Origin of the sequence: Haliscomenobacter sp. (genome assembly GCF_965225875.1) — a bacterium.
Lineage (GTDB): Bacteria > Bacteroidota > Bacteroidia > Chitinophagales > Saprospiraceae > Haliscomenobacter.
Genome location: NZ_CBDDBS010000002.1, coordinates 173,014 through 230,684, shown reverse-complemented (window position 1 = coordinate 230,684; position 57,671 = coordinate 173,014). Strand labels below are relative to the sequence as shown.

Annotated in this window: 47 protein-coding genes and 1 pseudogene (2 of these 48 only partly in view); 20 read left to right on the top strand and 28 right to left on the bottom strand. The window is 48.6% G+C overall.

What is annotated here, in order from left to right:
- Positions 1-384 carry the 3' portion of a PorP/SprF family type IX secretion system membrane protein gene (locus ACO08K_RS04020; RefSeq protein WP_421795112.1) on the top strand. 666 nt of this gene lie to the left of the window's left edge, so only the last 384 of its 1,050 coding nucleotides appear in the window; its start codon lies off the left edge, out of view; its stop codon occupies positions 382-384.
- Positions 385-436: 52 nt separating this feature from the next.
- Here ACO08K_RS04020 and ACO08K_RS04015 read toward each other — a convergent pair whose 3' ends face one another.
- Together ACO08K_RS04015 and ACO08K_RS04010 are read right to left on the bottom strand one after the other, a co-directional pair.
- Positions 437-1,729, bottom strand: coding sequence for an ATP-dependent DNA helicase (locus tag ACO08K_RS04015; protein WP_421795111.1), 1,293 nt, complete (start codon positions 1,727-1,729; stop codon positions 437-439).
- Positions 1,729-2,646 (bottom strand): DUF72 domain-containing protein, encoded by a 918-nt coding sequence (locus tag ACO08K_RS04010; RefSeq protein ID WP_421795110.1) that lies wholly within the window; start codon positions 2,644-2,646, stop codon positions 1,729-1,731. Before ACO08K_RS04010 ends, ACO08K_RS04015 begins: the two co-directional genes overlap by 1 nt.
- A 97-nt stretch (positions 2,647-2,743) precedes the next feature.
- Between ACO08K_RS04010 and ACO08K_RS04005 the strand changes: the two genes are divergently transcribed.
- The 8 genes from ACO08K_RS04005 (at position 2,744) to tpiA (ending at position 11,852) form a co-directional block, all read left to right on the top strand.
- Complete coding sequence (locus tag ACO08K_RS04005) at positions 2,744-3,850, top strand: aminotransferase class I/II-fold pyridoxal phosphate-dependent enzyme (RefSeq protein ID WP_421795109.1); 1,107 nt, start codon at positions 2,744-2,746, stop codon at positions 3,848-3,850.
- Between the two features lie 253 nt (positions 3,851-4,103).
- Positions 4,104-4,724 (top strand): dethiobiotin synthase, encoded by a 621-nt coding sequence (gene bioD / locus ACO08K_RS04000; protein WP_421795108.1) that lies wholly within the window; start codon positions 4,104-4,106, stop codon positions 4,722-4,724.
- A 150-nt stretch (positions 4,725-4,874) separates the two neighbouring features.
- On the top strand, positions 4,875-6,128 hold the full coding sequence (locus tag ACO08K_RS03995) for an IS256 family transposase (RefSeq protein ID WP_421795107.1): 1,254 nt from the start codon (positions 4,875-4,877) through the stop codon (positions 6,126-6,128).
- Between the two features lie 111 nt (positions 6,129-6,239).
- Positions 6,240-7,190, top strand: coding sequence for a hypothetical protein (locus tag ACO08K_RS03990; RefSeq protein WP_421795106.1), 951 nt, complete (start codon positions 6,240-6,242; stop codon positions 7,188-7,190).
- 118 nt (positions 7,191-7,308) lie between these two features.
- Positions 7,309-8,619, top strand: a complete 1,311-nt coding sequence (gene bioA / locus ACO08K_RS03985; protein WP_421795105.1) for an adenosylmethionine--8-amino-7-oxononanoate transaminase — start codon at positions 7,309-7,311, stop codon at positions 8,617-8,619.
- A 46-nt stretch (positions 8,620-8,665) separates the two neighbouring features.
- Positions 8,666-9,823 (top strand): beta-ketoacyl synthase N-terminal-like domain-containing protein, encoded by a 1,158-nt coding sequence (locus tag ACO08K_RS03980; protein WP_421795104.1) that lies wholly within the window; start codon positions 8,666-8,668, stop codon positions 9,821-9,823.
- 31 nt (positions 9,824-9,854) lie between these two features.
- Positions 9,855-10,955: a biotin synthase BioB gene (gene bioB, locus ACO08K_RS03975; RefSeq protein WP_421795103.1), complete on the top strand. Its 1,101-nt coding sequence runs from the start codon at positions 9,855-9,857 to the stop codon at positions 10,953-10,955.
- Positions 10,956-11,090: 135 nt separating this feature from the next.
- Positions 11,091-11,852 carry a triose-phosphate isomerase gene (gene tpiA / locus ACO08K_RS03970; protein WP_421795102.1) on the top strand — a complete coding sequence of 254 codons (762 nt, stop codon included), beginning with the start codon at positions 11,091-11,093 and terminating at the stop codon, positions 11,850-11,852.
- A 122-nt stretch (positions 11,853-11,974) separates the two neighbouring features.
- On the opposite strand, the gene ACO08K_RS03965 is transcribed toward tpiA, so the two are convergent.
- From ACO08K_RS03965 to ACO08K_RS03940, 6 genes are all read right to left on the bottom strand, one after another.
- Complete coding sequence (locus tag ACO08K_RS03965; RefSeq protein WP_421795101.1) at positions 11,975-12,859, bottom strand: hypothetical protein; 885 nt, start codon at positions 12,857-12,859, stop codon at positions 11,975-11,977.
- Between the two features lie 98 nt (positions 12,860-12,957).
- Positions 12,958-14,631, bottom strand: a complete 1,674-nt coding sequence (locus ACO08K_RS03960; protein ID WP_421795100.1) for a GH39 family glycosyl hydrolase — start codon at positions 14,629-14,631, stop codon at positions 12,958-12,960.
- Positions 14,632-14,641: 10 nt separating this feature from the next.
- A complete protein-coding gene (locus ACO08K_RS03955; RefSeq protein WP_421795099.1) occupies positions 14,642-15,649 on the bottom strand; it encodes a phosphotransferase enzyme family protein in 1,008 nt (335 codons plus the stop codon).
- Between the two features lie 222 nt (positions 15,650-15,871).
- The gene (locus ACO08K_RS03950) at positions 15,872-17,368 is read right to left on the bottom strand and encodes a serine hydrolase (RefSeq protein WP_421795098.1); all 1,497 of its coding nucleotides are present in this window, start codon (positions 17,366-17,368) and stop codon (positions 15,872-15,874) included.
- 218 nt (positions 17,369-17,586) lie between these two features.
- Positions 17,587-18,708 carry a glycoside hydrolase family 18 protein gene (locus ACO08K_RS03945; RefSeq protein WP_421795097.1) on the bottom strand — a complete coding sequence of 374 codons (1,122 nt, stop codon included), beginning with the start codon at positions 18,706-18,708 and terminating at the stop codon, positions 17,587-17,589.
- A gap of 56 nt (positions 18,709-18,764) precedes the next feature.
- The gene (locus ACO08K_RS03940) at positions 18,765-20,525 is read right to left on the bottom strand and encodes a gliding motility-associated C-terminal domain-containing protein (protein WP_421795096.1); all 1,761 of its coding nucleotides are present in this window, start codon (positions 20,523-20,525) and stop codon (positions 18,765-18,767) included.
- A gap of 83 nt (positions 20,526-20,608) precedes the next feature.
- Here ACO08K_RS03940 and ACO08K_RS03935 point away from each other — a divergent pair, with 83 nt between their 5' ends.
- Complete coding sequence (locus ACO08K_RS03935) at positions 20,609-21,568, top strand: YheT family hydrolase (protein ID WP_421795095.1); 960 nt, start codon at positions 20,609-20,611, stop codon at positions 21,566-21,568.
- A gap of 255 nt (positions 21,569-21,823) precedes the next feature.
- Here ACO08K_RS03935 and ACO08K_RS03930 read toward each other — a convergent pair whose 3' ends face one another.
- From ACO08K_RS03930 to ACO08K_RS03875, 12 genes and pseudogenes are all read right to left on the bottom strand, one after another.
- Complete coding sequence (locus ACO08K_RS03930; RefSeq protein WP_421795094.1) at positions 21,824-23,512, bottom strand: carboxylesterase family protein; 1,689 nt, start codon at positions 23,510-23,512, stop codon at positions 21,824-21,826.
- A gap of 205 nt (positions 23,513-23,717) precedes the next feature.
- Complete coding sequence (locus tag ACO08K_RS03925) at positions 23,718-25,361, bottom strand: hypothetical protein (RefSeq protein ID WP_421795093.1); 1,644 nt, start codon at positions 25,359-25,361, stop codon at positions 23,718-23,720.
- A gap of 44 nt (positions 25,362-25,405) precedes the next feature.
- Positions 25,406-26,065 (bottom strand): carboxypeptidase-like regulatory domain-containing protein, encoded by a 660-nt coding sequence (locus tag ACO08K_RS03920; RefSeq protein ID WP_421795092.1) that lies wholly within the window; start codon positions 26,063-26,065, stop codon positions 25,406-25,408.
- Between the two features lie 68 nt (positions 26,066-26,133).
- Positions 26,134-27,585, bottom strand: coding sequence for a vWA domain-containing protein (locus ACO08K_RS03915; protein WP_421795091.1), 1,452 nt, complete (start codon positions 27,583-27,585; stop codon positions 26,134-26,136).
- A 61-nt stretch (positions 27,586-27,646) separates the two neighbouring features.
- A complete protein-coding gene (locus ACO08K_RS03910; RefSeq protein WP_421795090.1) occupies positions 27,647-28,477 on the bottom strand; it encodes a sulfurtransferase in 831 nt (276 codons plus the stop codon).
- Between the two features lie 199 nt (positions 28,478-28,676).
- A complete protein-coding gene (locus ACO08K_RS03905) occupies positions 28,677-29,231 on the bottom strand; it encodes an STM3941 family protein (RefSeq protein WP_421795089.1) in 555 nt (184 codons plus the stop codon).
- Positions 29,232-29,273: 42 nt separating this feature from the next.
- Positions 29,274-29,849, bottom strand: coding sequence for a hypothetical protein (locus ACO08K_RS03900; protein ID WP_421795088.1), 576 nt, complete (start codon positions 29,847-29,849; stop codon positions 29,274-29,276).
- 79 nt (positions 29,850-29,928) lie between these two features.
- Positions 29,929-30,267: a XisI protein gene (locus ACO08K_RS03895; protein ID WP_421795087.1), complete on the bottom strand. Its 339-nt coding sequence runs from the start codon at positions 30,265-30,267 to the stop codon at positions 29,929-29,931.
- A pseudogene (locus ACO08K_RS03890) lies at positions 30,255-30,670 on the bottom strand (element excision factor XisH family protein). The gene ACO08K_RS03895 and the pseudogene ACO08K_RS03890 overlap by 13 nt, the downstream one beginning before the upstream one ends.
- Before the next feature lie 153 nt (positions 30,671-30,823).
- Complete coding sequence (locus tag ACO08K_RS03885) at positions 30,824-31,915, bottom strand: sterol desaturase family protein (RefSeq protein ID WP_421795086.1); 1,092 nt, start codon at positions 31,913-31,915, stop codon at positions 30,824-30,826.
- Positions 31,916-32,033: 118 nt separating this feature from the next.
- Positions 32,034-32,603, bottom strand: coding sequence for a Crp/Fnr family transcriptional regulator (locus ACO08K_RS03880; protein ID WP_421795085.1), 570 nt, complete (start codon positions 32,601-32,603; stop codon positions 32,034-32,036).
- A 250-nt stretch (positions 32,604-32,853) separates the two neighbouring features.
- The gene (locus ACO08K_RS03875) at positions 32,854-33,771 is read right to left on the bottom strand and encodes a LysR family transcriptional regulator (RefSeq protein WP_421795084.1); all 918 of its coding nucleotides are present in this window, start codon (positions 33,769-33,771) and stop codon (positions 32,854-32,856) included.
- 215 nt (positions 33,772-33,986) lie between these two features.
- On the opposite strand from ACO08K_RS03875, the gene hppD reads away from it, so the two are divergent.
- The 3 genes from hppD to ACO08K_RS03860 all read left to right on the top strand — a co-directional run bounded on the left by hppD (position 33,987) and on the right by ACO08K_RS03860 (position 39,900).
- Positions 33,987-35,120, top strand: a complete 1,134-nt coding sequence (hppD, locus tag ACO08K_RS03870) for a 4-hydroxyphenylpyruvate dioxygenase (RefSeq protein ID WP_421795083.1) — start codon at positions 33,987-33,989, stop codon at positions 35,118-35,120.
- A gap of 271 nt (positions 35,121-35,391) precedes the next feature.
- On the top strand, positions 35,392-37,857 hold the full coding sequence (locus tag ACO08K_RS03865; RefSeq protein WP_421795082.1) for a helix-turn-helix domain-containing protein: 2,466 nt from the start codon (positions 35,392-35,394) through the stop codon (positions 37,855-37,857).
- 105 nt (positions 37,858-37,962) lie between these two features.
- The gene (locus ACO08K_RS03860; RefSeq protein ID WP_421795081.1) at positions 37,963-39,900 is read left to right on the top strand and encodes a M1 family aminopeptidase; all 1,938 of its coding nucleotides are present in this window, start codon (positions 37,963-37,965) and stop codon (positions 39,898-39,900) included.
- A gap of 78 nt (positions 39,901-39,978) precedes the next feature.
- On the opposite strand, the gene ACO08K_RS03855 is transcribed toward ACO08K_RS03860, so the two are convergent.
- Positions 39,979-40,356 (bottom strand): hypothetical protein, encoded by a 378-nt coding sequence (locus ACO08K_RS03855; RefSeq protein WP_421795080.1) that lies wholly within the window; start codon positions 40,354-40,356, stop codon positions 39,979-39,981.
- Between the two features lie 441 nt (positions 40,357-40,797).
- Between ACO08K_RS03855 and ACO08K_RS03850 the strand changes: the two genes are divergently transcribed.
- Complete coding sequence (locus tag ACO08K_RS03850) at positions 40,798-42,930, top strand: Tex family protein (protein WP_421795079.1); 2,133 nt, start codon at positions 40,798-40,800, stop codon at positions 42,928-42,930.
- A 78-nt stretch (positions 42,931-43,008) separates the two neighbouring features.
- Positions 43,009-43,362, top strand: a complete 354-nt coding sequence (locus ACO08K_RS03845) for a DUF4180 domain-containing protein (RefSeq protein WP_421795078.1) — start codon at positions 43,009-43,011, stop codon at positions 43,360-43,362.
- Positions 43,363-43,764: 402 nt separating this feature from the next.
- Here the strand turns inward: ACO08K_RS03845 and ACO08K_RS03840 are convergent, their stop codons facing one another.
- Positions 43,765-45,153: a GH1 family beta-glucosidase gene (locus ACO08K_RS03840; protein WP_421795077.1), complete on the bottom strand. Its 1,389-nt coding sequence runs from the start codon at positions 45,151-45,153 to the stop codon at positions 43,765-43,767.
- 120 nt (positions 45,154-45,273) lie between these two features.
- Between ACO08K_RS03840 and ACO08K_RS03835 the strand changes: the two genes are divergently transcribed.
- Entirely contained in the window at positions 45,274-47,199 is a 1,926-nt protein-coding gene (locus ACO08K_RS03835) for a sodium:solute symporter family protein (RefSeq protein WP_421795076.1), read from the top strand.
- A gap of 175 nt (positions 47,200-47,374) precedes the next feature.
- On the opposite strand, the gene ACO08K_RS03830 is transcribed toward ACO08K_RS03835, so the two are convergent.
- Complete coding sequence (locus ACO08K_RS03830) at positions 47,375-48,199, bottom strand: ZIP family metal transporter (protein WP_421795075.1); 825 nt, start codon at positions 48,197-48,199, stop codon at positions 47,375-47,377.
- A 138-nt stretch (positions 48,200-48,337) separates the two neighbouring features.
- Positions 48,338-49,192, bottom strand: a complete 855-nt coding sequence (locus ACO08K_RS03825) for a mechanosensitive ion channel family protein (RefSeq protein ID WP_421795074.1) — start codon at positions 49,190-49,192, stop codon at positions 48,338-48,340.
- Between the two features lie 221 nt (positions 49,193-49,413).
- Between ACO08K_RS03825 and ACO08K_RS03820 the strand changes: the two genes are divergently transcribed.
- From ACO08K_RS03820 to ACO08K_RS03810, 3 genes are all read left to right on the top strand, one after another.
- Positions 49,414-49,821, top strand: coding sequence for an EVE domain-containing protein (locus tag ACO08K_RS03820; protein ID WP_413776718.1), 408 nt, complete (start codon positions 49,414-49,416; stop codon positions 49,819-49,821).
- Between the two features lie 353 nt (positions 49,822-50,174).
- Positions 50,175-50,756: an O-methyltransferase gene (locus tag ACO08K_RS03815; protein ID WP_421795073.1), complete on the top strand. Its 582-nt coding sequence runs from the start codon at positions 50,175-50,177 to the stop codon at positions 50,754-50,756.
- Between the two features lie 30 nt (positions 50,757-50,786).
- Positions 50,787-51,155 (top strand): nuclear transport factor 2 family protein, encoded by a 369-nt coding sequence (locus ACO08K_RS03810; RefSeq protein WP_421795072.1) that lies wholly within the window; start codon positions 50,787-50,789, stop codon positions 51,153-51,155.
- Between the two features lie 385 nt (positions 51,156-51,540).
- On the opposite strand, the gene rfaD is transcribed toward ACO08K_RS03810, so the two are convergent.
- The 3 genes from rfaD to gcvP all read right to left on the bottom strand — a co-directional run bounded on the left by rfaD (position 51,541) and on the right by gcvP (position 56,705).
- Positions 51,541-52,515: an ADP-glyceromanno-heptose 6-epimerase gene (gene rfaD / locus ACO08K_RS03805; RefSeq protein ID WP_421795071.1), complete on the bottom strand. Its 975-nt coding sequence runs from the start codon at positions 52,513-52,515 to the stop codon at positions 51,541-51,543.
- Positions 52,516-52,574: 59 nt separating this feature from the next.
- Positions 52,575-53,771, bottom strand: a complete 1,197-nt coding sequence (locus ACO08K_RS03800) for a carboxypeptidase-like regulatory domain-containing protein (RefSeq protein ID WP_421795070.1) — start codon at positions 53,769-53,771, stop codon at positions 52,575-52,577.
- Positions 53,772-53,837: 66 nt separating this feature from the next.
- On the bottom strand, positions 53,838-56,705 hold the full coding sequence (gene gcvP, locus ACO08K_RS03795; RefSeq protein WP_421795069.1) for an aminomethyl-transferring glycine dehydrogenase: 2,868 nt from the start codon (positions 56,703-56,705) through the stop codon (positions 53,838-53,840).
- Between the two features lie 206 nt (positions 56,706-56,911).
- Between gcvP and ACO08K_RS03790 the strand changes: the two genes are divergently transcribed.
- Entirely contained in the window at positions 56,912-57,508 is a 597-nt protein-coding gene (locus ACO08K_RS03790) for a hypothetical protein (protein WP_421795068.1), read from the top strand.
- On the opposite strand, the gene ACO08K_RS03785 is transcribed toward ACO08K_RS03790, so the two are convergent.
- Positions 57,509-57,671, bottom strand: partial view of a GTP-binding protein gene (locus tag ACO08K_RS03785; RefSeq protein ID WP_421795067.1) — the final stretch only. 893 nt of this gene lie beyond the right edge of the window; 163 of the gene's 1,056 nt are visible here — the last part of the coding sequence; its start codon lies off the right edge, out of view; the stop codon is at positions 57,509-57,511.

Here is a 57,671-nt window from a genome sequence, read left to right as displayed (position 1 = left end):
CGCAAGTATTCGGCATACATCAACCTGCAATACCCCATCAACAACCGGGTGCAGTTTTCCCCCCGCATTTTGGGTTACATTCAAGGGCCACACCTGACGGTTAATGCGGGTGGGAACTTCCGTTTTTTGTTGGATGACATAGAAGGAACGGCTTTACATGTGGGTGGTTGGGTGCGCCCGGTGCGCAATTTTACCAATAGATTTGTACCGGATGCCGTGATCCTGATGACTGGTATTGAATACAATAATTTCCTGATCGGAGTCAGTTATGATGCGCGTTTGGGCAATCTGGCTAGTTCGGGTCGTCGTTTGGGGGCATTGGAAATCTCCCTGGCCTTTTTGGGGAATTATGACAATGAGACGGTGCTGTGCCCGAAATTTTAGGAGTGGGTTAGGATTTTGCGGGTATTTTTGTCCCACTGCATAGTGCCCATCATCACCTTCCCTGCATAATTTGATAAAATTCCACAATCCGTAGATCCGTTAACATGTCCTGTGGCCGGATGCGCTGCCGCAATACAATGCCTTCTAAGGTGCGGCAACGGCTGAGTGCTACATACGTTTGCCCATGTTCAAATGCACCAGTCCCCAGGTCAATGATGACTCGATCAAAGGTTTTGCCCTGTGCTTTGTGGATGGTTACCGCCCAGGCCAGGCGCAAGGGGAACTGAGTGAAAGTTCCAATCACTTCGGACAGGATTTCATCGGGATTAGCCGGATCACTTTTGTAGCGAATGATTTCCCAGGTCACGGGCGTCACTTCAATTTCCTTCCACTCCAGGCCATTTTCTTCAATCAAAATCTTTAGCGATTCCTGTTCCAGGGCTACAACTTTACCGATGGTGCCATTCACATAGCGGCGCTCTGGGTCATTTTTCAACAGCATGACCTGGGCACCCAATTTCAAACAGAGTGCAGCATCAGCGGGGTATTGGGTTGGGTTGAATTCTCCAGTGACCGAAGCCAGATACTTGCGCTCCGGCTCATCAATTTTGCTGAGTTCACTTTGGTTGATGCGATCAGCGGTGGCGTTGCGGGCACAAAGGGTGATGTAGAGTTCTTCGGACTCAAAATTGGGCTCATACCGCTCATTCAATTCATCCAGGTCATCCTGGTCGGCGTGATTGAGGCGAATGGCGTCGAGCAGGCGCAAAAAATGCCGGTTGTCCTGGCGGTATACTTTGCGCAATTCCAACATTTCTAGTTCAAATCCTTGTCGAAACAGCTGGGCGGAAAAGAAAAATGGGGACTCATAGGTGCTGCTGAAAACCTCCAGTTCAAAGTCGGTAGAAACCACCGGGGGCAACTGGAACATGTCGCCAAAAAAGACGACTTGCACCCCACCAAAAGGTAAAGGACTATCCCGATTGAGGCGCAGGAAAAAGTCAATATTGTCCAACATATCGGCCCGGACCATCGAAATTTCATCGATGACCAGGACATCCATATTCCGGTAAAGCCGTCGGTCTTTCCGTTTGCTGATTTCGCGGGGGGAAATAAAACGCGGAGGGAAGCCAAAAAAGGAATGAATGGTTTGCCCCCGTACATTGAGGGCAGCGACTCCGGTGGGGGCCAGGACTACCACTTTTTTACGGGTGGTATTGAGGTACAATTGCAGCAGAGTAGATTTACCCGTGCCTGCCCGGCCGGTGATGAACAGGTTTTTGCCCTCTTTTTCGATCAGATCGAGCGCAATTTTGAAGTCGCTATTCAGTTCCAGTGCTTTCATCAAAACAGGCTCATTTGACCGGCTGCATCGGTGGTGATTTTTTCCGGTCCTCGGGCCACAATTTCAGTAAAGGGCAACAGGGATTGATGCAAATAAGCGGCCAATTCGGGGGCCAACAAGTTATCGGGTTCATGGGTGAAAAAATACACCTCCTGCAAACCCGCCTCATGCCAGCCGCGCAAACGAGGAATCCAGTCCTGAATGCGGCTGTAATCGCTCGGATGCAGGGCATTCCCCACAAAACGGATCATTGCCACCGCTGAAGTTAGGTGCATATGCAACACATCACGCCGTCCGGCTACATCGGTGAGCACGGTGCCGATACCCGCCTTGGTCAGCATGCCTAATGCTTTCTCCCGCTCACCGGCAGGGCCTTCAAACCAGGATTCGTGGCGCATTTCCACATTCAGCGGGAGTTCTTTGGGCCAACGTTCTACAAAGCGCTCCAGAATTCCCGCTTGTTGTAGGCCAAAATGGGGTGGTAGTTGTAAAAAGCAGGCCCCCAGTTTTTCCTCCAACTGAGCCGTGACTTCACAAAAATTGAGGAAAAGCGGATTGCTGATGCCCAAATCCCGGCTGTGGCTCAGGATCTGGGGGATTTTTGGGCAAAAACGAAAGTCAGCTGGTGTATCTTTTTTCCAGTTCTGGATTTGTTCCGGGCTGGGGATGCGGTAATGGGTGGTATTCAGCTCAATGGTATTGAATTGTTTGCCGTAGGCGCGCAAAAAGCCTTCCGGTTTGGTACCCGCCGGGTAATAGGAGCCCACCCATTCTTTCATCGACCAACCCGTGCAGCCAATGTAGAAGTGGAATTTTTCAGACTTGTTGTACTTTCGCAGCGTTTCAGCAGTGCCAGAGGCATCCTCTGGCAAACTAAAATCGACTTTGCTGATGTCGGGGAGTTTCCCAAATTCCATAGCTGGGTAAACTTTTTACAAATGAATCAGTAAAGTTAACGCTTTGTTCAGTAGAAAGGGATTTGAGATGAAAAACGATTTCCAAATTGCTAAAAAAATGAAGACCGAGCTGTTCAACCGCGAACAGGCTAATTCATTGCGTCGTTTAACTGTGGCTCTGGATCTGGTCGATTTTTACAGCAATGATTACTTGGGCATGGCACAAAATCCGGCGGTAAAAACAGCCATCCAAAACGCTTTGGAAGAGGATGGTCCTTTGGGGGCCACTGGGTCACGCCTGATCAGCGGCAATCGGCAAGAAATGGAAGCCTTTGAGCACTTTTTGGCGACTTTTCATCACAGCGAAAAAGCACTTTTGTTCAATTCGGGTTATGCCGCCAATCAAGGCTTGTTGTCTTGTATGGCCGAGCGGCATGATACCATACTTTACGACCAGCTGATTCACGCCTCTTTGCGGGAAGGACTGAAACTGAGTTTAGCCGTTCATTATTCTTTTCGCCACAATGACTTGGAGCATTTGGAGCAAAAGTTACAAATAGCCAAAGGCCAGATTTTTGTCGTCGTAGAAAGTGTGTATTCGATGGATGGAGATGAAGCTCCTCTGATCGAAATGCTGGAGTTGTGTGAAAAATATGGGGCTGCCCTGATCGTGGATGAAGCGCACGCGACCGGGGTCTTAGGGCCGGAAGGGCGCGGATTGGTGGCTGAATTGGGCTTGGAAGCGCGGGTTTGGGCACGGATTTACACCTTTGGCAAGGCTTTAGGTGGCCACGGTGCCGCGATTTGTGGCCCGAGCTACTTAATCGACTACCTGATCAATTTTTCCAAACCCTTCATCTACACTACAGCCTTGCCCTGGCATGGTTTGGCGGGTGTTCAAGCGGCCTACCGGGAAATGCAAAAAGGAACCGAACTGAGGGCCTTGAAGCAAAATATCCGCTTTTTTACCGAACAAATGCCCGCTTCATTGCGTCCACTGTTTATTCCGAGCCGCAGTGCGATCCAGAGTTTGGTGTATCCAGGCAATTCGGCGGTGAGGGAACTGGCGAAAACGCTGCAAGACCACGGATTTGCGGTGTGGCCGATTCTGCATCCGACGGTGCCCAAAGGGCAGGAACGGCTGCGGATTTGTTTGCACAGTTTTAATACGGAAGAGCACATCCGGAAGTTGCTGGAGTTGTTGGAGAGAGGGATTAAGATTTGAAAAACATAGAGTTGGTTTGGGGATGGCTAAAGCGACATTTTGGAGCACAAAGGACACAAAGGAGGGCACAAAGAACACAAAGGTGAGATGTTGACAGGGGGCTGAATCTAGATTACGATTGAAGTCTTTAACAAGTTACAAGCGACGTCAAAGTCGCTCTCTCTGTGCCCTTTGTGCCCTCCTTTGTGTCCTTTGTGCTCCAAAATGCCGCTTTGGTTCTCCTCTGACCGATTCATCAAAAGATACGACCATCGTGAATCAATACTTTGTAACCGGCATCGGCACCGAAATCGGCAAAACCATCGTATCCGCCATCCTCACCGAGGCGCTCCACGCCGACTATTGGAAACCCATTCAATCGGGAGACCTGGACAATTCCGATTCCCTGAAAATCCAGCGCTGGGTCAGCAACCCACATACCCGCATTCATCCTGAACGTTTTCGTTTGAACATGCCCCTTTCACCCCATGCGTCCGCGGCCATTGATGGGGTGGAGATCAAAGTCCGGGATTTCCAACTGCCCGACACCTCCCGTCCGTTGATTGTAGAAGGTGCTGGTGGTTTGATGGTGCCCTTGAATCATCAGGAATCCATGCTGGACTTGATCCAACACCTGAACTTGCCCGTGATCCTGGTCAGTCGGCATTATTTAGGGAGCATTAATCATACTTTGTTAAGCTTGGAGGTGTTGCGTTCGCGGGGGATTCCGCTGGCTGGATTGTTGTACAATGGAGCAGAGAATGTGGCTTCGGAACAAGCGATTGAGGAGTTGAGCGGGGTGAAGGTATTGGGGAGAGTGGGGGAGATGGGGGAGGTTTCGGCTGAGGCGATTGCAAGGGAGGCGGAGGTGCTGCGAAGTATTTTTGAGGTTTAAAATAATTGGATATCATCTGGAAAGTAGAAATCGAGAAAAATGAAAAGAGCCACATTGGTATTCATTTTAATGCTAATTTATAAGGGGGTAATTTTGAGAGTGTTCAAAAAAGTGTGTCAAAGTTAAAGAGTAGGAATTAACTTTGAAAACATGAAAAAGGAACGGAAACAAAGACCAAGAATGGAGGACTTAATCCCGAATTCAGAAATTCGGAAAGAAGTTCTAAAAGCCTTGTACAGCGGAGAAGGATTGACAGGTCGAGACGGGATCTTCAGCCAACTACTGCAAGATATGGTGAATGCCGCTTTGGAAGGGGAAATGGATGCTCAAATATCAGAGAGCAGAGAGGAAGGTTCAAATAATCGTCGTAATGGCCACACGCAGAAGACCTTACGGAGCAAGTTTGGGCCAATAGAAGTGTCACCACCACGTGATCGGGCGGGAGAATTTGAACCGAAAGTGGTTGGCAAATGGGAGCGAGAGCTACATACAGGGTTTGATGAAATGATTTTGAGTTTGTACGGCCGGGGTCAATCGGTAGAAGATATCCGTCATCATTTGGCGGAATTGTATGGGGTTGAGTTAAGTACAGGCACGATCAGCGCGGTGACTAGCCGAGTATGGAACCGGATTGTGGAGTGGCAAAGTCGTCCCTTAAGCCCCTGTTATGCGATCATTTATTTGGATGGGATTCACTACAAAGTGAGACAGGAAGGTCGGTATGATACAAAGGTTGTGCAGACAGTATATGGAGTTGATAGCCAAGGGAGTCGTGATGTATTAGGATTATATGTAGAAGCCCATGAAGGAGCCCGAAACTGGGGCTTGGTACTGGAAGATCTCAAACGACGTGGAGTTGAAGATGTACTATTTTTCTGTGTTGATGGCCTTAAAGGCTTCAAAGAAGTGATTGAGGAAGTGTTCCCTCAAAGTATCGTGCAGCGTTGTGTGGTGCATATGATTCGGTCCTCGACTCGATTTGTTAAAGACAAGGATATCAAGGCTGTATGTGCTGATTTACGAAAGATTTATACTGCTGCTACAGAAGGGCAAGCTTTGAATGCCTTGGCTGCATTCAAAGAAAAATGGGATAAACCTTACAAAGAAATTGCCCAAAAATGGGAGGAATCCTGGAGTGAACTGATGGCTTTCATGGCGTTTAAATCCGATATTCGGCGCATGATCTATACCACTAACCCAGTGGAGGCGCTCCATCGGGTGATGCGCAAGGTCACCAAAGCCAAAGGTGCCTGGACGGATGAAAATGCCTTGACCAAGCAACTTTTTCTAGCTCTGACCACCAATGAAAAAAGCTGGAAACGGCAGGCTTATCACTGGAAAAGTGTGCAAAAGGAGTTGAGTGAGTACTTTGGGGAGCGCTTCTCCAAATGGATAGATGCTTGACAAGAAAGCCGCCTAGGGGCGGCTCCTCAGCGTCAAAAAGTAAATTGCCTCCTTTGATCGGCAATTCACTTTTTGACGCTGAGGTCAATAAAAATCTTTTGACACACTTTTTTGAACAATCCCGTAATTTTAGGCCAAACAGCCAATATTGATACAATTGGATTCTATCATAACGGAACGATTGAATACAATTGGCAGTCCCTTAAAAGAGACAAGACATTTGATGAGAAGACTTTTTTTCTTCAAGAGAAATATGCAAATGGCAACATTCACAAGGAATATTTCAGGAATAATGATTCAACATTTTTATATACTGAGTATTATGAAAACCCCGATACAACAGTGGAATACAAAAGCGCTTCCTGGGGAAAAAAGCGAGAGGGATATGTAATGGTTTCAAACCAAACAACAGGAGATACAATAGTTGTAATTAGCCCCGCAACGTATGCAGAAAGTAGATATATGGACACTTTACTACTTCCTATTAAGCAATGGACTTTCTATTACTCAAATGGGAACAAGAAAGCTGAAGGCGAATTTTTAGATGGGAAACGGCATGGCTTGTGGAAATTTTATGACGAATTCCAAAACCTAAATCAAAAGATAAAATATAATATAGGGGGAATCGAAACAATTGAACTGATCAATCGGATTGAGGAAAAATCATTTGAAATTACAGAAAAGGAAATTAATGGAATGTGGATCATTCACGATCCAGCAGCAAATGGCGGATATACCCCTAACCCCAAATTCAATGACTATAGATTTATGCATAAAATTGAAAAAATTAATGGAATTGGGGATATTTATAACTTTGTTGAAAGTGGAGAATTGGAGTATACCAAGACGAAAATAGTTAAGACTGAATATAAAGATACAGAAAAAGGGCTTTTAATAAATAGGTTATTTGACAAGGTGGAAGAATCAAAAGGAAGTTGGGTCTTAATAAATTATCACCAACTAGAAATGACGCTGGTAGGAAAAAAAGAATTATTTGAAGTGGAATACATTTCAGAAAACGAGTTGAGATTAAGGAAAATAAAAACTTCACTCGACAAATGAATGGAGTTAAGTTTGGTAAAGAATAATTTGCTCAGCCTTCCTGAAAAAATGAACTTTGTGCCCACATTTTTGCTGTCTTTAAAAGAACCCGCATGGGTCTAACCCAAACTGTTGTACCATGTCAACCCAACCCAACTGGATCACCCGCGACCGTGCCCACATCTGGCACCCCTACACCCAAATGAAAACCGCCGACGCCCCCATCGCCATTGTGGCGGGTAAAGGCGCCGAACTGTACGATGAAACGGGCAAGGTCTATATCGATGCCGTAGCCTCCTGGTGGACCAATATCCACGGCCACGCCCATCCTTACATGGCCGAAAAACTGGCCGAGCAAGCCCACAAACTCGAACACGTCATCTTTGCGGGCTTCACCCACCCAAGCGCGATTGAGCTGGCCGAACGATTGTTGCCCCTGCTGCCGGAAGGACAAAGCAAGGTTTTTTTCTCCGACAATGGGTCCACTGCCGTAGAAGTCGGCATCAAAATGGCGATTCAATACTTTTACAATCAAGGCATCACCCGCAAAAAAGTCATCGCTTTTGATTTGGCCTACCATGGAGATACCTTTGGGACCATGTCGGTGGGAGGCGATTTGTCTTTTTATGATGCCTTTCAGGATTTTTTGTACATGGTCGAACGTATTCCTACGCCCGTCCCCGGTCAGGAGGCGGCCTGTCTGCAAGCCCTGGAAGCCCATTTGCAAAAAGGCGACGTAGCCGCTTTTATATTCGAGCCCCTGGTTTTGGGGGCAGGTGGGATGTTGATGTACTCCCCGGAGGTGTTGGATCAATTGATGGCCTTGTGCAAAAAATACGGTGCGCTGTGCGTGGCGGACGAAGTGATGACCGGATTTGGCCGGACGGGCAAACTGTTTGCCACCCTGCACTGTACCGAAAAACCAGACATCATCGCCCTCTCCAAAGGCCTGACGGGCGGCATGTTGCCCATGGCACTGACCACCTGTACCGAAGCAATTTACCAGGCTTTTTATTCCGACGACAAAATGAAAGCCCTCTACCACGGCCATTCTTTTACCGGTAACCCACTCGGCTGCGCCGTGGCCCTGGCGAGTTTGGATATTTTACTGTCGGAAGAAACCCAGCAAAACATCCAGCGTTTGGTGCAACGCCAGGCTGCTTTTTTGGCAAAAATAAAAGACCACCAACAGGTACTCAACATCCGCCAAACCGGTACCATTCTCGCCATCGAATTTAAGACCGAAAGCAACAGCGGTTATTTTAATAATTTAAGAGACCATTTGTACCGATTTTTCCTTCAGCATGGCTTAATTTTGCGGCCTTTGGGAAATGTGGTGTACGTTCTGCCGCCTTATTGCATCACCGATGTCCAACTGGATCAGGTGTATGCTGCGATAGAAAAAGCCCTTGATTTCGGAATGGGGATTTCGGATTTCGGAAATGCCTGAATCTGAAAAACCTCCGAAATCCGAAATCTGTAATCCGAAATCATAAATGGTGAGCAAAATCGGCATAACCGGCTGGGGCAGTATTTCCGCTTTGGGTTTTGATCCCTGGAGCAGCTATCTACAAACAGCACGGCATTACCTGGTACAAGACGCTTATGGGCACTGGATGGGCCGCCTGCCTGTTGCAGCAGAGTCCAGAATCATTAAATTGTGTGCCAGCGATAAACACTATTTTCAGGTGGATCGATCGGTACTGTTGGCCATTACTGCGGCGCAACAAGCAGTTGCCCGAGCGGGTTGGCAGGCTGGCCCTGGTTTGGGCATTCAAATTGGTTCCTCGCGTGGCGCAACCAACACATGGGAGCATTACCACCAGCAATGGGAAGGTGGCATCGAAGGTGGCCTTTCTCCGATGACGTCCCCATTGACCACTTTAGGCAACCTCTCCTCTTGGGTGGGTTATCACTTGCGCAGCGGAGATATGGTGGCCGAACACTCGGTTACCTGTAGCACCGCCCTGCATGGCATCCTGAGTGGAATGACCTGGCTGGAAAGTGGCCGGGTACAACGTTATCTGGCTGGTGGTACCGAAGCACCTTTAACTCCATTCACCATCGCCCAAATGAAAGCCTTGCGCATCATGGCCGGAGTGGATGATTACGATTATCCGGTGCGTTCTCTGGATCTGGAAAAAACGGCGAACACCATGGCCTTGGGCGAAGGCGCAGCCTGTTTTTGTATGGAAAAAGACCCCGCAGCGGCCATCGCCTGGATTGAAGGCATTGGCTTTACCACCGAATGGGGCGGTACTCCAACCAATGTCACCAAAAATGCGGACGGCCTGCAACGCGCCATGCGCATGGCCTGGGAAGAGGCCGGTTGCCCCAAAGTGGATGTGGTAGTCACTCACGCTCCCGGCACCAAACAAGGGGATGCTACCGAAATGCACGCCATTCAGGCGGTATTTGGCCACGATATGCCCGCAGTGACCAACAACAAATGGAAATTGGGTCATACCTTGGGCGCGTCGGGCGGCCTGAGTTTGGAATTTGCCTTGTTGATGTTAATCCACGGTCAATTTATTGGAATTCCCTATCTTGCCGCCGCTACCACGGAAATCCCGGCACCCGAAACCATATTGGTCAATGCCCAGGGTTTTGGTGGGAATTCGGTCAGCATTTTGCTGCGTAAAGGGAATAAATAGTTGGTAAAGTTTTATCAATAAAAACTCAAACATGGCTGAAACACAAAAGCACTGGACTTTAGAAGAGATCCTGGAAGTTTATCATACTCCTTTGTTGGAACTGGTTTTTCAGGCGGCTACTGTGCACCGCCAACACCACAATCCACGCGAAGTGCAGATCAGCACTTTGGTTTCGGTAAAAACGGGTGGCTGCCCCGAAGATTGTGGCTATTGCCCGCAGGCTGCCCGCTACCATACTGGCGTTGGAAATGAACCCATGATGACGGTTGATTCCGTTCGTTCCGCAGCCCTTCAGGCCCAGGCGATTGGTGCTTCCCGCTTGTGTATGGGCGCAGCCTGGCGTTCGGTTAAGGACGATGCCGATTTTGACCATGTCATTGAATTGGTCAAAACCGTTCGTGGCCTGGACATGGAAGTATGTTGTACCCTGGGTATGCTCAACGAGCACCAGGCCAAACGCCTCGCCAATGCAGGCCTGTACGCCTACAACCACAACCTCGATACTTCCGAAGAATATTACGACGACATCATTTCTACCCGCAGCTATGACGATCGCCTCAAAACCCTTTCCAATGTGCGCAAGGCCAACCTCTCAGTTTGCTCAGGTGGCATCATTGGCATGGGGGAATCGGTTGAAGACCGCTGCAAGATGCTGTTGACGCTGTCACAGCTTAACCCCATTCCCGAGTCAGTACCCGTCAATGCCCTGGTTGCAGTTGAAGGCACCCCGATGGAAGACATCGAACCGATCCCGATGTGGGACATCATTAGAATGGTGGCTACCACCCGGATTGTGATGCCGCAAACTACAGTGCGTTTGTCGGCTGGTCGTACCGAAATGAGCCAGGAAGGGCAGGCACTTTGCTTTATGGCTGGCGCAGGCTCTATTTTTGCTGGCGAAAAACTGCTCACTACCCCAAATCCAGATGCTTACGAGGACATGGACATGTTCAATGCCCTGGGTTTATTGCCCAAACGCCCCTTTGCCGATGGTTTTGTGCCTGAAATCAAAGAAGAAGAGGTGGCAGTTGCCGAAGAAATCAAATGGTCGCGCCCCGGCCACCGCATCGAAGCCAATGTGAAGTATGCGGAAATGGGTAAGGAAAAACGTAAAACCGAAAAAACGTTGTAGTGGCGCCCCTTTGTGGGCGCCCACAAAATGGCACCCATAAGGGTTTCCCATCAAAATAAATTTAGTCAAGGGTAGTCACATAGGGCCGCCCCAACAAAGGCAGCCACATAGGGCTGCCCCAACAACCCGGATAACATGAAAACACGTCAACAAATCGTTGCTGGCAACTGGAAGATGAACAAAACTTACGGCGAAGGCCGTGAGCTGGCAACCGAAATTGTAGCACGCCTGAAACCTTCCGATACGAAGGTGGTGCTTTGTACCCCTTTTATTCACTTGGCCATGGTCCAGGACCTGATCAATGGTGTCAGCAATTTGTACACTAGTGCCCAAAACTGCCACCAGGAGGACAAGGGTGCCTACACTGGGGAAATTTCAGTGGAAATGCTGAAATCAGTTGGAGTGGGCTACGTCATTTTGGGCCACTCTGAGCGCCGCGAATACTTTGCGGAGTCCGATGAACTGCTGGCCAAAAAAGTAGATAAAGTACTCGCAGGTGGTTTGTTACCCATCTTTTGCTGCGGTGAAAGCCTGGACATTCGTGATGCGGGCACCCATATCGCCCACGTAGAAGCACAAATCAAAGCGGGTTTGTTCCACCTGAGTGCCGAAGATTTTGCCAAGGTAGTGATAGCCTACGAACCCATTTGGGCCATTGGAACCGGACGTACCGCTTCTCCAGAACAGGCTCAGGACATGCATGCAGCCATTCGTGCCCTGCTGGCCAGCAAATATGGTGCTGCAGCTGCCAATGCTACAACCATCCTTTATGGGGGTAGTGTAAATGGTGGCAATGCAGCCGTACTTTTTGCTCAACCCGACGTGGACGGCGGCCTGGTAGGCGGCGCTTCCTTAAAGGCGGAGGAGTTTATTACGATTGTGGAGGCGACGAAGTAAGGAAAAAGTTGAGAAGTTTAGGAGTTGAGAAGTTGAGGCTACCGCAGCGATTTAGACAAAGTTCTTATACAAGTCGCTGCGGTAGCCTCAACTCCTCAACCTCTCAACTTCTCAACTACCCCTCACTTCATCTTCCGATTCAACGCAAAACTAAAATTCTCATCCCCCACCATCATTCGCTGCTGTTTATCCAAAAAGAACAGCACATTGTCATCTCCCACCAAAAATTGCAAGGCCTCATCCTTTTTGTCGTCTGGATTAAGGTGATAAATCACCGTTTCCCCTTTTTGTTCGATTGACCAGGTACCCGTGATCGGCTGAGCCCGGCGGAAGATTCTGATCGCCGTATAAGTCGTCGGTTTCAAGGTCACGGAATCGCGATACAAGGTGAATCGCCATTTCAATTTGATGCACTCATCGCTTACCGGAATGGCGTATTCATTGGCCAATTCAGTACAAGGCGTTCTTCCATCAAAAACTGCCACGTAAGGCGTTGCTTTGGTCAGGGTAGCCGTGGCCAAAGTAGGAAATGCTGCTTTTTGACGAGTCGGATTTTTGCGGTTCAACGAATAACTCCAGCCACCATTGCCCACCATCAGTTGTTGATCGGGGCCGAGTAAATGAAAGAGGTTTTCATTGAGTTTGAGTAGAGAAAGTCGAAGGCCGGAATTGCCAGTACTCAACTGGTAGATATCCCCTTTGGGCACTGAGCTTTTTTGTGTGCTGAAAGTTCCTTTGATTTCCTGGTGGTATTCTATCACAAAGCCCATTGTATTGGGCTTACTTTCACCATATTTGATGTTCAATTCAAAGGAATTATTGGGTGTCAGGACCAAATTCCAACGGATAAAATCAATGACCCCACTTTCCTTGATTTGAAGCATAGTCTTCATCGCCTCATCACAAGGTGTGCTTGCCTGGAGTTCAATGGCGGTATCGTCTTTGTGGGAATCCTGAGCATTTAATAAGCCAAGGCTACCTATCAATAACAACAATAAAGTTCTCATAGACCTGATTTTAAGTTGAACTATGCCTAAAGTAAGGTTTTTTGATCAGCCCAAATGAATAGGAGATCAACGACCAAATCCGGGATAGCAACAACAGTTTACCAGTCAAATTTTAACAGCGAAACGCCCTGCCTTGGCAATTCAATCTCCATCTTTAATGCTCCATTGTTGGTTTTTACATAAGCGGGCGAACTCAACAGCGTCAATTGTCCAGCCTTTTCCAAAATGGCAATTTGCTCCGCAGTCGGATTTTCCGGTGAGCCCATTTTTTTCCACACCTCATAGGAATTGCTGTTTTCATCGTCGATGCGGTAATGGTGCAGGTTGAGGGTTTTGGCAGTAAAACCCTTCAGGTTGAGCTCGATGCTGGCACTGCCTGTTTTTACATCATCATCGTGGTAATGCCAGAGCATCACCGCAACTGAGCGCAGGTCTTTACTGGCAATCCCATCGATATCGGCTTTGGGGCCACGTACACTGGAATCCCGAATGGCGGTATAGCTATAGTTTTGGTTGCCTTTTACTTCTACCCGTTTGCCTTTCATCAGGGCGAACATGCGGAAGACGTTCAGCACCGGTTTGTCGATGCCATTGGTGGCCAAATCGCGGAAACCATAGAAATAAGGCTGGTTTTCAAACTCAAAAGACCAACTCACTGCCCCTCTCAAATTCACCTTGAAATGATCTGCCAGTGCGTATTTGCGGGCAAAAGAAGCGGCGGTGTAGCTGGAATACATAGTGCCGTTGCGGTAGGCATTTGAAGGATTGGTTTTCATGCCACAAGCCGCGCAACCCTCGGGGTCCGACTCGCCAATGATGATGGGTAAACTTTTGAGGGTAGGGTAGGAGGCCACAATGCGGAAACCTTCGGAAATGTCGCGCAGTTGGGTGCCCATGTTCATTTGTACGTGCCCATCCACTATTTTGGGCGCACCTTTGGCGTGGAAGGTGATGAAATCAAGGGGAGCCCCAATTTTTCCAGTCGCATAATTTTTACCGGAAACACAATGGGTGAGGAAGGTTTTTAAAAAATCAGCCGCCTTGTTCCAGCTCGGCCCGGTTGTTTCTGGGCCACCCATGCGGATGGTCGGTAAAGCTCTTTTGGCTGCATCAGCGGTGTAGTCGTACAACTTGCAGTATTCTTCCACCGTGCCTTTCCAATAGCCAATGTTGGGTTCGTTCCAGAGTTCCCAGTACCAGCTTTCTACCTCGGCTTTACCATAACGTTCCACCGCGTGTTTCACCCAGGTGTAGACCAGGTCGGCCCATTTTTTGTAGTCTTTAGGTGGGTAAGCCCAACCCGTGTACACTTTATCGTAAGGCATGCCGGGCTGCCAGTGGTGCTCGTAGGGCTGGGGATTGGTTGACAGGGCTTCGGGCATGAAGCTGAATTGCGCCATCGGTTTGATGCCCCTTTGGAGGTAGGTGTCGAAAATTTTGTCGAGGATGGTAAAATCGTAAATGGGCTTGCCATTGGCATCTTCGGTATAGACGTTGGTAGAACCCCACTTGAGGTTCATGGTATCGTGACCAGAAGTGAGCAGGTTGTGTGCGCGAAAATAAACGGGCACCGGGCTCATCGCGCTGAGTTCACTGAGGAGTTTTTTCCCGTCGCGCATGTAGGCATAGTTGGGTTCGTCGGCCCCAAACCAGGCCCAAAAAGGATGCATCTCCCCAATCTCTTTGTTGAGGTCGACGTTGATGATGGTTTTTTGAGCAAAAACAAATTGGGCAGCTCCAAGGAGCAGGCAGTAAAGGATAAACTTTTTCATCCCAAAGGAATTAGATGGCTAATGAATTTTGTTTGTTCGTACTATAACGCTCAAAATAACTCTTTACCAGGACATTGATGAAACGTTTGAGGTAGGCTTCGTTAAAAAAACTGTTGGACCAGTTTTCAAAACGTTGACTTTGAATGCCCAAATAGAAAAAATAAAGGCAAACGCCCAGCATAGGTAGCACCCGTTTTTCTTCAGCACTGAGTGGGGTAACGGATTCGTAACCCTGAATAAAACTTTGCACTTTGGGCAAACATTCGGGCTTGTCTCTTTCCACACTGTGCACTTGCAAAACATAATAAGCTACATCCAGACACAAGCAACCATTACCACAAAAATCAAAGTCAAAAATGGTGACTTCGCCCGTTTTGCTGATGTTCAGGTTGTCAAACCAGATGTCCAGGTGAACGGCTCCGGTACGCAATTCTTCCTCTTGAATATTGGCCAGGTAATCGAGCAGGTATTTTTGGGTGCTTTTTATGAAGTCTGTTTCGGCGCAGTCAGCGGGTAAAAAGGGCAGGAACTTGGCTGTGGAATTGACCAATAAAACCTCGGCATTGTAGCTAATCCGTTCCAGCTTAAAATTCTGCGTCACCTGATGCAGGCGAGCCATGATGGCCCCAATAGCATAATGGGTTTCGACTGAAAAGTTGTGCAGTTTTTCCCCCTCTGCATAGGAAAAAAGTACCCCAAATCTTTCCCCCTCAGGAGCGTGCAAGGTTTGGATGTATTCCCCTTCGGCATCGGGTATTGGATGGGAAATGGGGATTTGAGCATCGCGGAGGGCGGTCAGCAAACGGATTTCCTCAAGGATTTCCAGACGAGATCGCCAATTCAAGCTGTACACCCGAAAAATCCATTTGCGGCTTTGATCCTTTACGAAGTAAGTATGATTGATCCCAGCTTTGATCAATTGACAGGTACTACCTGGACTCAAATTGTATTTTTTACACAAAAAAACACCTAGCGCCTCCCCATTGAGGATGGAGCTGGATACGGGAAATGTTTGCATGGGTGCAGTTTGATTAAATAGACTTGAGGTAAATTGAAAATCAAGAATTTGTACACAAATCTAGAGCCCCTCCTCGAAAGTTTTGGACTTTCGAGGAGGTCGAGCAAAGCACTGTTTCGTTGCTTAACCTCGGATTGTAGAGACGCACGGCCGTGCGTCTCTACTTTCGGGGAGGGGTTTCAGATCGTGCATACGCCTTTTAGTTATTGGGTAAGTAAATTATCACAAGTCTGACCGAGTAAACTCCATCCCCTCATAAGTCAACTTCTCCACCTTGCCCTCTACATTCAAGCTGAATGTGCCCATAGCAGTTCCATACCAATCCTGGGTGTAAGGCCCACGGAAGGTATCATAATGCCAGTGGTTTAGTTTGGCGCTGACAAATTGATTGAGGGTAATCAGCAGTTTGTTGCCCTCTAGAGCCACCACTGCTTCGCCGTAAAGGGGATGAGTGTATTTCCCTACGTAGTCCGCCAATGGTTTGCTAGGTTGAGTATTGAGCGTTTGTTTGGCCTTGAAGGCAGCCTCTTCCTTGTCCGCTTGATCTTGAATTCCTTTGTAGAGGGTCAAAAACTCCGCATTCCAATCGCGATTGCCTCCTAGAGAAAAGAGGTCGAAAGCTTTGTAAACCAAGGCGTGGCGCACTTCGGTGTGGTCAAAATTCCCAAAAATGTAAATACCCAGTTTCGCTTCAGGCAATTGGGCGTGCATGGCAATTTCACCCGCCAGACTCCCGGTATGGTAATTGATTTTTTTGCCCTTGTAATCGTGTTGGAACCAACCCAGGCCATAAGTCGTCCAGTTGGGTTTTATCAATTGCATAGTGGGGTAAAATTGCCCAGCCGGAACCAGCACCTGCGGGCGAAACAACTCCACCCAGGTATCGGGTTCTATAAGGCGGCCCCCGGCGTATTTGCTGCTGTCCAGCATACAGATCATCCACTTGCTCATGTCGTCGATGCAGGAGTGGACACTGCCAGCCGGGCCAATCTGGTCAGCGCTAGTGGCTTCAATTACTTTGATGGCGCCATTGACCCGGAAATGGGGTTTGGACAAATTGCTGGTGGGTGTGCTTTTCAGGGTTGGGTAGGTGTTGTTCATGCCCAGCGGCTTGAAAATTCGGGCCTGGATGAATGCCTCCCATTTTTGTCCACTGAGTTTTTCAATCACTTTACCTGCCGCCAGGTAAAAAATATTCTGGTAGATGAAACTGGCCCGCAGCGGGTAACTGGGCACCACCTGCTGCATTTTGCGCAGCACTTCATCGCCCGACACATCCATGATGCTCCACAAAAAATCGGCATTGCCTACGCCGCTGTTGTGGGTGAACAGGTCGCGGATTTTGAGGTCGCGGGTCACGTAAGGATCGTAGAGCAGGAATTCGGGCAGGTGTTTGCTGACTGGGTCATCCCAGGTGGCTTTGCCTTCATCGATGAGTATGGCCATACACACGGCGGTCATGGCTTTGGTGGTGGAGGCGCAGGCGAATTGGGTTTGGGTGTTTACCATATTCGTGGTGCCAAGCTGCCGGACGCCGTAGGCTTTTTTGAAAAGGATTTGTCCGTCTTTTACCACGGCTACGGCCATGCCGGGCATTTGCCAACTTTGCATGGCTTTTTCGGCGTAGCTGTCGAAGGCTTGGGTTTGTTGGCTTAGGTTTTGGGCAAAAAGGGACAAGGCCCCAACGAGGAGGCAAAGCAGTGTGATTGTTTTTTTCATACCTGATTTATGGATCGTTAGTAAAAGTTTAGTTGATTAGGTGTAACTATTTAGCAGCCGCCTGCGGCGGTTTTTTATTTTATACCACGAAGACACTAAGGCACAAAGACATTAAGCGCTAAAATGTTGTTTCTTCCTGTCTTTGTGTCTTGGTGTCTTTGTGGTGAAAAATCCCGCCTCAGGCGGCTGCTAAATAGTTACGATTAGGTTTATAAAAACTACTGCTGTGCCTCCCAAATCGCCTGCAACAAACCTGTACCCGGCCTATCATCGGTCAATTGCCAAAACATGATGCCGCCCAGCTTTTGCTTCATCACGTACTGCGTTTTGAGTTTCACCGAACTGTAGTCGTCAAAAGTAGCAAATTCCTTGCGCTGCGGACTGTAGGCCCAAGGCGCCTGAGAGATTGAATCGCGGTAAAACACAAAACCCTCTTCCGCTGTAAAAGTGCTGGAAATGCGGTGGTAAGGCACAAAGGATTTGAACTTGCCCGACTGGTACAAACCCCGATTGACGTTTTCAACCTCCACCCAACTGCGGGCATAAAAAGCTGCACCTAAAATGATCTTTTCCGCAGGTACCCCAATTTTTAGCAATTGCTGCACCCCATCCGCACCCGAGGCTTTTTGCTTTTCATTGGAAAACAGCGGGGTATGGTGTCCGGTAACGGTGCTAAACCCACTCACCAGATCGTAACTCATCAAATTCACATAATTGACCAGGGGCATCACTTTGTCCCACTCGATGGATTTTTCAATAAAACTGGCAAAGCCCCCGGCAGCAAAACTCAGGACCGCTTTTTTACCCAAAACCTGCCGCAATTCCTGCACCAGGGCGGTGAAATGGGCCTTGTCTTCGGGCATAAAGGCGTGCCCGGGATAACCCTCAATGCCCGGATATTCCCAATCCAGGTCGATGCCGTCGGCCCCGTATTCTCGCATGAGGTCTTTGACAGAGCGGGCAAATTCCTGGCGACCTTCAGCTTTGGCAAAAACGCCCGAGCAAGGCGCGCAACCGCCCCAACCACCGAGCGAAAGCATCACTTTGAGTTGTTTGTGCTTTTTTTTGAGGGCAACGAGGTTGCGAATAGCGATGCTGTCTTTGGCATTGTCTACAGCGAGGCGCTGGCCACGCAGGTGGCAAAAACTGTAAATGACGTGGGTGACCTGCTCCCATTTGTATTTGTCCAGGTTTTGGCCATTGCCCATGTAGTAGGCGACAGTGGCTATTTTTTTAGGTTTGGCAGGGGAAGGAACTGTATGATGCGGAACAAAAAACAGGCTCAAAAAGCCCAGGGAGAGGAATGCTGAAATGCTACGCGCAAACAGGGAATGGAACATGATAAACTGGTTTATGGTTTGGGTAAAATGTAGGGACAAGATTAAAAAAATCTGGATTAATTCCGCAACAATTGCACCTTCTGCGTCAAAGTTCCTTCTTGGATGTTGCCACTTTCATCCAGTACTTGATATCTAATAGCGACCATGTACACCCCTGGATCAGCAGGATTTTGGCGAGCCCGTCCATCCCATTGCACATCCGCCCCGCTAGCCGAAAACAGGCGATCGCCCCAACGGCTGTACACACTCATCTCCACATTTTGCAGGGGGCAATTGCTGAACAAGCCCAGCTGATCGTTGAGGCCATCGTCGTTGGGACTAAACGCATTCGGCAGATAGACCAAACAGGCGCAAGGCTCGCGCTTTACTTCATACTCCAAGATGGTGGGAGCTATACAATTGTAATCGGATGCGCGATAAATGCCTGGCTTGCTGAGGGTTCGGCTGGAAGAAGGGGTGCCATCCTCCCAGATGAAATCGGCATTGGGCAACTCGATACTCCAGTCTAAACCACAGCTTAAGGTGCTGTCGATGTGAACGATGCGATTTTGGGTGAGATCACAACTCTGCGCAAAGGAGAATTTCCAGGGCGCATTGTCAATTTTGGCTTCGAGGTAGCGCGGATTGAAAGGAAAAAAACTCACTGTTTGTGGCGCAACGGTGATTGGGTAGGTATGTGCTGATGTCGAACCGAAATCTTCCCAACGGAAACAGGTACCTTGACTGGAGTCGATGGCGGCTTGTAGCACAAATCCGGCGTAGCGATCTGCTGAAGCCTCCCTTAAATCCTGGCTTCCAATGATGCTAACCCGGCCTTTGCTAGCCAGGCTTTGATAAATACCATCTGTTTGGAGTGACTGCGCAATCAGCAAGCGCCGCTGGCGGCTGATTTGGCCATTTTGACTCAGCGTCAACTGACTGGGGTAATTTTCATTGGCTCCTGGATGATTGTATACCGCAAACAAATTGCCATTATCCAGCACTTGCAGGTCGGCGGAGCGACCGGTGGTTTTGAAATCGGGACTGTTCCAGACAATCTCCCCATTTGGATTGATTTTGTAAAAAAATGCGCGGTCATCTTTGAGCGCTTCAAAAATATAACCGCCTTCCACCTCAACCGGGCCACCCACCGGATAATACCCACCCGCACTTTCCCTGGAATCAAAAGTGGTGGCCCACAATAGATCTCCCGTTGCGTTAAACCGGAAGGTATAAATCCCGGAACGGCAAAGAAAACCACCATCTCGGGTCAAAATGGCTTCGCCAGTTGATTCAAAAGGAGCAAATACCTTTCCCCACTGGATGGTCAAACTTGGATCAAAAATGCACAAAAAACCACGTTTGGCGGTGCTGAAATCCAGAACAAGGCCAAAGGCCATGAGGTTGCCATTGGGCAAAACCTGGATGTTGTAGGTGAAGTTGTCCACAGTCCCCATGTGCATCATGCGGTAGGCCAATTCGTTGCCTTTGGGGCCAAGTTTCAGGATGAAAATGTATTCACTACCACTTTCATAAGCCGAGCCATAGATGAAAACCTCATTGTTTGAGTTGATCTTGACGTCCTTGAACGTCATGAAATTTTGCTTCCATTCGAAGTTTTTGCTCCAAACCGTATTGCCACAGGGATCAAGCCGCAGGATGTTGATGCCGCCATTGCGGTTGGCAGTTTCACCCCGAACCGGGGAGCCACAGATCAACAGGTCTCCATTGGAAAAGCGGGCAATTTTTTGCTCATACGGCTTAACCGATTTCTCCAGCAACTTGAAGTACTGTTGGGAGAAACCCGAGAGGCTGTAAAACAGCAGAAACAAGGCCATAGTATGTTGGAACCCGCTTTTCATTATCCAAATATACGACTAAATTTGCGCTAAAATGTCGCCTAATTAACACAGGTTTACGTATGCCCTTCATTTCAAAAGACGATTACCTTCCACCCTGGTTGTTTCGCAATGCCTATGTGAACACCATCTATCCTTCGCTGCGGCGTGAAGTACCAGATTTACACTATACAAGAGAACGCATCGATACGCCCGACGGGGATTTTTTGGATCTCGATTGGGCTGCGCAAGGCAGTAATCGACTAGTTCTGGTGCTGCATGGCCTCGAAAGCTCAGCGGAACGGGGTTACATCAAAGGGATGATCCGGCGTTTTTATCTGGAAGGCTGGGATGGGCTGGGTATGAATTTCCGGGGATGTAGTGGCGAGAACAATCGACTCCTGCGCACCTACCACATCGGGGAAACGGGTGATCTGGATGTAGTGCTGCAACACGTTTTGTCGAAAAACCAGTACCGTGAAATCGCCTTGGTCGGGTTTAGCCTTGGGGGCAACGTGGTGATGAAATACCTCGGGGAAAAAAGCACTCAGGTGTATCCCGAAATCAAAAAAGCCGTGGCTATATCCGTGCCATGTGATGTGCCCAGCGCCAATGAAGAGTTCAACAAATTGAAGAACTGGATTTACATGTACCGCTTCATGAGCACCCTGAATCCCAAAATGCACGAAAAAGCCCAACGTTTCCCCGATCAGTTTCAGGTCAGCATTCCCAAACCACGCAATTTTGGCGAGTTTGATGGGGCTTTTACGGCGCCGGTGCACGGTTTTGAAAGCGCAGAAGACTATTGGATGCGCAACAGCAGTATCCGCTTTTTACCCGACATTTGCATTCCAACTTTGTTGATCAATGCCAAGGATGATACTTTTTTAAGCCCTTCTTGTTTTCCCTATGAACTGGCGGAAAAATCTCCTTATTTCCACTTGATGGCGCCGAAGTATGGCGGGCATTGTGGGTTTTACACGCCGGGAAAGCGGAATGTATACTGGTCGGAGGAGCAGGCTTGGGCGTTTGTAGCGGGGTAGGTTGAATTATCCAACCTACGCAAATTTCCTTTTGCCTACCTTAAATAATCGGAAGCAGATCACAACTTTAAAATGCCCCTCCGAAAGTTTCAGACTTTCGGAGGGTTTTTATTTGCACCATTTTGCGCAAAAGAAATAAATCGCCCCGAACAAAATTGGGATGATCCGTTTATCTGCACCATTGTGCGCTAAAGAACTTTTCAAAAGGATGGACCTTTTAAAAAGGCATACAAGATTTTACCTCGCGCATCCCGATCAACTAATCACATACGGCGGCAAAACCTTCCGCGCCTCCCGATCAGGATCATTTTGCAAGGCACAGGTATCGTCCAGGAACATGGTTTCACCCTTATCCGAAGAATATTTGGCCCACTTGGGCAATCCACCACCGTTGGGGTCACCCGTTTTCATGAACTGCAACAAAGCCCCAGCCATTTTTTGAGACAAGGCCCTTGGGCGTGCTCCTCCACCCGTATGTGATAGCATGGTATCAGTGTTGTAAAACCAAAAGCAAATATCCAGACAATGGAAAGCCCGCAGCCGATTGTCGAACAGGGGCGGCTGCCAGCCAAACCAGGCCAGGTATACCGGAGCCTCCTGCTTCGATTTGGAATCAGCCAATAAGATCGACCTTTGACGGTGATTGGTGATCATCGACCAGATGTCGGCTGGTTTTTTATTGGGAAAGGTTTTGGCGTAGGCATCCACAATTGCACCTGCTTTTTCGCCATAAGTGCCTTTGAATTGCTCCTTCAAGCCCTCCAAGGTAATGGACTCCCTGCTGGAATCGGTCCAGGTGTTGAAACTTTCGTTGGTCACCGAACAAATCATCATCGGAACTTTGGCAGCGTAGGGCGAGGCCTTTGGCAAATAGGGGTGATCGGGGATGTGTTTGCCATCTACCCGCGGCTGAAAGATTTGGGTGGCACTGGCCGCACTTTTTCCTGAATCTTTGGCCAGTTTTTCCGCGGCCCGAACCGCTATTTCGTAGTACTTCTGCCAGGGCATTTGTTGGAGTTGATCTACTTGAGTGTTTTCCAGCCCGGCCTCCTTCAGGATGTAGGTACCCAGTTTTTTGGAAAGATCGGGAAGACCCAAATCAACCCTGGCCCCACTTAAAACGACTGCCTTGCTGAATAAACCTTTTGCAGCAGGCATGGCAGTAGTGGTACACACTTTGGAGCCGCCGCCGGATTGTCCCATGATGGTTACATTGTTGGGATCACCGCCAAAGTTGGCAATATTGTCGCGTATCCATTCCAGGGCGGCCACCAAATCCAGCATCCCGACATTGCCGGAGGAGGCATATTTTTCTCCACCTACCCCGGAAAGATCGGTAAAACCAAGCGGCCCCAGGCGGTGATTGACCGAACAAAAGACCACATCTCCAAGCCGGGCCAGATTTTCTCCTTTGTACCCTTCGTGCTCAATGGCGTTGCCATTCCAAAAACCACCGCCGTGCATCCACAAGAGGACCGGGCGTTTTTTGCCATCGTTATAACCTGGCGTAAAGATGTTAATGCGCAAACAATCCTCACTGACATCGTCGTAGTTCCACTGGTCCCGGAAGGAGGCGAACTTGTTTGCGTAGCGGTTTTCCATTTGTTGCGGTGCCGAGTTGCCCCACCACAGGGCAGGGTAGACGTCGGTCCAGGGCTTGGGTTTTTGTGGAGGCATAAAACGATTGGCACCCGAGGTATCTGCTCCGTAGGGAATGCCCACGAAGTGGTAAATGTTCCGCAAGATGTAGCCGCGCACCTTGCCATAGCTGGTATTGGCCAGGGCAATATTGTCACCGACGAACAATACCTGATCATCCTCTTTGGCTTGCTCCACTTTACTGGCATTGCTGGCAAGTGCAAAGGGCGATCCCAGCCCCAGGGCGGCGGCCCCGGCGCTGAGGGTTTTAAAAAAGCGACGGCGGGTTGCTTGTGTTTTTTTCATGATCTAATCGTAGGTTAAGTAGTATATGAAGGTAGCAAATTAAGTCTTTGCACAAGTCTAAAGCCCCTCCCCGAAGGTTTTAGACCTTCGGGGAGGTTAAGCAGCGGTGCATTGCTCGACCGCCCCGAAAGTCTAAAACTTTCGGGGCGGAGTTTTAGATTGTGCATATGCCTGTCCATTATTTGCCAATTAAATTGCAAAAAATTTATCGGACAATTTTCCCCATCGGAGTTTCCACCCCAGTCATCTCCCAACGCCCCAAGCTCACTGGAATATTCCCCATGGCACTGAAGCGATCCAGAAACTCCTTGACTTGAAAGGGTTCTTTTTTTAACTCTTTCAAACGGGCAAAATCCATCATGGCCTGTTCGATCAAGTATTTTCCGGTCAGGTAACTGGTGCCATAGCCCGGCTGACGGAGGTAGAGGTGTTGTTCAAAAATCCGCAATTCGGGTTCCGTTTTCATCCAGCCTCGGGGGGTGTAGTCCACATGCAGACCTCCGGCTTCTTGCATGGTCATCTCGTTGGCATGGGCATAGAGGGAACCCAGGCCGCGGGCAGCCCGCTGAGCCAGCATGATGTGCACAATCTCGCGTACCCGGGGATCGTCCTTGTACAAGCCCGCCTGCATGAACATTTCCTCAACGGCGGTGGCAATGCCTTCGTTGTGGGAGTCGAAAATGTTGTAGAGCAGGGGCGCACGGCGGATCTCATTGGCATGTGGCTCCTGGTCCATTAGGGCCAGTTCAAACCAGTGGTAAAAATGGGAATACAGCGGGCGCGGGTCGTAATGCACGGTAATCCAGAAAAAGTTGCGTTTTTCCTGCGGCACAAATTTGCCCAAATGCGCTTCCAGGGCCGGAGCGAAATAATCCTTCATGCTCATGATCTCGTCATTTTTGAGGAAATTGAGCAGGCTTTGTGCTGCACGTTTGGCCAGGGCATCATAAGCTTCGGGGGAGTCCACTGCGACGAGTTCCGGGAGTTTGCGGTTGGCGTGTTCTTCGAGCTTGAGGGCCGACCAGGCGCGGGCCAGCTCCCGTTTGAGGAGCATCACTTCATCGTCCCAAGTCAGGGGCACGAGGTGGACGTTTTGCTGATACCAGGTATAGTTTTCTTTGCCGATGCCGGAGGGCCCGGTTTTGGTTTTGGCCTCTTTTTCCAACCAAGTGACGAACTGATCAGTGGAGCTTATGCAGGTTTGGATGGTTTTGGCCAGTTCCGTATCGGCTTTTACCCCGGGTAAATCCAGCATGGCCTTTAAATTTTCACTTTGGGAGCGAATGTCGCGAATCCCGGCAATCCAGAGGTCTTTGGCATTACCCGTCAGGTTGAGTTGAGCTTGTTCATTCAAGGCTGGGATGACCCGCAAATCGCTCAACAAACGTTCCTTCTCTTTTGGGCTCAAAGGAAAGGTATAGGTCCAAAGATCGGCAACCCGGTGGTGGGTTGGGCCTTCATGTGCTGGTACATCACTGCGGTCGGTATAGATGGATTGGTAAAAAGCGGGGTCACGCGCCCAGGGCTGGAGCACGCGTTGGTTGAAATCGTAGCCATTCATTTCTGCCAAGAGGATGGTCCAATCTACCCGTTGGGGGATGGTCCAATTGCTGGTATCCATGGCCAGGAGTTGGGCTTGGAGTTTTTTGAACTCGGGTTGGCGTTTTTGGAAAGTGGCAGCGGTGTAATCGGGTGCCTCATCGCGTAAGGGTGGCGTTTCGAAGCTGCGCCAGTTTTTGAAGAGGGCAAGCAGGTCGCTGTATTGGGCAGAACCTTTGGTGGGGGTCGGTTCGGATTGACAGCTGTTGAGCAGGCAGGCTGCAAGGAGCAAGGCTAGGGAAAGACGCATGGTGAACTTGGTTTTGTGCTGAACAAGATACACCAGAATAAACATCATCGGAAAATCCGTTGCCAAATTCTTTTTGGAAAAGACGGCCTCACTACGACAACTTCACCAGTTAATAAATTGGGATCATCGACCAAGGTAATTTTGATTTTTTTATTGGTTACTTCATCGAGATTAATTTGTAAGCGCTCAAAACCGACATAATTGGTAGTCAAGACTTTCGCTTGCCTCAAATCAGTAGGTACTACTAATTTGAACTCACCATCCAGATCAGAAACGGCGCCAATATTAGTTTCCCCAATTTGAATGAACACATCCGAAAGTGGTTCATTGTCTTCAGATATGATGGTTCCAATTATTTCAGCACTAGCTGTATCTCTTTTATTAATGGATTTATCGACTATTTCATAACGTGATTTATGGCCTTTGCAATTAGAATGGTTGATCGTTTTGCTGGTTTGGCAGGAACTCGCGGTTAGTAGGGTGCCTAATACAAGGGTGCTAAGGGATGGTTGAAGTGAAGTCCTCGGTGGCTGTTTGAGGCTCTTGTTCAGTTGGTATAATTGCTCTTCACCAAAATGACCACAGGTTTTGACCTTGCTTTTTTGCTCAAAATAACCAATGATTTCCTGATTGGATAGTTGAGTGAAATCGATAACATCTTTTTGGCACCCCTGGCAATAACGGCCTCCCGAAACAGGTTCCATGTCTTCCCATTTTTGGGAGCAGGTAAAGCCTAACTTGATTGCTTGGATGTGTTTGTTTTGATGGCTACTCATAACTTCTTCGCTGCCTCCACCAAAGTTTTAAACTCTGCTTTAAAGCCATATTCATCATTTAATTTCAACGTATTCAACCAGTTCAATACCTCGGGATAAGTGCTGCTGCCTTTGTATTGGGAATTGGTGATCAACATGGAAAAAGCGGCTACACTGGCACTGAAACGCATAAAATCGCTGGACTGCGGGAAGGTTTTTCCCGCATCAAAAATGTCCAGACGCAGGGGATTGCTTTGGTCCGAGTCCGGTTTTTTGTAGCGAAAATCGATCACAAAAGTGGGTGCGGATTTGGCGGTAGCCTTAGCATTTGGCACTATTTCGTACAAGGCTGTGATGTTTTGATTGGCGCCAATTTCACCAGCGTCCTTTTTATCGTCCTCAAAGTCCTCTTCATTCAATACCCGGTTTTCGTAACCAATCAAGCGATAGGCTTTCACGTTTTCGGGGTTAAATTCGACCTGCACTTTTACGTCTTTGGCAACGGTATAAAACTTGCTGTAATCGTAAATGAAGACCTTTTTGAGTTGGGTCAAATTGTCAATGTATTCGTAGGTACCGTTGCCGTTGTCGGCAATTTGCTCGAGCATGGCATCATTGAGGTTGCCGCGACCCACCCCTAGTACGGTTAAATAAATGCCCAGCTCCCGTTTTTCTTCAATCAATTTCACCAGCTCCTCCTGCGAAGAAGGTCCCACGTTGAAATCCCCATCGGTACCAATGACAACCCGGTTGTTGCCTCCAACGATGAGGTTTTCCTGGGCAATTTTGTAGGCGGTGATGATGCCTTCGGCCCCGGCGGTACTGCCGCCTGAACCCAGTTTGTCAATGGCTTTTTTAATCTTACTTTTGTCATTGCCGGGAGTGGATTCGAGCACCACGCCCGCTGAACCCGCATAGGTGACAATGGCCACCCGGTCGGCGCTGGACAAACCATCTACAAAGTATTTGAAACCATTTTTCAACAAGTCCAGTTTGTCCTCACTGGCCATGGAACCGGATACATCGATCAAAAAGACAAAGTTAGAGGCAGGGAGTTTTTCCTGGGCAATGGGCTGCCCTTTGATGCCGATACGCACCAATTTGTTGGCTGCATTCCAGGGACAGGCACTGACTTCTCCATTCAAGGTGATGGGGTGGGCACCAGGGTTGAACTCGTAATCCAGTTGGAAATAATTGAGCAGTTCTTCAGTACGAACCGCCCCCTTGGGAGGCATTTGGCGGTCCTGCTGGATGAACCTGCGTACATTGGCATAAGAGGCGCCATCGGCATCAATGGAAAAAGTTGAAACCGGTTTTTCAGAGACATCAATAAAGGGATTTTCTTCCTGGTTGGTGTACTTGTCGCCAGAGTGGGAAATTTCGCGAATGCCGGAAAAATCGTAACTAGTGGTAGTGCAAGAGCTAATGCCGAGCACCAAGTGCAGGAAGAGGAAATGAATCGGTTTCATTTTGAGCGGTTTTGCTTTTTGCAGCATAAGATAACAACAAAAATTCAGCTCCGCAAGGCATTTAACATTTGTTCCTCGACCACTCGCTCCAGGAGCCGACATAGAGTTTTGGAATCTCCAAACCTGCCTGCGCCACTGCCAGCAAAGTGTGACAAGCCGTCACCCCAGAGCCACAGTGAACGATCAAGTGATCGGCGGGTCTTTCGGCAAAAGATTCCTGATATATGGCTTTTAACTCGCTTGGTGACTTGAATAAACCATTGGCATCCAGGTTTTCACTGAAGGGAATATTGATGGCTCCGGGAATGTGCCCGGCAATCAAATCAATCGGCTCCACCAAACCCAGGTACCGATCGTGGTCTCGCACATCAACAACCAGGTAATCGGGATCCTGGGCGACTTGTTCCACTTCAGCCATATCGGCCTGGGGCAATTGCCAGGCCTTGATCGGGTAGGGGAGGTTTTCTTTGGGCTGCTCTATGCCCGCACTCATGGGAACCCCAGCTCGCTCCGCAGCCTGGATGCCGCCATCCAGAACTTGAACCCTGGAATGCCCAATGGCCAGAAGCATCCACCAAAAGCGGGCAGCGGCATTGGCTCCACTTTTGTCGTCGTACACCACCACGTGGCTTTGGGGGCTGATGCCGAGTTTGCCCAAAGTTTCGGAGAATTGAGCCAAAGTGGGCAATGGGTGCCTGCCACCCTGGGATACATCCGCTTTGATGTCCGCCAATTGGTTGTCGAGGTCTACAAATAGAGCTCCCGCCAGGTGTTTTTGGATGTAATTTTCCCGGGCATTTTTGCCATTGGTGGCATCGATGAGGACCAGGTCGGGGGAGTTGATGAGTTGCATGAGGTCGGTGGCTTGGATGAGAGGGCGGATGGGATGCATGATTGATGTTAGTTTTTAGGTTTTAGAAAAAAAACTAAGGGAATGTGCCTAAATCTAAAACCTCTCCCCGAAAGTTTTAGACTTTCGGGGAGTTAAAGCAGCGGTGCATTGCTCGACCTCCCCGAAAGTCTAAAACTTTCGGGGAGGAGTTTTAGATCCTGCATGTGTCTAATTGTTTGGTAATCAAATCAGCACAAGCCTATTGGTTTTTACCTGGTTTTGGATTAAATGCAGCCAAATGATCCTTCAATATCTCCAGCAATTCATCAAATGAAATTTTTAAACCATTGCTGCTAATGCTTATAGGTGTTCCGTACTGTCGGTAGTTCAAGGCCATCAATTTCCGTTTCCAGCCATTGCTTTGGCGATCGATGTAATCCTGAGGGTTTTTGACCAAAATGAGGATCAAGCGCTGGCGCTGGATTTGCTGCACCTGAATGTCTTCAATGTCTTTCCATGAAATTTGCCCAAGGGAAAGCCCTCCTGAGTTGTCGTTTAAGCCCTGCTCGTTGATGATCAGCCCGGGGCGTGAGTCGAAAAGTTTGCGGATCACCAAAATGGCAATGCCCCCAAAAAATAGAATCGAAACAAGGCCTAAAACTATGAGCAAAGTAGATTCCAGCGAGGAACCTGTTCTGCTCGGTGGTGCCAACACAAACCAAAAACCGATGGCAACAAAGGCGAATGCTCCAAGGGTGGAAAGCAAAAGTTTGCCTTTGGAGAGGGGAATGGAGATGGGTAGCTTGGTGGTCATATTGAGCCGTAGATTCTTTGAGGACGAAGATAATTTATTGATTCATTTATTGTTTCGACTGATGGCGAAAACAACAACGGAGTTTGGCAACAATTGAATGAATTTTTCTTTTGGTTTTAGTGTTTCTAAGGTGTCACCGTTGCGTTCCATGTTGTTTATAAGGTTGCGAAAATTGCTTAAAATCAACACCTTTTCAATTTTCAGGATCAAATATTCCGTTTCTTTTTCGGCTTTGTAGAAATATTTCACGCCATCAATTACGGCATCACTGGCTCCATCCAATAGTCCAACCTGAAAAGTATCCCTGGAAAGTTTGATGATGAATTCGTTTCCATAGTTGTAGGTATTGTATTCGATGCTGGTTTTGCCACTGGTGGTTGACGCCCGGTACCTTTTTGTGCTCACATCGTAAACTTCTTCAAGCTCAGCTTCGATGTTTAAACGGGCTTTGCTGCCCTGAAAATCCAGAATTACTTCCTGCAATTCGGTATTCCTGATGAACAAAACACCATTGGCAGTTCCATTGAAGTTACCAGTTTTTACCTTGCTGAAGACGCTGTTGAATGCTTTGTTGTTGATTACAGTTTGGTTTCGTTGAGCAATGAGTGGGAGGCTCAATGCAAAGGAAATTAGGAAGAGCGCAGAATTTAAGTGAGGCATAATTGTTGTATAATCATTGATCATTCAGTTATGAAACTCAAGATACCGCTAATCCCAAATGCTGTCTCACCTCTGGCGACCTAAACGAAGGCACAATATCCTCCGGTGGAACCCCAGCCTCCAATAATTCGTCAATGACTCCTTCTTCAGTCCAATCTTCCTGAATCCAGATTTTCCCATTTTTGATGTCAAAATGAAGTGTACAGCCATGAAGCCTTTTGGTGCCATCCCAGCCTATCTTCATCAAGTAATAATGATCGCCTTTTTCGTCAACCACTATCTGCGCTTCATACTCATCGATATGTCTGGTTAGAGGATACACGTGAGCTTGAATGATGTTTTTGATAATTTCACGGTAGCGAGCTATTTTTTCCATAAGACAATTTCATTTTTAGAGGTGTCAAAAACAAAATATTGTACCTCCTCTTCTTCGAGGGTGATTTGAACGAATTCTTTGCGGAACAGGCGATCATAGGCTTCTGAAGGAACGGCTAAAATTACCTGACGATCCTCTTGGTGAGTTAACCGCAGAATTCTTCGATAATTTAGGTACTGCCCCAAAACTTCGTGAAATTCATAGATGAGAGATCTTGCAACGAAACTTTTTACTTCCACTGCAATCTTAAGTTCTCCCTTTTCGGCTGCAATTACTTTCTCTGCACCAAGATCAATGGACAGATCAGCGTCACATATTGCACTTGAAATGGATCATGCGTAATTGTCCATCCATCCTTTATAAGGGCATCTCGAACATTATTGTGGTAGATATCTCTAGCCATAAATTTCTTTACTGCAAAAATACGGTTTTTAAGGTGGATTTGTAAATGGAATCCAACTACAAGATCAGAACCTGTTCAAAAAAAGTAAGCGCTTTGCTGGGCCTTGTAAGAGCGACATCTACCACGTAACGATGTAACCTCAAGTACCACCACTCATCCTTCAATCGAAACAACCTCACTCAGCGGCAAAGCCCGGCACGTCAAAATATACCCCGCGGCCCTCTCCGCATCCGTCAGCGCACCCTGTTTTTGCAATTGAACACTACCACTGCTGCAGTGCAGTTTGCAAGTACCACAAAGACCTCGCTTGCAGGAATGAGGCAAAGGGATTTGCTGGGCCAATGCCGCTTGTAAGATGGTTTCCGCAGCGCCTACTTCAAAATGGTAGACAGTCTTCTCGATTTGGGCGCTAACTTTTGTCTTTACGGCACTGTCTTGAGCGTTTTTAGCATCCAGCGCTGAAGCTTGTTCCTGAGTTGGATTTCGGTTAAAAATCGCTTCAAAACGTGTTTCATAATCTTTGAATTCAGTGCCCATCCATTTGTCCCACCAGGTAAAGTACAGGGCATAATTGCCGTCAAACAATTGGTGGTGCATGTTGTGATGGGTGGAGGGCGTTTTGTATTTTAAGATGGGGATTTTGGTCCAGCCTTTAGGATACACTTCGTAGCCCAAATGCCCGACCACATTGTTGAGCATGTCATACAGCTGCCAGGCAATGATTACTCCGATGTGTAGCGGAAATATAAAGGGCAATAAAAAGCCCATCGCATTTTCCACCAGTGCCTCAGATGGATGAAAAGAAAAAGAAGTTAGGGGCGAAGGATCGGTACTTTCGTGGTGTACCCGGTGAAAGATAGGATACAGTTTAGGGTGGTGCATGGCGCGGTGCGACCAGTAAAAAAAAGTGTCATTGAGAAACAGCAGCAAGGCAAAACTCAGCGGCAGCCACCACCATCCGTATTGATCGGGCTGGGAATACAAGCGGGTGTAACCTTGTGATTGCAAATACAAGAGCACGATGTCCATCCCCGCAAAGACAAGCAGGCTACTGCCAGAGTGCCATAAGTCGTGCTTGAAATGATGGGTAGTCGCCTGGGGCTGGGGTTGAATCCGGATGCGCTGAAATTGCTTCTTCCAGATCACCCAAAAAATGAGGAAAAGCGGCACACTGAATAGGAGGTAAAAAATGGCCTGCTCTAAAAATGCTCCAAAGAAATGTCCAATTAGATCCTGAAAATGCATGGGTGTAGGGTTAAACGTTGTGAATGATTGACCCTGCAAAGTTCTGGACTTCTTGCTTGGATGTCTTTGAGCTATGTCAAAAAGCAATTTGATCTATGTCAAAAAAGTGAACAGGTGATCACTGCTTACCCGATCGAATCCTGCTCAAAGTCTCCTGCGAAATGTTGAGATAAGAGGCGATATGCCCAAGACTAATGCGATTGGTGATGTTGGGGAATTGCCCGAGCAGCTTTTCATAACGTTGCCGGGCATTCAAGAACTGCAAGTCGCCGACCCGATCTTCCATTTGGGGGACGTAGTGGGTTTCAAAAAGTTTGATGTACCACAAAGCCACGGCATGGTGCTGCTGCAACAAGCGCTGCAATACCACATAATCGATGGCGTATACGCTGGAATCCTCCAGGAGTTGAATGCTCTCCAATGCCGGGGTTTGTTGGATCAAACTGGAGGTATCAGCAATGATATCGGGTTCAAAAGAGAACCAAACATTGACCTCCTTTCCTTCCTCGTCGGTATAAAAATAGCGTACCGCCCCCTTGACCAAAAACCAAAGTTGATGACAGGTACGACCTTGTTTCAGAAGGTAGTAATTTTTGGGGAACTCGTAAAACTGAAAACAGGCCGCCAGCTCCTCCAAAAGTTGGGGCGGTAATAGGTGAATTTTTTGGATGAATGACTTTAATTCCATAGGCTTAAAAATATACTCGTCAGTTGAATACTAATTGCTCAATTCATGTTCAAAGGTGAGCGCACAACCTAGCCCTGCAAGGGCGTCATCCCTCAAGGAAGGGTGTAGCCCTTTCATGTTCAAAAGCGAACGCACAACCAAGCCCTGAAAGGGCGTCATCACCTAAGGAAGGGCATCGCCCTTTCGGTTACCCACCAGCGCACCTCCTTCACCAGTGTTCCCACCAGCGTAGCTCTTCTGACCGCGCCACTCACACCAGCATCCCTTCCCCAATCCCCCCCACCACCGCCCGCACCAACGGCGATCCATTCTTCCCCAAATACACCAACGCACTATCAATCGCTACCGAAACAAAAGGGCTGTCATCGGTATGCACCAGTTCCTTTACCACAATATTAGGCTCCTTGCTCAGATCATAAGCCGAAGAAATGAAGGCAATACCCCGACCAACTTCCACCAAACTGATCAGCAGTTCCAAAGACGACACCTCCTGCACAATTTTTCCCATGCGGCTAAATCCGGCCAACTGGCACATCTGCTCTATCTCATCGTACACCGGATGCAGGCTGCGGGTGATTTCCACCCAGCGTTCATCACGCAGAGATGCCAGGCTAAGCGAGGCTTCCAGTGCCCGGGGATGTTGCTGGGAAAGGATGATCCGCAAACTGCCCTTATTGATCACCTTGGCATTGAGCTCAGCGTAATGCAGGGGGAGTAGCGTCAGACCCAGATCGATTTTTTCAGCCAACACGGCTTCCTGCACACTCTGGGGAGTAGGGAATTCCACCAGTTTGACCTCCACATTGGGGAAATCCCGATTGAGCACTTGCAGCAATTCCACGATGCGTTCACGTAGGGCAGTTTTGTATACCCCTACATGGAGCACTTGCTGGTGCAGACCAATTTCGCGGGCTTGTTCGATGGCTTGCTGGCTGAGTTGCAGGATTTTTTGTGCAGCCTGAAAAAAGTGTTGCCCTGCCTCACTAAGTTCTACCTTGCGCAGGTGTTGGCGACTGGCGCGGATAAAAAGCTCCACCCCAATTTCATTTTCCAATAAGGCAATTTGTTGACTCAGGGCGGGTTGAGAAACATACAGCCGCTGGGCCGCTTTACTGAAATGCAGTTCTTCGGCCACGGCCACAAAATAGCGCAATTGACGTAGTTCCATGATTCAGTATAAGTTTTGCTTATGACAAAATTAGAAAATTGTATTGGTTTGGGTGGGGCTTTTGGAGAAACTTTGTGGGGAAGTTGAGGAGTTGAGAAAGGTTGAGAAGTTGAGGCTGCCGCGAGCGACTTAAACGCATCCCTTGTCCAAATCGCTCGCGGCAGCCTCAACTTCTCAACCCCTCAACTTCTCAACTAAAATAAAACCAAATTCACATGCCACTTATTCTCGAAAATCCCCAAACTGCCCTGAATACCCCCACCGATTTCCTGCCGCTACTCGGCACCGACCACATTGAATTTTACGTCGGGAATGCAAAACAATCTGCCCATTTTTACGAACATGCCTTTGGTTTTGAAATGATCGGTTACGCCGGGCCAGAAACTGGTGTGAAGGATCGTGCCTCTTACGTGTTGAAGCAAGGCAAAATCCGCCTGGTGCTGACTACCTCTTTGGTTCCTTATTCTGAAATTTCGGAACACGTACGCCGCCACGGCGACGGGGTCAAGGTTATGGCCCTGTGGGTGGAAGATGCCCGCCTCGCGTACGAGGAAACCCTGCGTCGGGGTGCCGAATCCGCTGCTGAGCCTAAAGTATTACGCGACGGAAACGGTGAAGTTGTTGTTGCTTCCATCAAAACCTACGGCGACACCATCCACACCTTTGTAGAACGCAAAAACTACCGTGGCGTATTTTTGCCCGGCTTTGTAGCCCGCAAAAGTGCAGCTTTCCGCGGCAGCGTTGGTTTACAGTATGTGGATCACTGCGTCGGCAATGTTGAATTGGGACAGATGAACCAGTGGGTGAAATTTTATGAAGAGGTGATGGGTTTCAAACTGCTACTCACTTTCGACGACAAGGACATCTCCACCGAATACTCCGCCCTGATGTCCAAAGTGGTTTCCAACGGCAACGGCTACATCAAATTCCCCATCAACGAACCAGCTGCTGGCCGCAAAAAATCGCAGGTGGATGAATACCTCGACTTTTACGGTGGCCCCGGCGTTCAACACATCGCCGTAGCTACCAACGATATCATCCATACCGTAGGTGAATTGCGCAGCCGGGGTGTGGAATTCCTGGAAGTACCAGCCAGTTATTACGATGACTTGCTGGAACGTGTTGGCAAAATTGACGAAGATCTGCAACCTCTCAAAGACTTGAACATTCTTGTCGATCGCGACGAGGAAGGCTACCTCCTGCAAATCTTCACCAAACCGGTTGAAGACCGGCCAACTTTGTTTTTTGAAATCATCCAACGTAAGGGAGCGGTTTCTTTTGGCAAAGGAAATTTTAAGGCGCTTTTTGAGGCCATTGAGCGCGAACAGGCTCGGAGAGGGAATCTGTAAATTTGGTTGAGGAGTTGAGAAGTTGAGGCTACCGCAGGGACTTGGACAAGGTCACGTCAAAGCCGCTCGCGGTAGCCTCAACTTCTCAACTCCTCAACTTCTCAACTATTTTTCCATCAATTCTTGTTTATCTAAAATTAAACCCATATTTTTGTTTTGCCTTTTAGTTTAAAACTATTCTTTGCATCTTGCCTTTCGTTTTGTGTACAAACCACATTCCTGGTTTGGCCACTTGCGTATTTTTAGTTTATCCACACAAAACGAAAATTCAATGGATCTGCAGCGCAATCCACAACTGGAACTGGCCTTTGATTATGTGCGCAATACCCGCAAAAATGTGTTCCTGACCGGTAAAGCAGGTACAGGAAAAACGACTTTTTTGCGCCAACTCCGCCTGGAGTCGGTCAAACGAATGGTTGTGGTAGCCTCCACCGGGGTAGCTGCCATCAATGCTGGAGGGATGACGATCCACTCTTTTTTTCAATTGCCTTTTGGGCCCTATTTGCCCGGGCAAATGGAAGACCCCTCCCGGATGCGGCGCTTCACCCGCGAAAAAATCAATCTGATCAAAAGCCTCGATCTCCTGGTCATCGACGAGATCAGTATGGTGCGTGCCGATGTGTTGGATGGCATCGATGAGGTGCTGCGGCGCCACCGGGACCGTTCACGACCCTTTGGCGGGGTGCAATTGTTGATGATCGGCGATTTGCACCAGCTGCCACCCGTAGTTAAAGATGAAGAATGGAACCTGCTGCGTGAACATTATAAAACCGCGTACTTCTTTGGTAGTCAGGCGTTGCAACAAACCGATACCGTTCGTATTGAACTCAAACACATCTACCGCCAGTCGGATGAACATTTTATCGCCCTCCTGAACAAGGTGCGCGATAACAAAATTGACCAGGACGTTCTCGCTCAACTCAATAGCCGCTACATCGCCAATTTTCAGCCCAAGGAAGAAGACGCATACATTACCCTCACTTCACACAACCAGGCTGCCCGCGACATCAATGCTACCAAGTTGGACCTGATCGCAGGTAAACCCATCCAATACAAGGCAATCGTTACTGGCGACTTCCCCAGTTTTTCCTATCCTACGGATGAACTTTTGGACATCAAAGTGGACGCCCAGGTGATGTTTGTTAAAAATGACATTTCCCAGGAAAAGCGCTACTACAATGGCAAAATTGGCAAGGTGACCCGCATTGTTGGAGAAGTGATCTATGTAAAATGCCCCGGTGACACTGAAGAAATTGACGTCAAACCCGACGAGTGGAACAACGTTAAATATACCCTGGACGAAGAAAGTAAAGAAGTCAAGGAAGAAATCCTGGGCACTTTCAAACAATATCCCCTAAAACTGGCTTGGGCCATCACCATCCACAAAAGCCAGGGTTTAACCTTTGAACGCGCCATTATTGATGCGCAGGCCGCTTTTGCCCATGGGCAGGTGTACGTGGCGCTGAGTCGCTGCAAGAGTTTTGAGGGCATTGTGCTCCATTCCAAAATTGGCCAATCCAGCGTGCGCACCGATACGATAGTCAAAAATTACACCGAAGAGGCCGACAAAAGCATCCCCGACGAGAGCCATTTGAACCAATCTAAAATCGAATTCCAACAGGGTTTGATTCATGAGCTGTTCGATTTTCGGACCCTAAAACGGCATTTGGAAAACGCCAAGCGGACTTTTTTGAGCCATGAAAATACCGTTTCCTCTGAAGCCGTGGCCCAGGTTTTGCTCATTGAGCAGCAGTGCCGCAATGTGGTGGTGGGGATTGCAGACAAGTTTAAACCCCAAATCGAAGGCTATTTTCAACAGACTGTTCTACCAGAAGAAAATGCGGACCTACAGCAGCGCATCCAAAAAGCTTGCGCTTATTTTGAAGAAAAACTGGAACTGCTGATGCCGCTGCTGAAAGAAATCCCGATGGCGACCGACAACAAGGCCATCGAAAAATTGGCCCTAGAAGCGCTACAATACCTGGAAAAAGAATTGTTCATCAAAAAAGCCTGTTTTGTACAGGCTAAGTCGGGTTTTGTGGCCCAACAATACCTCCAAACCAAGGCCAACGCTGAAATCGACTATTCGCGCGCACCGGCTAAACCCAAAGTCAACAAAAAGAGCATCGCTCAACAAACCGCTCACCCGGATTTGTATTTCGCCCTCCACAAATGGCGCGAAGACCTGGCCGCCAATCACGATACCGAAGGATTTATGATTTTGCCCCAAAAAACCTTGGTGCAGCTGGTAGAAATGTTGCCGACCAGCACTGCTGCGCTCAAAAAAGTGAAGGGTATGGGCTCAACCAAAATCAAACAGTTTGGCACGGACATTTTGAATGTGATCAATGCCTACGTGGAAAAAAATGGCTTGCAAGAAATGCAACTGTTTCTGCCGGATTTGGAAGAAGCCCCCAAACCGCCCAAAACGGATACCAAAACGCTGAGTTACGAGTTGTACAAAGCAGGAAAAACCATTGAAGAAATTGCTGCAGAGCGTGGCTTTGCGCCCACCACCATTGAGGGCCACCTTGCCCATTTTGTAGGCACCGGGCATTTAGATGTGCTGGATTTTGTGGAGGAAAGGAAAATGCAAACCATCATTGCCCAATTTCAGCAAAGTGAAACGGGGTACTTAGGCGAAGTGAAAGCGGCGCTGGGGGATGATTTTTCTTACCTCGAAATTCGCATGGTGCAAAAACACCTGGAGCGACTGGCGGCAAAAATGGGGTTGTAAGTGCTGCGAATTTCCTCAATTGTATCCCAATTGACCAAACTATTCTGCCTCGGAGCAGGAAGAATCCAATACCTTTGTGTCTAATGTGGAAATAACCAGATGACAATGAGAATCTATTTCGTGCTTTTGCTTGCCTTTTTTGCTGCGTTCAGCAGCAAAGCCCAAACGCTGAGTTTTAACCCTGCTGACATCAACACCATTGCCGAGGCGGAAGCCAAAGGCTACACCGCCAGTTTGCTGAGCCCGGAAGTAGCACCCTCCGAAAATTACGATGTAAAATACCATCGCCTCGAACTGTGGATTGACCCCAATATGCGCTACATCAAAGGTATGGTAACTACCTACTTCCAAACCCTGGAAGCCAATTTTTCGGCCATCCACTTCGACCTCAATGAGCCCTTGCGGGTGGATTCCGTGTTTTACAAAGGCAAAAAAGTCACTTATACCCATAGCAATCTGGTCTTACGCATCAACCTGCCCAAGGCGCTAAACAAAGCTGTTCTGGATTCATTGACCATTTTTTGGCAAGGCGAACCAGCTGACAATGGCTTCGGTTCTTTTGAACAAACCACCCATAATGGTGTCCCTATCATTTGGACCCTTTCCGAACCCTACGGCGCCCGCGACTGGTGGCCCTGCAAACAAACCCTGACCGATAAAATTGATTCACTGGACATGTGGATTTCCTGCCGGAAAGACTATAAAGCAGCCAGTAACGGCTTGTTGATTGCCGAAATTGAAAAAGGTACCGACAAGACCTACCGCTGGAAACACCGTTACCCCATCGCGAATTACCTGGTTGCTTTTGCGGTGACCAATTATGAACGTTACACCGAGTATGCCAACCTGAAATCGGGCCGTATGCCGATCGAAAACTACGTGTATCCCGAGCACAAATCCTTCGCCCAAACGGGCACCAAGGACTTGATCCCAGTGATTGAACTCTTCGATTCCCTTTTTGTAGACTATCCTTTCCGCAAGGAAAAATACGGCCACGCTCAGTTCAGTTGGGGTGGGGGTATGGAGCACCAAACCATGACCTTCGTGATCAATTACGGCTATGAATTGCTGGCCCACGAATTGGCGCACCAATGGTTTGGAGACCATACGACCTGTGGTTCCTGGGAAGACATTTGGCTCAACGAGGGTTTTGCTACTTACCTCTCAGGGCTGGCCTACGAATTTCGGCAACCTCAATACTGGCAAAGTTTTAAAAGTGGCCGGATCAATAGTGCCATCAGCCAGGCTGGCGGCAGTGTTTTTGTGACCGATACGACCAGCGTCAACCGCATTTTCAGCAGCCGCCTGTCCTACAACAAAGGCGCGATGGTCTTGCACATGTTGCGCTGGAAATTGGGCGATCAAGCCTTCTTCCAAGGTGTACGCAACTACCTCAACGCGCCTGAGCATGCTTATGGTTTCGCCAAAACGCCCCAGTTCAAAGCCCATCTGGAAGCGGCTGGCAAGCAGAACTTGACTGAGTTTTTTAAAGACTGGTACTATGGCCAGGGCTATCCCATTTATCAGGTCAGCGTTCGCCAGGAAGGGGATCAAAAAGTGATCATTCGACTGAATCAAACAACTTCGCACAACTCGGTTTCCTTTTTTGAAATGCCCGTGCCGATTGTGCTGACCGGAGCTGGAGGCAAAACCTACGAAGCGCGTTTGGAAAATACTTTTAATGGACAGGAGTTTACGGTATATCCTGGTTTTAACGTTACCCAGGCGCAGTTTGACCCAAAACTTTGGTTGGTGGCGCGTACCAGTGGGCTTACAGTGGGAACCGCGGAGGTGGAAAAAGGTGGTTTTGCCTTGTATCCGAACCCAAGTTCCGGACTTACCCGCCTGGTACTGGAAGAACGTGCTGGAAACATTCGTCGGGTGGTGGTGAACAGTGTAAATGGGGCGCTGATGAATGCTCTTGTTCAGGTGCTGAACCAGCGGGAGGCAAGTGTGGATTTGAGTGGTATGCCCGTCGGGATGTATTTTGTACGGGTGGAAACGGAGAAAGGGGTTTGGGTGCAGAATGTGGTGCGGAATTGAGCCTGAAGGGAGTTGCAACAAGGAGGGGAGTGTTGGCAACTGCAGGCTTTGGGTACCTTTAACCCATCATTCGTTGGATCAATTAAAATGCTCGGTGATAAAAGCAATCAACTGCTCTGCTGGCATTTTATTTGAAGTGCTGGTCGTGGACACAGCATTTTTGTACTGGGGGGTGTCGGCCAGGAAATGGATGAATTGTTCCTGAATCTGTCCCGTCCCGGTTACATGCACTTCATCGATATTGGGCATGATGGCTGCAATCTCCTTGAAGAACTTATGAGTCAAGGCAATTTCTTGCTTGTTGGCTGCATTTTCGCTGGAATTACCAGCTGAACCAGGATTGTTCACCGTTCCCAGTGCAACAAAAGCCTCATCCTCATTATTTTCCTTGCCGATAATGATCGCATGATGGGAATCCATCCATACGCCAAACTGTTTTTTGTTTTTGGTTGACATGTGTTGTTTTTTCCCAAGTTAGGGGAAATATAGGAGGAATGGGTTTTTTGGGCGCAAATTGTGATTGGTAATGAATTAAAATTTAATTAAGTTCAGGTAAGGTTAACTCACTTGATGGAATTGCATTTTAAAGTTTACAAAAAAAATAGCAAACGAAAAATTTAAAAATACTTTTGTTTGATCTCCCCAGCTTTTTTACTTTTGTTCCCCCGGGTTCTCCCCAGGGCCGATCAGTTCTATTTTAGCTGGTACAAGTCTCCAGACTTGTACCAACATTTTCGCGTCTCCAGACGCATTAGCAACGCGAAAATGTTGAGCAAACACACGTCAGAGACTTGCTAATAATGGTACAAGTCTGGAGACTTGTACCAGCGCCAGCGCCTAAAATTAGAACTGATCGGCTCTGGGGTTCTTCCTGGAGAAACAAAATGCCAGAAATCGATGAGCAGTACCAAACACCTCGAATTAATCGCCCAAGCCACGGGCATCTCCTTTGGACGAGTCAAAAACACCATCCAGTTGTTGGACGAGGGTTCCACCATTCCGTTTATTTCCCGTTACCGTAAAGAAGCCACGGGCGAGTTGGATGAAGTACAAATCGCCGAAATCCAGCGCGAGCACAAAAAATTCGAGGAGCTGGAAAAACGCAAGGAAAGTGTACTCGGCTCCATTGCTGAGCAGGGCAAGCTCACCGATGAACTGCGCCAACGCATCGAAAACTGCTACGACCCCACCGTGTTGGAAGACATTTACCTTCCTTATAAACGCAAAAAGAAAACCCGCGCCTCGGTAGCCCGCGAAAAAGGCCTGGAACCCCTGGCTCTGCGCATCCTCGAACAACGCGACTCCGACGATCCTGAACTACTGGCGGGCAAATACCTCACGGATGAGGTGCCCAGCGTGGAAGAAGCCCTGGCCGGCGCCCGCGACATCATCGCCGAGATGGTCAATGAAAGTGAAGACGCCCGGAACCTGATGCGCCGCATTTATTCCAAAACCGCCATTGTGCAATCCAAAGTAGCCCGCGGCAAGGAGAAGGAAGGCGACAAATACAAAGACTATTTCGACTTTTCGGAGGCGCTCAACAAGTGCCCTTCCCACCGCCTGCTGGCCATGCGCCGGGGCGAGGAAGAAGGTTTTTTGCGGGTGTTGATCGTGCCAGATGACGAAGAGGACACCAAATACCAATTGGAAAAACGTTTCATCAAAGCTGCAAACGCTGCTAGTGGGGAGGTGAAAGCCGCCATCCACGACAGCTACGAGCGTTTGTTGGCCCCCTCAATTGAAACCGAATTCCGCAACATCTCTAAAGAAAAAGCCGACAAAGAAGCCATCGACGTGTTCACCCAAAACCTGCGGCAGTTGTTGCTGGCCGCACCCCTGGGGCAAAAAAGAGTGATGGGGCTCGATCCTGGCTTCCGCACGGGCTGCAAACTGGTGGTACTGGACGACAATGGCAACCTAGTCGAAAACCTCGCCATTTATCCCCACCCACCCCAATCGGACGAAGCGGGTGCGAAAAAAACCATCGCTTTTTTGGTCGACAAACACGGCATCGATGCCATCGCCGTAGGCAACGGAACGGCTGGCCGGGAAACTCTGAGCCTCTGCCGGAGCATCAACTTCAACCACGAGGTGGAAGTATTTATGGTCAATGAAGCGGGGGCTTCCATCTATTCGGCTTCGGATGTGGCACGGGAAGAATTCCCCGATTACGATGTAACCGTGCGCGGCGCCGTGTCCATTGGTCGCCGTTTGATGGACCCCCTGGCGGAACTGGTAAAAATTGACCCCAAATCCATCGGGGTAGGGCAGTACCAGCACGACGTCAACCAAACCATGCTCAAAGAAAGCCTGGATCAGGTGGTGGAAAGTTGTGTGAACAGCGTGGGCGTAAACCTCAACACCGCGAGCAAACACCTCCTGACTTACATCTCTGGACTTGGGCCAGTGATCGCTAAAAACATCGTGGAATACCGGGCACAAAATGGGGCATTCAGCTCGCGGAGTGAAATCAAAAAAGTAGCCCGTTTGGGTGACAAAGCATTTGAACAATGTGCGGGTTTCTTGCGTATTCGTGGCGCTAAAAACCCTTTGGACAATACGGCGGTACACCCGGAAAGCTACCACATTGTTGAACAAATGGCGAAAGACTTGAACTGCAAGGTCAAAGACCTGATCAGCGATGCCCAGTTGCGCCGCAAGGTAGAACTCAAGCGTTACGTGAGCGATAAAGTGGGACTCCCTACGCTGCAAGACATCATGAAGGAATTGGAAAAACCGGGTCTTGACCCCCGGGGTACCGCCAAATCCTTCGACTTCGGAAATGTACACAGCATTGAAGACTTGCGACCAGGCATGGTTCTGCCCGGCATCGTGGAAAACATCACCAATTTTGGAGCCTTTATCGATATTGGCATCAAGGAAAAGGGCCTGGTACACGTATCCCAAATGGCCAATCGTTTTGTGAAAAACCCCATGGAGGTCGTGAGTCTGCGCCAGGAGGTGAATGTACGAATCGTGGAAGTGGACATTGCGCGGAAGCGGGTGCAGCTGTCGATGAAGGATGTGTGACCCTGTAGAGACGCACGGCTGTGCGTCTCATCCCAGATATTGAGACGCACAGCCGTGCGTCTCTACAAATCACCAACAATGAACATCGAAATCACCCAACACCAAGGACAAACTTTAGCCGAAGTCACCGGCGCTTCCATTCAAAACGCCCAGGAAGCCCTGGAAATCCTCATCAATTGCGCCTATGGTGGTGCCGAAAAAATCATCATCCACGCCGATCAATTGATGCCTGATTTTTTTGACTTAAAAACCGGGATCGCTGGAGAAATCCTGCAAAAGGTTTCCACTTATCAATTGCGATTGGCCATAGTTGGAGATTTTAGCCAGTACAGCAGCAAAAGTTTGAGGGACTTCATTTTTGAAAGCAATAAAGTGGGGCGGGTTAATTTTGTTGCGTCGGTAGAAGAGGCCAAGGAGAAGCTTTGTGCTTAGCAGAATTTTTTGAAAATGGGCTTTATCCCCATGTCATTGATTTTAGGGTTTTTGGATTGAATTTGGTATCGTGCTTTTGCCTCAGAACCCCCAGCCCTAAAGGGGAGCCCAGCCTACGTAAGCTTGAAATTTATTTCTTTTTCACCTGAAGATCAAAATTTTAAACATACGTAAAATGTACTCCCCTTTAGGGGTCGGGGGTTGGTAGATCTCAGTACAACCCTGCACTGAATGTACTTTTTTTTCTTAAGGCAATGAAAATGGGTTTTAGCCCTCGCTTAAAAATTAAAGCCAGGACTAAAGTCCATCAAAGAAGCAATCTCCATCCACGCGCTAAAGCACGTGGCAATTCATGTCCTTCGCTTCTGAAATACAAAATGTCCAGTATGGCTCCAGCCCCTATCACCAGCCGTTCCCGGCGATCACCCCTGCATACCACTCCGCCGAAGCCTTTGGCACCCGCTGCAAAGTCCCTTCTTCCACAAACGTAATCCCAAATTTTTTGGAATAACCTGAAGCCCACTCAAAATTGTCCAGCAGCGACCAGATGAAGTAACCCTCCACGTTTACCCCGCTGGCGATGGCTTCCTCAATCGCGCCCAGATAGCCCTCAAAAAAAGCGATACGCTCCAGATCAGCCACTTTCCCGTCCTGCAATTGATCATCAAAAGCACAACCATTTTCGGTGATGTAAATCGGCGGATTGTCGTAACGATTGGCGATCCATTGCAGGAGTTTGCGGCAACCCCAGGGCACGATCGCCCATTGCATATCCGTCAAGGCCCAATCGGGTGATACGCTGAGGTTCACGTCCTGATCGGCGCTCAGGCCACCGTTGCCGTACACGCTGCCCGCTTCACTATTTTCACTAGCATCGGCGGCGTACATGGTGGTGTAGTGGTTGAGGCCAAAAAAATCGGAAGAACCTTGAATCATTTCTTTTTCTGCAGGGGTAAAGCTGGGCAAACGTTCACCCAGGCGCTCCCGCATCACCGCCGGGTAATCTCCTTTGTAAATCGGGTCGGCAAACCAGGCCAGGAAAAACTCCAGGGCTCGCTCCGCCGCCGCCTGATCTGCTGGGCTGTTGGTGAGTGGTTCGCGCCAATCGCAGTTGTTGGTGATGCCAATTTTGCCCCCTTGTTGGGCCTGATAGGTTTGGCGGTAAACCTGTACTGCTTTGGCGTGAGCTTTCAGCAAGTTGTGCCCAGCCAGATAAGGTAAGTCGGGCGACTGAATACCCGGAGCAAAAACGCCGTGCCCGTAACCCAGAATGGCCACCACCCAGGCTTCGTTGATGGTGATCCAGTTTTTGACCCGATCGCCGAAACTGCGGAAACACAAGTCGGCGTATTCGGCAAAAGCATCGACAATGCCTTCACCCAACCAGCCGTGTAGTTCAAACTCCAGCGCTGCGGGCAAATCCCAATGGTAGAGCGTAATCCAGGGTTCTATACCCGCTTGCAACAACTCATCGATAAGGGCATTGTAAAAATCGATCCCGGCCTGATTCACGGCACCCCGCCCGGCGGGTAGCAATCTGGGCCAAGAGATGGAAAAACGGTAGGCTTTGAGGCCGAGTTGTTTCATCAGGGCTACGTCTTCGCGGAAACGGTGGTAATGGTCACAGGCGATATTCCCCGTGTCGCCTGCGTGGACTTTTCCCGGAATCATACAAAAGACGTCCCAAATGGAGGGGCCTTTTCCATCGCTCAAGTGGCCCCCTTCAATCTGGTAAGCCGAGGTTGCGCTGCCCCACAGAAAGTTATCGGGGAAGCTTTTGTTTTTTGCCATGATCTAAAAGCTAGTTTAAAAATGTGGGAACAAGTTATTTTTTTTTCGTTCCTTAGTCTCACATTCCATGTGCTTTAATCATTCGTTTTTTTTGATCACAACAAAAAAATCATCTTTTTCATGCTCTCTACGCTAGATCTCCTGATCATCGCCGCCTATTTCGCGTTGATGATCGTGCTGGGTTTGTACATGCGCAACCAGGCCAAAAAAAGCAAGGACGCCTACCTGATGGGCGGCAAATCATTACCCTGGTACATGCTGGGCTTGAGTGACGCCAGCGATATGTTCGACATCAGTGGTACCATGCTGCTGGTGAGTATGGCCTTTCTCTACGGCTTCAAAAGTGTGTTCATCCCCTGGATGTGGCCGGTTTTTAACCAAATCTTTTTGATGGTATTCCTGAGTCGTTGGCTCAGGCGCAGCAATGCCACTACCGGAGCCGAATGGCTGGGCACCCGCTTTGGCCTCAACGACAAGGGCGTGCGCCAAAGCCACCTGGTAGTCGTCTTTTTTGCCCTCATCCTGTGCATTGGGTATATGGCCTATGCTTTTGTGGGCGTGGGCGAGTTTTTACAAATCTTCTTACCCTACGAGCGAGTCCGCGATGTCCTACCCTTCCTGAGTGCGGGCGAGGGCGCCTATGGCATGGGTACTCCCGAATACGTGGAGGCACTACAAGCTTCAAAGCACCATACTGCACAGTTTTATGGGGTAGTCATTTCCCTGGTCGCTATGTTTTACAGCATTGTGGGAGGTATGCACGGGATTGTACTGGCCGATGTGATCAAGTACTGTGTGATGATCGTTTGTTCCCTGTTTGTAGGGGTGATTGCGATGAATCACCTGGCGCAATCGGATGTGGATATTTTGAGCAAAGTGCCCGGAGGCTGGGATTCACCATTTTTTGGTACCCACCTGGGCCTGGATTGGTCTACTATGCTCAACGATGCCCGGATCAAAATGGAACAAGACGGCTATCAACTCTTTTCCGCCGTGGTTGGGATGATGTTGATCAGTGGCATCATGAAAAGTTTGGCGGGGCCAGCCCCCAATTACGATTGTCAAAAAATCTTGAGCACCCGCAGCCCAGAAGAAGCCGCCAAAATGAGTGGCTTCATTTCAGTGATCCTGATGCCCATTCGGTATTTTATGACCATGGGTTTTTGCGTATTGGGCATCCTGTATTTTGAACAATTGAACCTGACTCGTTTGGGCGAAGGCATCATCAACTTTGAAAGCATCATGCCCGCCGTGATTAGCAAATACCTGCCAGTGGGTTTGATTGGTTTGGTTTTGGCCGGTTTTCTAGGGGCTTTTATGAGCAACTTCAGCGGTACTTTGAACGCGGGCCAGGCTTATTTGGTGAACGACATTTACCTCAAATTTGTCAACCCTCAGGCGGAGCGCAAGCAGGTCATCACCATGAGTTACCTGAGTGGGGTAGTGATGGTGATTTTTGGAATTGGCCTTGGTTTGTTCATCAAGGACGTGAACATGATTTTTAACATCATTACGGCCGGACTTTACGGCGGTTTTGTATGTGCCAATGTGTTGAAATGGTACTGGTGGCGCTTCAATGCGACTGGGTATTTTTATGGGATGTTGGCAGGTATTGTGGCTAGTGCCATTCCACCCGCCCTGTCGGTGAGCGGCATCACCCATTATTTTGATGGTACCCGCATGTTGTATTTCTTTCCGGTGTTCATTGTCATCCAGTTTGTCGCCTGTATTCTGGGGACTTATGCGGCTCCGGCTACGAACCAGGATACCTTGTTGACTTTTTACAAAACGGTGCGGCCTTGGGGTTTTTGGAAACCCATCCACGCTTTGGCTGTAGCGGAAGATCCCACTTTTGAAGGCAACAAAAACTTTGGGGTAAACATGCTCAATTTGTTCCTGGGCATCACCGGACAATTGTTGCTCATGCTGCTGCCCATGTACCTGATTTTGAACAAGTGGACGGGGCTGGGGATTGTGCTGGCCTTGTTGGTTGTTGTGTTTGTGGTGATGAAACGGACCTGGTGGAATCGCTTGACGGATTGGTAGGTTGATGTGCTTTTATGAATTTGATTTTCAAATAAATATTAGAAGTACGCACGATCTAAAGCCCCTCCTCGAAAGTTTTAGACTTTCGAGAAGGTCGAGCAAAGCACTGTTTCGTTGCTTAACCTCCTCGAAAGTCTAAAACTTTCGAGGAGGGATTTTAGATTTGCGTAAATCCTTACCCCAGCGCCACATCCAAAACCATCATGATGCTAAACCCCGTCAATGTCGCCATGGTCGCCAAATCGGTATTGCCCGCTTGCTGCGCCTCGGGGATCAATTCTTCTACCACCACATAAATCATGGCACCCGCAGCAAAAGCCAAGGCATAAGGCAAAATTGGCTGCATCACCAACACCGCAGCGGCACCAATTACCCCGGCGATGGGCTCCACTACGCCCGACAACTGCCCATACCAAAAAGCTTTCCGACGCGTCATACCTTCCCGGCGCAAGGGCACGGATACAGCAGTACCTTCAGGGAAGTTTTGAATGCCAATCCCGATGGCTAAGGCTACGGCTGCACCCAAACTGGCACTGGGAATGCCTTGAGCCACTGCACCAAAAGCCACTCCGACCGCCAAACCTTCCGGGATGTTGTGCAGGGTAATGGCCAACACCAGCAAAATGCTGCGCCGCCAACTGGTAGGTACACCCTCCGCTTTGTCTAACCCCAGGTGCAAGTGGGGCAGATACTGATCGATAAAATGCAGGAACAAACCGCCACCCATAAAACCGACTAGGGCAGGCAGCCAGGCGGGTAAACGTTTACCCTCACTCATTTCAATCGCTGGAGCCAGCAGCGACCAAAAGCTGGCGGCAATCATCACCCCAGCGGCCAGGCCCAGCATGGCATCAAGTACTTTTTGATTGATGGTTTTGAAGAAAAAAACCAATGAGGCCCCTAATGCCGTCACCCCCCAGGTGAAACAGGTGGCCAACAAGGCTTGCAGGACTGGATGCAAGCCGATGAAACTCTCGGTAATGGTATTGATCGATAACATAGCTTGATCTTTATTTGATGAATCAAAAATATAATTTAGATTAGTCTAAATAAAGATTGAGGCACTGCTTTTTACGACTACAATGAGCGGTTTTTACGATTTAAAAAGAAACTAAAATTCGGGTAGTTGTGATATGAATTACACCTCTTCAATCTTTGAAGCCTTGATTTGTGGCAGTTGAGGAACATTGATCCCGGCTTGATCAAAACGTTTTTTTACGGATTCAAACATATCACAAGAGATGACAAAGGCATCGGCAGAGTTTTTGGCCCAAACCCAGGCGCGCACCCGGATGCCGTATTCATCGACGCGAATCACCCGAACCAAAATTTCCGGCTTACCGTTCACAATGTCCTCGGGAGTGCGATTGTCGCAGCGCAGGGGATGTTTTATGGCTTCGTCGAACAGGATACTTTTGACCAAATCAATATCCGACCGAACATCCACAGAAATTTCAAACCAGGTACAAATTTTATCATCCGCAAAATCAGCATTGATGATGATTTCCTGATTGATCACTGAATTGGGAATGATGATGCGGCGGTTTTCAAAATCGCGGATGATGGTGTGCCGCAGGGTGATGTCTTCGACTTGCCCGCTGAGTTTGTTGTCGCGCAAACGCAAACGATCATTGATGCTAAAGGGCTTAAAAATAACAATAAATATACCGCTCACAATGTTCGACAAGGCATTTTGCGAAGCCAAACCAATCGCCACTGCCAAAATCCCTGCAGCCCCTAACAATGAGGTTGCGATCGCTTTTAAACTCGGCACCGAAGCAATGGCCCAACTGATGCCAATCACATAGATCAACCCCGACAAAAAATGTCGCAAAAAGTGGTAGTGAATGGGATCACCCTTGATCAGTTTGATGGCTTTTTCAATGAAACGTTTGGAGACGCGATCCATGATGTAGGCCACAATGGAAGTGGCCAGCAAAATGCCGAGAAAGGTGACGACCAGGCCGAAATGGGTGCGGAAGAATTCGTTCATTGCAGAGTGTGTGCTTGAGGGTAAAGGTAGTTGGTTTTTTAGAGATAAGAACAATAAAAAAGCTGGGATGGATCAGGACTAATCCGAAAAAATGAAAGAACATTGTAATGTTATAATTCCAAAAAATTAGCCCATATATCTACCTCTCCCACAAAATCCTCGCCTCACCTTCCCCAATCCCCCAATCTTTCCTACCTTGCAGCTTCAAAAAACAAAGCACGATGAACTACTGGCTCGTCAAATCCGAACCCGACGCTTACAGCTACGATGAACTAGAACGCACTGGCCGCGGCATGTGGGATGGTGTGCGCAACTACGCCGCCCGCAACAACCTGCGTGCCATGCAGGAAGGCGATCAGGTCCTGTTTTACCACAGCAACATTGGTCTGGAGGTGGTGGGTATTTGCCAGGTAGCCAAAGAGCATTACCCCGACCCTACGGCTGAATCGGGCGATTGGTCGGTGGTGGAAGTGACTCCGGTGCGGCGTTTGAAGCGGGGAGTTACCTTGAAAGAAATCAAGGCGACGCCGGAATTGGCGAACATTGGTTTGATTAAGTTGAGCCGTTTGTCGGTGATGCCGGTGACGGCAGAGGAGTTTGAAAAAATCCTCGCAATGAGTGAGGAGTAGTGTGTCGCTTTGGTCTAAGCGCCAAAGGCGCAAAAAACTAAGGTGTCCTAAGGTGTCTAAGGTGGTTCAATTTAAAATGGCTCTGCGAGCCATACTTTTTGTTTTGAACCACCTTAGGCACATTAGGACACCTTAGGTAGACATCGCTAACCATTTTCCGCCATCCCCTCCTCTAATCATTCCGCCGAAGCCTTTAGAAAACACCAAAAAGCCTGTTTCTCCAGCTTTGAAAAGAGCCCTCAACCAAAATTGCCAGACAACAAAAGGCCATTGCTTGGGATCGTAAATCATCAATTTTCAAATCCAGCCTGCCATCGAAAAACCAGTAGTTTGTTGCCCAGAAACAAAACTACATGAACGACGCAAACATTCTGGACAAACCGAAAATCCACCCGGCCATTGAAGCCAAATGCCAGGAAATCGGCTTTACCATGCCTTCCGACCTATACATCGGCACTTTACTAAAAACCTTGATCAGCTCCAAACCAGCCGCTAATGTGCTTGAACTGGGTACTGGAATCGGCCTGTCCCTGTCCTGGATGATCGACGGACTGGATGCCCATTCCAAACTTACCACCGTTGACAATGACCCGGCCTTATGTGCCATCGCACAGGATTTTTTTGGTACTGATTCTCGCCTCAACATCGTTTGTGCAGAAGGAACCGAATGGATCAAAAATTACCAGGGCGATGCTTTCGACCTGATTTTTGCCGACGCCTGGCCCGGTAAATACAGCGAGATCAATGAAACCCTGGCTTTGCTGAAAATTGGCGGCTTTTACGTGATTGATGATATGTCGGCACAACCCAATTGGCCGGCCGGACACCAGGACAAGGTGGATGCACTGGTGGCTTATCTGGAGCAACGCGAAGACCTGACTTTAACCAAAATGAATTGGTCAACTGGCGTCATCGTTGCAACCAGAAGGAGCTGAAACTTGTATTCTTTCCTAAATCCATAACCTATGCCCAAAACAGAAACCTTGGAGCGCTTCATCGCCATGGTGGAGTCCAACCAACACGACCTGGCCATTGAAACCTTTTATACTGAGGATGCGACCATGCAGGAAAACCAATCCCCACCCCGGGTTGGGCGAGATTTTTTGGTCGCCAATGAAAAGAGTGTACTGGAAAGAGTGGCCAGTGTCAGTTCAAAATGTATCCGCCCTGTGTTTGTTGATGGCGATTTGGTGGTGATCCGCTGGGTATTCAAATTCACCTACAAAAACGGAACGGGTTCAGAGATCGAGGAATTGGCGTACCAGCGCTGGAACGGCGAGCTCATCCAGCAAGAGCAATTCTTTTACGATCCCAAACAAATGATTCCGAAATAAGCAGGTTTAATAACTCACATTACGCATTTTATTTACCGCAGAGTTTCACCGAGTACACGCAGAGTTTCGCGGAGTTTTTTTAGGAGCACCTGCGGTGCGGATAGGCTACGGAGGTCGCCATTGTTGAAGCTTGGGTCCTTTTACCTTTTATCAACTTATTTACATTATCACTGGCTTGTTTTAAGCAAGATTTTTCTGGAACACAACCTCCAGCCACCACAGGTGGCGAACTCCTTAAAACTAAAAAACTCCGCGAAACTCTGCGTGTACTCGGTGAAACTCTGCGGTAAAAAACCTACGGTTAAATTGAAATCGCAATATGTATCAAAGATGCTCATTTTACTTTCATCAGGTGAAGTCTATGAACAGCACTCCGTAATGTGAGTTAATAAATCTTTGGCCCTAAACCCTCCAATAAATACCCCTTGACGTAATCTTCGATACCCGCTTCCAAACTGTAAAATGGCTCAGCATAACCCACACTGTGCAACTTGGCCATGTTGGCTTCGGTGAAGTATTGATAGGTGTCTCTGATATCAGCAGGGGTGTCCACAAAACTGATTTTGGGTTCCAGCCCCATGGCCTTGAAGGTATTGCTGGCCAAATCCAGGAAGGTGCGAGCCTGGCCCGTACCCAGGTTGTACAAGCCATTTTGAGGGCGGTTTAGGTACAAAAAGTACATCACCTTCAAAACGTCTTTGACATAAATGAAGTCCCGGCTTTGTTCACCATCCTTAAAATCTGGGCGGTGGGAGCGGAACAATTTCATGCCACCAGTTTCTTTGATTTGGCGATAGGTATGCCAAATTACCGAGGCCATGCGCCCTTTGTGGTATTCATTGGGGCCGTAAACGTTGAAAAACTTCAAACCAGCCCAAAATGGCGGTGTCTTTTCCTGCTGTAAAGCCCAGATGTCGAAGTCGTTTTTGGAGCGCCCGTAGGGATTGAGTGGCTGCAATTGGCTAACTATTTCGTGTTGATCCTCGTAGCCCAACTCGCCCAAGCCATAGGTAGCTGCACTGGATGCGTAAATCAGCGGAATGTTGAAACGGGTGCATTGCTCCCACAATTGTTGAGTGTAATGCAGGTTCAGGTGGTCAAAAATGGCCGTGTCCTGTTCGGTGGTGTCGGTGCGGGCACCCAAATGGAAAATGAAATCTACGCTGGCATGCATGCGCTCCAGCCAGGAAAACAGTTGCTCCCGATCCAATTTTTGGATGTAGGACTTACCCAGGAGGTTGCGGTTTTTATCCGCCCGACTGAATTCATCTACCACCACGAGGTTTAAATGCCCGGCATCGTTGAGTTGCCGTACCATGGCACTACCAATAAAGCCTGCTGCTCCAGTTACGATAATCATTGGAAATGGGTTGAATATTGGGGTAAAGGTATAAAATAGCTGTGCTTAAAACAGAACAATCACTCCTTTTTTGGCGGCGGCTGATAATCCAGGGGCAATAAATCGCCCAACAATTGTGATGCCCAAAAGCCCTCTACCCGTACCGCAGCGGGTTCGAGGATGCGGCCCGTTGCATCCAGTTCGATGGATGGTTTGTCCAGAAAAATCAGGGAGGTACGCGGACCGTACTGGCCGGGTGCCCAGGAGTAGGTGGATTTGGAGTATTTGACCTGTAAGTAGTTTTTGAAATGTAAAAAAAGACTGGAATCTTTTTCTACCACAAAATCTGGATAATCCACTTTGTTGGTGTCCACCCTTTCAATAAACCTTTGCACCTCAGAGGCATAAAGCGCCTCTTGATAAGGGTTGTTTTTGCGTACAGCTTGATAAAAAGGGATTTTTTTCAAAGCGTTTAAGGCAGATTTGGTCTGGGAAGTTTCCCGGAAATTGGGATTGGGCATTCGCTCTACCCAGTGCAACTCAAACCCGTCTTCCTGCAGTTTTCGCTGACGCACAGCATGACCAAAGTGCAACAAAGAACCTTCATACGCCAATAGTTGATTGTTTTTCCAGCGCCGCTCCTGTTGCTTGTTGCCGGTCATGAAGGTAAAAAAAGGATAACCCGTAATGATGAAATTGTGATTGACCACATTGTATTCGTATTGGCGTAGTTCGTAGGTTATTTTGTAGCCAAAAGCTTTGTGTTCAATCTGTAGCGGCTCATCGGCGCTTGCCCGCATGGTAAAAGTGGCCGTATCATAAGCAAATTGCAAAACCTCGGGATTGAGAATGGTACAATCGCTGGCAAAAAATGTGGTGCCGATGGCCAGTTCTTTAAACACTTCCAGGTTTTCGTACCAGGCCTTCCCACGTTTGGAATTCACTTCAAAGGCCTTCATTTCATTGACCTTTGGGACCAGTTTAAAAACCAAAATTTTGTCTGCATAAGATTCCGTAATGGGAAAAATCAAGGTCTCATAACCCAGATAGGAAACCACCAGCTCAACCTGCAAGCCCATCGACTTGATGCTGAATTTTCCCTCAATATCACTTTGGACTCCAATGGTAGTATTGTTGTAATAAACGTTGGCGAAGGCCAGCGGCTCGTTGGTGCTGGCGTCGACAATGCGGCCCCTTAAGTTTTGAGTATGTCCAGCAGATGCCAATCCAACAATCAGCAGAAAAGAAAACCATATAGGCAATTGGCAAGCTGGCATAGGCGGGAGATGAAGGGTTCCAAGTTTCAGGGCGCTAAACCCTGAAACTCGGAACCAACAAAACAATTATTCTGCATACGCCTCCAAAGGCGGACAAGTACAAATCAAATTCCGGTCTCCAAAAGCGTTGTCGATCCGGCTCACCGAAGGCCAGAACTTAAAGCCCTGGCGCAGGTAGGGCAGGGGATAGGCCGCTTTTTCACGGGAGTAGCTGTAAGGCCATTCATCCGCAGTGACCAGATCAGCCGTGTGTGGCGCATTGCTCAGAACATTGGATTTTGGATCCGCTTCACCCGTAGCGATTTCGTCAATTTCTTTCCGAATCAACAATAGGGCGTCACAGAAACGATCCAGTTCGTCCAAACTTTCACTCTCCGTCGGCTCGATCATGATCGTACCAGCCACCGGGAACGAGAGGGTAGGCGCGTGGAAACCATAATCCATCAAACGTTTGGCCACATCTTCCGCACTGATTAAGGCTTTGAAGGGGCGCAAGTCGACGATCAACTCGTGGGCGCTGCGGCCTTTTTCACCCGTATACAACACCTCGTACTGGCCTTCCAGACGGGCTTTGATGTAGTTGGCGTTCAGGATGGCGTATTCAGTAGAAGCTTTTACCCCCACTTTACCCAACATGCGCACATAGCCGTAGCTGATCAGCAGGATGCTGGCACTGCCCCATGGCGCAGCAGATACGGCGTGGATGCCATGATCACCACCGGTAGCAACCAGGGCGTGTTTGGGCAAAAATGGCTTCAAACTGTTGTTGACACAAATTGGTCCCATGCCCGGGCCGCCGCCACCGTGTGGAATGGCGAATGTTTTGTGCAGGTTCAGGTGACACACATCCGCACCAATTTCGGCAGGACTGGTCAGGCCTACCTGGGCGTTCATGTTGGCACCGTCCATGTATACTTTGCCACCGTGTTGGTGGATGATGGCACAAATTTCCTTGATTCGGGTTTCAAACACCCCGTGAGTAGAGGGGTAAGTCACCATCAGACAGGACAGATTGGCGCTGTGTTTTTCGGCTTTGGCACCCAGGTCTTCCAAGTCGATGTTGCCCTGGTCGTCGCAGCTAACCACTACCACTTCCATACCCGCCATTACGGCGCTGGCTGGGTTGGTACCATGCGCAGAGGATGGAATCAGGGCCACATTGCGGTGGGTGTTGCCATTGGCTTCGTGGTAGGCACGAATGGTCAACAAACCGGCGTATTCCCCTTGTGCGCCAGAATTGGGCTGCAAGGAGCAGGCATCAAACCCGGTGCAGGCACAAAGGTAGGCCTCCAGTTCTTCAAAAATTTGCTGGTAACCCTTGGCCTGATCAGCAGGAATGAAAGGATGCAAATTGGCAAAAGCTGGCCAACTTACCGGCATCAACTCACTGGCCGCATTGAGCTTCATGGTACAGGAGCCCAATGGGATCATGGAATGCGTCAGAGACAAGTCCCGGTTTTCCAGGCGCTTGATGTAGCGCATCATTTTGCTCTCGGTATGGTAGCTGTTGAACACCGGATGGCTCAGGTATTCGCTGTCGCGCTGGAGTGGAGCGGGGATTTGTGGCGTAAGGGTTCCACTAAAATCAATGCTTGCGTTGGCATTTTTGACTTTGGCAAAAACCGCTACGATGTCGCTCAAATCAACCGGCAGAACCGTTTCATCCAGGGTAATTTGTACGGCCCCTGCTGGGTAGTAAAAATTGATTCCGGCAGCCAGTGCAGCCTTTTGAATGGCTTGCTGGGTAGCAGCGTCGGTTTCAATGAACAAGGTATCGAAGTAGTGGGCATTCTTTTGGGTATAGCCAAGCGCTTGCAGGTTTTTGGCCAAAATTTGCGCACTGCTGTGCACCCGCTGGGCAATGGCTTTGATGCCCTTGGGCCCGTGATAGGCCGCGTACATGCCCGCCATGATGGCCAACAATGCCTGTGCTGTACAGATATTGGAAGTCGCTTTTTCGCGGCGGATGTGTTGCTCGCGGGTTTGCAGCGCCATGCGCAGCGCCCGTTTGCCGTGGCTATCTACTGATACCCCGATGATGCGACCGGGGATCAAACGTTTGTATTCGTCTTTGGTGGCAAAAAAGGCAGCGTGTGGACCACCATAACCCATGGGCACACCAAAACGTTGGGAGTTGCCAACTACCGCGTCGGCACCCCATTCACCCGGAGGGGTTAGCAGGGCCAGGGCCAGCAGGTCGGAACATACCGTAACCGTAATGTCTTTGGCGTGTGCTTCCTCGGTCAGGGCGCGGTAATCTTCCACCGATCCATTTCCGGCAGGGTATTGGAGCAAGATGCCGAAGCAGTTTTCATCCAAAACAAAATCAGCAACCGATTTAATCACCACCTCAATCCCCAGTGGCTTGGCCCGGGTGATCAGCAAATCGATGGTTTGTGGATAAACCTGATCAGAAACCAGATAGGTATTGGCCGTTTTGCGTTTTTTGCTCACCACACTGTGGAACATCGCCATGGCTTCCGCAGCAGCAGTACCTTCATCCAACAAAGAAGCGTTGGCAATAGGCAATGCGGTCATATCGCTGACCATGGTCTGGAAATTGAGCAATGCTTCCAAACGACCCTGGGCAATTTCCGCCTGGTAGGGCGTGTACTGGGTGTACCAACCTGGGTTTTGGAAAATATTGCGCGAAATGACCGATGGCGTAATGGTTCCGTAATACCCCAATCCGAGGTAAGAGCGGAAAACCTGGTTTTTCGCGGCTATTTTTTCTAACTCACGCAAGTACTCGAATTCAGAAAGTGCGTCCGGTAGGGCCAGGTCACCTTTGAGGCGAATGGCAGCGGGTACCGTTTCATCGATGAGTTGATCGAGGGAAGAAACGCCGATTGCGGTCAACATTTCCTGTAATTCTGCGGCATTGGGGCCAATATGTCGATCAATGAACTGATCAAAAAATGTCATTGTGCTCATGTTGCAAAACCCTGCTTGGTTTGGTTAGGAAAAAGAAAGCGCAAAGGTACTAATTCACCACATAAAAATAGTGGTTCGATTGTGCATAATTGCCATGACAAAGATCATTTGCGCTACACAGGAACTCAAATGGAGTACCAATGGTTGAGTATTTTTGATTTTAATTCTAACTTTAGTCGAAATTCACAAATCCAAACCCTATAATCATGAAAAACATCCAATTCCCAGTTCAATTCACCTTCAAAATTGGTACCCTTTCCAACGATTTTTTGGTTGAAGACGCGATGGGCAATGACATTGGCTACGTGCGCCAAAAAATGCTCAAAATGGTTGATGAGGTGGTTGTGTACGACAATGACCTCAAATCCAATATTTTATTTACCATCAAAGCCAACAAATGGATTGATTTTTCTGCCACCTATACCTTTACCAATCACCTGGGCCAGGAAATTGGCCGGATTGGCCGCAAAGGCTGGGCTTCAATCTGGAAAGCCCGTTATGAAATTTTTGATGAAAAGGCGAACCAGGATTTGCTGATCCAGGAAGAAAATGGCTGGATCAAGGTAGCGGATGCGGTACTCAGCGAAATTCCCATCCTGGGTTTATTTACCGGATACCTTTTCAACCCTTCTTACATCGTTACCCGCCCTGACGGCACCGAAGTCATTCGTTTGAAAAAGCAGCCTTCGCTGGTTGGTCGGCGCTTTTTACTGGAAAAACTGAACAACTTCGAGCCAGGGGAAGAGGAACGAGTGATCCTGGGGCTGATGATGATGATTTTGATGGAAAGACGGAGAGGTTAATTAGGACATCCGAAAAATTGGCCTTGGGTACCCCGGTTGAAAGGCAGCCTCCTGATGCAGCGATAACTTATAATCGTATTGGCTTTCAATGGTTCTGCAAGCTTCCCGGATGAGGTGTTGAATCTCCTCCGGGGTGCTTTCCACCCGCATGTTGAGGAGCAAA

Bases quoted from the DNA above. Each gene is read 5' to 3' on its own strand.
- ACO08K_RS03865 (WP_421795082.1), top strand. From the start codon at position 35,392: ATGGATCTGCAGCGCAATCCACAACTGGAACTGGCCTTTGATTATGTG.
- ACO08K_RS03860 (WP_421795081.1), top strand. From the start codon at position 37,963: ATGAGAATCTATTTCGTGCTTTTGCTTGCCTTTTTTGCTGCGTTCAGC.
- ACO08K_RS03915 (WP_421795091.1), bottom strand. From the start codon at position 27,585: ATGAAACCGATTCATTTCCTCTTCCTGCACTTGGTGCTCGGCATTAGC.
- ACO08K_RS03920 (WP_421795092.1), bottom strand. From the start codon at position 26,065: ATGGAACCTGTTTCGGGAGGCCGTTATTGCCAGGGGTGCCAAAAAGAT.
- ACO08K_RS03850 (WP_421795079.1), top strand. From the start codon at position 40,798: ATGAGCAGTACCAAACACCTCGAATTAATCGCCCAAGCCACGGGCATC.
- tpiA (WP_421795102.1), top strand. From the start codon at position 11,091: ATGAAAACACGTCAACAAATCGTTGCTGGCAACTGGAAGATGAACAAA.
- rfaD (WP_421795071.1), bottom strand. From the start codon at position 52,515: ATGATTATCGTAACTGGAGCAGCAGGCTTTATTGGTAGTGCCATGGTA.
- ACO08K_RS03940 (WP_421795096.1), bottom strand. From the start codon at position 20,525: ATGGCCTTGTTTCTGCTGTTTTACAGCCTCTCGGGTTTCTCCCAACAG.
- ACO08K_RS03930 (WP_421795094.1), bottom strand. From the start codon at position 23,512: ATGAAAAAAACACAAGCAACCCGCCGTCGCTTTTTTAAAACCCTCAGC.
- ACO08K_RS03880 (WP_421795085.1), bottom strand. From the start codon at position 32,603: ATGGAATTAAAGTCATTCATCCAAAAAATTCACCTATTACCGCCCCAA.
- ACO08K_RS03845 (WP_421795078.1), top strand. From the start codon at position 43,009: ATGAACATCGAAATCACCCAACACCAAGGACAAACTTTAGCCGAAGTC.
- hppD (WP_421795083.1), top strand. From the start codon at position 33,987: ATGCCACTTATTCTCGAAAATCCCCAAACTGCCCTGAATACCCCCACC.
- ACO08K_RS03910 (WP_421795090.1), bottom strand. From the start codon at position 28,477: ATGCATCCCATCCGCCCTCTCATCCAAGCCACCGACCTCATGCAACTC.
- ACO08K_RS03960 (WP_421795100.1), bottom strand. From the start codon at position 14,631: ATGAAAAAGTTTATCCTTTACTGCCTGCTCCTTGGAGCTGCCCAATTT.
- ACO08K_RS03810 (WP_421795072.1), top strand. From the start codon at position 50,787: ATGCCCAAAACAGAAACCTTGGAGCGCTTCATCGCCATGGTGGAGTCC.
- ACO08K_RS03955 (WP_421795099.1), bottom strand. From the start codon at position 15,649: ATGCAAACATTTCCCGTATCCAGCTCCATCCTCAATGGGGAGGCGCTA.
- ACO08K_RS03830 (WP_421795075.1), bottom strand. From the start codon at position 48,199: ATGTTATCGATCAATACCATTACCGAGAGTTTCATCGGCTTGCATCCA.
- ACO08K_RS03945 (WP_421795097.1), bottom strand. From the start codon at position 18,708: ATGTTCCATTCCCTGTTTGCGCGTAGCATTTCAGCATTCCTCTCCCTG.
- ACO08K_RS03965 (WP_421795101.1), bottom strand. From the start codon at position 12,859: ATGAGAACTTTATTGTTGTTATTGATAGGTAGCCTTGGCTTATTAAAT.
- bioA (WP_421795105.1), top strand. From the start codon at position 7,309: ATGTCAACCCAACCCAACTGGATCACCCGCGACCGTGCCCACATCTGG.
- ACO08K_RS03855 (WP_421795080.1), bottom strand. From the start codon at position 40,356: ATGTCAACCAAAAACAAAAAACAGTTTGGCGTATGGATGGATTCCCAT.
- gcvP (WP_421795069.1), bottom strand. From the start codon at position 56,705: ATGAGCACAATGACATTTTTTGATCAGTTCATTGATCGACATATTGGC.
- ACO08K_RS03935 (WP_421795095.1), top strand. From the start codon at position 20,609: ATGCCCTTCATTTCAAAAGACGATTACCTTCCACCCTGGTTGTTTCGC.
- ACO08K_RS03875 (WP_421795084.1), bottom strand. From the start codon at position 33,771: ATGGAACTACGTCAATTGCGCTATTTTGTGGCCGTGGCCGAAGAACTG.
- ACO08K_RS04010 (WP_421795110.1), bottom strand. From the start codon at position 2,646: ATGGAATTTGGGAAACTCCCCGACATCAGCAAAGTCGATTTTAGTTTG.
- ACO08K_RS03980 (WP_421795104.1), top strand. From the start codon at position 8,666: ATGGTGAGCAAAATCGGCATAACCGGCTGGGGCAGTATTTCCGCTTTG.
- ACO08K_RS03835 (WP_421795076.1), top strand. From the start codon at position 45,274: ATGCTCTCTACGCTAGATCTCCTGATCATCGCCGCCTATTTCGCGTTG.
- ACO08K_RS03800 (WP_421795070.1), bottom strand. From the start codon at position 53,771: ATGCCAGCTTGCCAATTGCCTATATGGTTTTCTTTTCTGCTGATTGTT.
- ACO08K_RS03790 (WP_421795068.1), top strand. From the start codon at position 56,912: ATGAAAAACATCCAATTCCCAGTTCAATTCACCTTCAAAATTGGTACC.
- ACO08K_RS04005 (WP_421795109.1), top strand. From the start codon at position 2,744: ATGAAGACCGAGCTGTTCAACCGCGAACAGGCTAATTCATTGCGTCGT.
- ACO08K_RS03825 (WP_421795074.1), bottom strand. From the start codon at position 49,192: ATGAACGAATTCTTCCGCACCCATTTCGGCCTGGTCGTCACCTTTCTC.
- ACO08K_RS04015 (WP_421795111.1), bottom strand. From the start codon at position 1,729: ATGAAAGCACTGGAACTGAATAGCGACTTCAAAATTGCGCTCGATCTG.
- ACO08K_RS03885 (WP_421795086.1), bottom strand. From the start codon at position 31,915: ATGCATTTTCAGGATCTAATTGGACATTTCTTTGGAGCATTTTTAGAG.
- ACO08K_RS03925 (WP_421795093.1), bottom strand. From the start codon at position 25,361: ATGCGTCTTTCCCTAGCCTTGCTCCTTGCAGCCTGCCTGCTCAACAGC.
- ACO08K_RS03815 (WP_421795073.1), top strand. From the start codon at position 50,175: ATGAACGACGCAAACATTCTGGACAAACCGAAAATCCACCCGGCCATT.
- ACO08K_RS03950 (WP_421795098.1), bottom strand. From the start codon at position 17,368: ATGAAAAAAACAATCACACTGCTTTGCCTCCTCGTTGGGGCCTTGTCC.
- ACO08K_RS03895 (WP_421795087.1), bottom strand. From the start codon at position 30,267: ATGGAAAAAATAGCTCGCTACCGTGAAATTATCAAAAACATCATTCAA.
- bioB (WP_421795103.1), top strand. From the start codon at position 9,855: ATGGCTGAAACACAAAAGCACTGGACTTTAGAAGAGATCCTGGAAGTT.
- ACO08K_RS03905 (WP_421795089.1), bottom strand. From the start codon at position 29,231: ATGACCACCAAGCTACCCATCTCCATTCCCCTCTCCAAAGGCAAACTT.
- ACO08K_RS03840 (WP_421795077.1), bottom strand. From the start codon at position 45,153: ATGGCAAAAAACAAAAGCTTCCCCGATAACTTTCTGTGGGGCAGCGCA.
- ACO08K_RS03995 (WP_421795107.1), top strand. From the start codon at position 4,875: ATGAAAAAGGAACGGAAACAAAGACCAAGAATGGAGGACTTAATCCCG.
- ACO08K_RS03820 (WP_413776718.1), top strand. From the start codon at position 49,414: ATGAACTACTGGCTCGTCAAATCCGAACCCGACGCTTACAGCTACGAT.